Genomic DNA, 48,692 nt, shown 5'->3' on the forward strand with positions numbered 1-48,692 from the left:
GATCAGGTTCAGCGTCGAGGCAGACGTGTGGTAGGCCTTCACCATCCGTGAGGCGTCGTGCCCACGGCTCTCCGGGGTGAAGTCGTAGCCGTTGACCATGTCACCCCGGTAGGCAGGCAGGGTGACACCGTCGCGCGTCTCGTCGTTGGAGGACCGGGGCTTGGCGAACTGGCCGGCCATGCGGCCCATCTTGATGACGGGCAGCGAGGCACCGTAGGTCAGGACGACGGCCATCTGGAGGATCGTGCGGACACGGGCGCTGATCCTGTCCGCCGTCGCGCCGTCGAACGTCTCCGCGCAGTCCCCGCCCTGCAGCAGGAACGCCTTGCCCTGGGCGGCCGCGGCGAGCCGCTCGCGCAGCACGTCCACCTCGCCGGCGAAGACGAGGGGCGGGAGGCTCGAGAGTTCCCTGACCGACGCCGAATAGGCTGCGGGGTCCTGCCACGAGGGCTGCTGCACCGCGGCCATGGAACGCCAGGCATCCAGGCCGGCGGTGGTGGACGAAGCGGGTACCGCGGTACGCGGGAGGGCGGGAGCTAGTGAATCGGTCACCCCCGAATTCTACTGGCTGGGCGAACGCGTCCCGATTCGGGCCGTCACGGCAGCCCGGCGCCGTGTCACACAGCGCTCACGCGTGCGGACGCTACGCGGAGCCCGTCGTGCCGGCGCCCGGGGCCTCCCGGTCCTCGCCGGCCGTGCGCTGCTCCCCGGCCGTGCGTTGCCCGTCGGCGGGAGCGCGACCGATCTCCGTGACGGCACCGGGGGCGGGCGCGGTGTCGGTCGAGATCCTCACGGCGGCCCTCCGCGTGTCGGCGCCGGGCCTGGGGGTCTTCCGGCCGGCGGCCTTCTCCGCGGCGAGGCGCTCCTTGACCGTGCTGGCGTAGGTGTCGACGTACTCCTGCCCGGACAGGCGCATCAGTTCGTACATGATCTCGTCGGTGACGGACCGCTGGACGAAGCGGTCGTCCTCGAGGCCCTCGTAGCGGGTGAAGTCCAGGGGCTCGCCGATGATGATCCCGACACGGCGGATGTTGGGGATGCGGCGGCCGATGGGCTGCACCTTGTCCGTCCCGATCATCGCCACCGGGATCACCGGCACGCCGGTGGCGAGGACGAGCTTCGCCACACCGGTCTTGCCGCGGTACAGACGGCCGTCGGGGCTGCGGGTCCCCTCGGGATAGATGCCCAGGACGCCGCCGTCGTTCAGGATGTCCATCCCTGCGCTGAGGGAGGACGACGACGCCGCCCCGCCCGACCGGTCCATGGGCAACTGGTTGGACAGGCGGAAGAACAGGGCGGTGAGGCGGCCCTTGAGCCCCTTCCCCGTGAAGTACTCCGACTTCGCGAGGAACACGACGGTCCGGGGAACGACGATCGGCAGGAAGATGGAGTCGGAGAAGGACAGGTGGTTGCTGACGATCACGGCCGGGCCCGTTGCCGGGATGTTGTCCAGCCCCTTCACCCAGGGCCGGAAGAGGAGGTTGAGGATCGGACCGACGACGATCCGCTTCATCACCCAATAGAACACGCTGCCAGCCTCCCTGCATGGACGGTGCGGCACTCGGCACTGCCGCCCGCTTTTTCTTGTGGAAGCCTACTCTAAGGTTCCGGCGCGACGGACGACGCCCCGCGCCCTCCTTGCGGGCTCCCGACACGCTGGGTATCGGTTGACGTAGCGGCGTGCTGTGTCCACGATTGAACGAGCACGCCCACTGATGTCCGAAGATGCCGGGCGGAGATCCTCCGAACCCTGGCCGCAGCACGCGACGGCAGGTAGCAACGTATGGGCCCCCGAGGTCAGGAACCGAACGAATCCACGGATGACGCCGTCTGGCAGGACCTCGTGGCGCGGCTGGAAGGGACGTCGACCGATCCCGACTCCCCCGCCACGCCGCGCCGTGCCCCGATCGACGGCGTGCCCGCTCCCCGCCCGGAGGATCCCGACGGCCGGGGGCCGGACCCCGCCCGGGGGCGCGGCGACGGCATGCACGACGTCACCGGAGCCGGCGGTGAGACGCCGGACGGACCGGCGACCACGGACCGGGAGCGGGCGGAGGCCATCTTCCGCAACCAGCCGTTCACGTCGCGCGGTCCCCGGGACTACGCCGCACCCGAGGAACCGGACGAGGACGAGGGGTTCACGCCGGAGGAACCGCCGCCGCTCGGATCGGGCGACCCGCTGACGGTCCTCGCCTGGATCGGTGCAGCGGGCGGACCGATCATGCTGCTCCTCTTCGCCATGTTCTGGCGGACGGCGCCCATGGTTGCGACGCTCGGCCTGCTCGCGCTGTTCCTCGCGGGCGCCGGCTACCTCGTCACCAAGTTGCCCAAGCAGCGGGACATCGGGGACGACGGCGCCGAGGTCTGACGCGGGCTGCCTCTCATCCCGGGTGCCGCCGCGCTCGGGTACGGGTGCGCTCGGGTGCGGGTGCGCTCGGGTACGGGTGCGCTCGGGTACGGGTGCGCTCGGGTACGGGTGCTCTCAGGTGCCGCTGCGGGAGAGGAGCCGTGACAGGTCCGCGGCCCCGATGAGCCCCGCGGCCGGCCCCAGGGCGGCCCGCTCGATCCGCGCCGCGGGCCGGAAGCCCCGGCCCGTCAGGTTCCTCCCGAACGCGCGCCGGGCCGGCTCCAGCAGGAGGTCGCCCGCGGCACTCAGCCCGCCGCCGATGACGAACGTGCCGGGGTCGAGCGCCGCCGCCAGGTTGGCCAGCCCGAGTCCGAGCCACTGGCCGACGTCGTCGACGAGCTCGCGCGAGGTAGGGTCCCCCTCCATGGCGAGCCGGGTGATGAGGGCCCCGGTGATGGCGCCGCCGTCGCCCGCCGCGGCGTCGATGATCGTCTGCGCCACCGGGGAATGGGCTGCGGCCAGCTCCCGCGCCTCGCGTCCGAGCGCGTTGCCCGAGGCGTACTGTTCCCAGCACCCCCGGTTGCCGCACTCGCAGCGCTGTCCCTGGGGGACGACGATCTGGTGGCCGAACTCCCCGGCGACGCCGTAACGGCCGCGCTCCACGCGCCCGCCCATGATCATGGCCCCGCCGATGCCGGTCCCGAGGGTCACGCAGACGAGACGGGATTCTCCGCGCCCTGCGCCGAACCGCCATTCCGCCCACGCGGCGGCATCGGCGTCGTTCACCACCGTCACCCGCCGGCGCAGCAGTTCCTCCAGGTTGCGCCGCAGCGGTTCGTTGCGCCACGCCAGGTGCGGGCTGAACAGCACCGTGCTGTTCGACAGGTCCATCCACCCTGCTGCCCCGATGCCGATCGAACGGATGCGGAAGTCCCCCGACAGTTCCCGGACGAGGTCCGTGATGACCGCCTCCACGGCCCGTGGGTCCTGACCCGGCGTGGCCCTGCGCGCCTCGGCGAGGATCCTGCCGTGGACGTCCACCACCCCGGCCGCGACCTTCGTGCCACCGATGTCCACGCCGACCGACAGTCCGCGCCGCGCCGGATTGGGGAGGGCGGTGCGGGCGGGGCGGGCAGTCATCGGCCCCTTGCCCCGCCAGGCGAGACCCCCTTCGGTGCGCAGCCGCCGGGAGCGGGGGACGCCCGGCTCGGGAACGATCGACATGCGGTCCTCCTCGTCAGGGCCGCACGCACGCGCACCCATTATCGACTCGTACAGTACTGGAGAGCGTTTTCGGCAGGTGATTCGATAGGGTTGAACGACCCCGCCGTGGGGTGATACCGAAGGAGCTATCGTGCGCGACATCAGCGTCCCCGTCCTCGTCGACGTCCCCCGCCGGACGAACACCACGGACCTCGTGGTCCGGCAGGCGACCAAGCCGTCCAATCCTGCCCTGTTCGCCGTCAAGGGCGGGAGCGGCGAGTGGGAGAACATCTCCGCCACCGATTTCCGCCGCCAGGTCGAGGACATCGCGCGGGGGCTGATCGCCTCCGACGTGCAGCCCGGGGACCGCGTGGCCATCATGGCCAGGACACGGTACGAGTGGTCGCTGGCCGACTTCGCGATCTGGTTCGCCGGCGCGGTGTCCGTACCCGTCTACGAGACCTCCTCCCCCGCACAGGTCGCGTGGATCCTCAGCGACTCCGGTGCGGTCGGGGCGTTCGTCGAGTCGGCCCGCCATGAGGCCGTCGTCCGTGACGCCGTCGCGCTGGAAGGCATCGAGACCCTGCAGCACGTCTGGCAGTTCGACGGCGACGGGCTGGACAGGCTGCGTACGGCCGGGGTGGGCACGGACGAGCAGTCGCTGTCGGACCGCCGGGCATACGCCGGGCTCGACGACGTCGCCACGATCATCTACACCTCGGGCACCACGGGTAAGCCCAAGGGCTGCGAGCTGACGCACGGGAACTTCGTCGAGCTGTCCGAGAACGCGGCCGCCGCCCTCCCGGAGGTGGCCCGCGAGGGCGCTCAGACCATCATGTTCCTGCCCCTCGCGCACGTCTTCGCACGGTTCATCTCGGTGCTGTGCGTGGCAGCCGGTGCCACGGTGGCGCACACTCCCGACGTCAAGAACCTGCTCCCCGACCTGCAGAGCTACCGGCCCACGTTCATCCTGGCCGTGCCGCGGGTCTTCGAGAAGGTCTACAACAACTCGATGCTGAAGGCCGAGGACGGCGGCAAGGGCAAGATCTTCCACGCGGGCGCCGACGTGGCCATCGCGTGGTCGAAGGCCGAGCAGGCCGGGAAGATCCCGCTGGGCCTCAAGGTCAAACACGCTGTCTTCGACCGGCTGCTGTACGGCAAGATCCGCACCGCCATGGGCGGCCGCGTCCAGCACGCGGTGTCCGGCGGCGCCCCCCTCGGTGACCGCCTCGGGCATTTCTTCCACGGCATCGGGCTCATGGTGCTCGAGGGGTACGGTCTGACGGAGACCACCGCGCCGATCACCGTGAACACGCCGAAGCGCATCAAGATCGGGACCGTGGGCGCGCCCCTCCCGGGCAACGCCGTGAAGATCGCGGACGACGGCGAGATCCTCGCCAAGGGCGTCTGCGTCATGAAGGGCTACTACAACCGTCCGGACCTGACCGCCGAGGCCTTCGCCGACGGCTGGTTCCGCACCGGCGACATCGGCGAGCTCGACGAGGACGGCTTCCTGCGCATCACGGGCCGCAAGAAGGAGATCATCGTGACGGCCAGCGGCAAGAACGTGATCCCGGCGCTGCTCGAGGACGCGATCCGCGCCAACGCGCTCGTCTCCCAGTGCGTCGTCGTCGGGGACGGACGACCCTTCATCTCCGCCCTCATCACCATCGACGAGGAGGCCCTCCCCGGCTGGCTGGAGCGGCACCAGCTGCCGGCCGGCACCACGACGGCGCAGGCCGCCGAACACCCGCAGGTCCTGGCGGAGTTCCAGGGACTCGTGGACCAGGCCAACTCGACCGTCTCCCGGGCAGAAGCCATCAAGGAGTTCCGGATCGTGACGACCGACTTCACCGAGACGACGGGGCACCTGACGCCGTCGCTCAAGATCAAGCGGGCCCAGGTCCTGAAGGACTACTCGGACGTGGTGGAGGGCATCTACGCGCCGGCCTCCGCCTGACCGGAAGGGTGTCCCCCGCCGCCCGGCGGAGGGACACCCTTCCGGTCAGTCCACCGCCAGATGCAGCAGGGCGTTCTCGACCACCTCGGTGAGGGCAGGGTGGATCCAGTACTGGCCCGTGGCCATCGTGCGGGCGTCGAGCCCGAAGGACATGGCCTGGATGAGCGGCTGGATGATCATCGACGCCTCGTGGCCGAGGATGTGGGCGCCGAGGATGCGGCCCGTGTGCTGCTCGGCGACGATCTTCACGAAACCGAGCGAGTCCTCCATCGCCCAGCCGTACGCCGTCGAGCCGTAGTGCTGCACGGCCGTCACGATGGCCGTCCCCTCGGCGTCGGCGTACGCGAGGGCCTGCTCCTCGGTCATGCCCACGGTCGCCGCCTGCGGGTGGGAGAACACCGCGGCGGGCACGAAACGGTGGTCGCTCGCCCGCAGGGCGTCGGGGTGGAGCAGGTTGTGCGCGACGATCTTCGCCTCGCGGTTCGCGACGTGCTTGAGCTGGTAGTCGCTGCTCACGTCCCCGAGGGACCACAGCCCGTCCACGGGCCTCCCGCCCCGCAGGACACGCTGGAACTCGTCGACGACGAGGCGGCCGTCGTCGTGCAGGTCGAGTCCGGCCTCGGACGCACCCAGGCGGTCCGTGTTCGGGGTACGCCCGATGGCCACCAGCACGGCGTCGACCTCGAGGTCGGAGACCCCGGCGGGTCCGCTCAGCCGGGCCGTGACGCTGCCGTCGTCGTTGGCTGAGATCCCCGTGACGTCGGTCGTCAACCGGAGGTCCCACTGGTGGGCGGCCTGCTCGGTGAAGGACGCGGACAGGGCGTCGTCGAGATGGCGCAGCATGCCGGCCGAACGGACCGCGAGGGTCACGCGGGTGCCGAAGGAGCCGAACACGTGCGCGAACTCCGCCGCGATGTAGCCCCCGCCGATGATGAGGAGCCGCTGTGGCTGCTCGTCGAGGCGCATCACGGAGTCAGAGGTGTGCACCTGGGGAAGGGTGATGCCCGGGATGTCCGGGAGGGTGGCGCGGGAGCCGGCGGCCAGGACCACCTGGTCCGCCGTGACGACGTCGCCGCCGGGCGTCCGGAAGGATCTCTCCCCCGTCAGGCGGACGTACTCCTCGATGAGGGTGACGTTGGCGAGCTCCTCCGCGCGGTACGTCCTCCCGCCCGTCGAGATGGCGTCGATCCGCGTGAAGACACGGTCCCGGATGTCCCGCCAGCGCACCCCGTCCAGCGAGAGGTCGACACCGAGGCGCGCGGACTCCGCAGGAGCCGAGGCGAGGCCGGCTGGATAGACGAACATCTTCGTGGGGATGCAGCCCACGTTGAGGCAGGTCCCGCCGAAGGTCCCGCCTTCGACGAGCACCACTTTGCGGTCCTCCCATTCCGGGGAGATGAGCGTGTTGCCCGAGCCGGAACCGATGATCGCGAGGTCGTAGTGGGTCACACCCCGCAGTCTAGCGGCGCCCGGTCCGCCGGCTGATCGAGGACGCGTGCCGCCCGCTCACGACGCCGAGACCACGAGCAGGAGATCCCCTCCCTGCGCCGGTGCGGCCCCCGAGAAGGCGACCCGCCGGACGGTGCCCGCCACGGGCGTCGTGATGCTCGCCTCCATCTTCATGGCCTCGATGGTGGCGACCGTGTCTCCGGCAGCCACGCTGTCCCCTTCGGTGCGGGTGATCGTCACGGACCCGGCGAACGGGGCGGCGATGTGGCCGGCGTTCCCGGGATCGGCCTTCTCGGCGACCACGACGTCGCTGTGGATGCTCCTGTCCCGCACGCTGACCGGCCTCATCTGCCCGTTCAGGGTGCACATCACCGTGCGCATGCCCTTCTCGTCGGGCTCCGACACCGCTTCGAGGGTGGCGATGAGCCGGACGCCCTTCTCGAGTTCGATGACGTGCTCGGTGTTCGGCTGCAGCCCGTAGAGATAGTCGGCCGTGCCCAGGAGCGACACGTCGCCGTAGGTGTCACGCGTGGCACGGAAGTCCTTCGTGGGCCCGGCGAACAGCAGCGTGTTGAGCGCGGCCCGGCGCTCCGACGGGGAGCCGGCGAGATTCGCTTCGTCGTCGGCGGTCAGTTCGGCGTCGCGTGGCTTGAGCTCGCGGCCCTTCAGGGCCTTGGTGCGGAACGGCTCCGGCCAGCCACCGGGCGGCTTGCCGAGCTCGCCGTTGAGGAACCCGATGACGGAGTCGGGGATGTCGAAGGCCTGCGGGTTCTCCTCGAACTCGGCGGGATCGGCGTTCTTCCCCACCAGGGCCAGGGCGAGGTCTCCCACGACCTTCGAGGACGGCGTGACCTTCACCAGCCTGCCGAGGATGCGGTCCGCCGCGGTGTACATGTCCTCGATCGCCTCGAACCTCTCCCCCAGGCCCAGGGCGATGGCCTGCTGCTTCAGGTTGGACAGCTGCCCGCCGGGGATCTCGTGGCGGTAGACGCGGCCGGTGGGGCCGGGCAGCCCGGACTCGAACGGCGCGTACATGCGGCGCACGGCCTCCCAGTAGGGTTCCAGGGCGCAGACCGCGTCGAGGTCGAGGCCGGTGTCCCGGGGCGTGTGCGCCAGGGCTGCGACCAGGGCCGACGCGGAGGGCTGGCTCGTCGTGCCGGCGAGGGCGGCGCTGGCGACGTCGACGGCGTCGACCCCCGCGTCCACGGCGGCGAGGAGCGTGGCGAGCTGGCCGCCGGCGGTGTCGTGGGTGTGCAGGTGGACGGGCAGGTCGAAGCGTTCCCGCAGGGCGGTCACGAGCTGCGCGGCCGCGGCCGGGCGGAGGAGCCCTGCCATGTCCTTGATGGCCAGGATGTGGGCGCCGGCGTCGACGATCTTCCGGGCCAGGTCGAGGTAGTACTCGAGCGTGTAGAGCTTCTCCCCCGGATCGAGCATGTCCGAGGTGTAGCAGAGCGCCACTTCCGCGACCGCCGTCCCGGTCGCGCGGACCGCACGGATCGCGGGTTCCATCTGCGTGACGTCGTTCAGGGCGTCGAAGATGCGGAAGATGTCGATCCCCGACGCCGCGGCCTCCTGTACGAAGGCCGTCGTCACGGCCTCCGGGTAGGGCGTGTAGCCCACGGTGTTCCGCCCGCGCAGCAGCATCTGCAGGCAGATGTCCGGGACCTCGCGGCGCAGCACGTCCAGGCGCTCCCACGGGTCCTCGCCGAGGAAGCGGAGCGCGACGTCGTAGGTGGCGCCGCCCCACGCCTCCACGGACAGCAGCCCGGGGGTCAGCCGGGAGACGCTCGCACCGGCGGCGGCGAGGTCGCGGGTCCGGACGCGCGTGGCGAGCAGCGACTGGTGGGCGTCGCGGAACGTGGTGTCCGTGACCGCGACGGCGGTCTGATCGCGCAGCGCCCTGGCGAATCCCTCCGGACCGAGTCGGAGCAGCCGCTGCCGGCTGCCGGTCGGTGCGGCATCCGCCCCGGCGTCGCTGCCGGACTCCGGGAGCGACGGCAGTTTCTCGCGTGGGTCGAGGTGCGCGGGCCGCGCCCCGTGGGGCTGGTTGACGGTCACGTCGGCGAGCCAGGTGAGCAGCTTGGTGCCGCGGTCGGCGGGCACGCGCGCCGTCAGGAGTTCGGGGCGCTCGTCGATGAACGACGTCGCCACGTTGCCTGCGATGAAGTCGGGGTCGTCCAGGACGGCCTGGAGGAAGGAGATGTTCGTCGAGACGCCACGGACCCGGAACTCGGCCAGGGCACGCCGCGCCCGGGTGACGGCTGACGGGTAGTCCCGGCCCCGGCAGGTGAGCTTGACGAGCATCGAGTCGAAGTGCGGACTGATCTCGGCCCCCGCGTAGACGGTCCCGCCGTCGAGCCTCACCCCGGCGCCGCCGGCGGACCGATAGGCGGAGATCCTGCCGACGTCGGGACGGAACCCGTTCGCGGGATCCTCCGTGGTGATGCGGCTCTGCAGGGCCGCGCCGCGCAGGGTCACGGTGTCCTGGCTCAGCCCGAGATCGGCGAGGGTCTCGCCGGCGGCGATGCGCAGTTGGGACTGGACGAGGTCGACGTCGGTCACCTCCTCGGTGACCGTGTGCTCGACCTGGATGCGCGGGTTCATCTCGATGAACACGTGCTGGCCGGCCCGCTCGCCGACGGTGTCCACGAGGAACTCGACCGTCCCGGCGTTCACGTAGCCCAGGGCGGTCGCGAACGTCACGGCGTCGCGGTGCAGCGCCTGGCGGATCGACTCGTCCAGGTTCGGTGCGGGCGCGATCTCGATGACCTTCTGGTGCCTGCGCTGCAGGGAGCAGTCGCGTTCGAACAGGTGCATCACGTTGCCGGTTGCGTCCGCGAGGATCTGCACCTCGATGTGGCGTGGGCGCAGCACGGCCTGCTCCAGGAACATGGTGGGGTCACCGAACGCGGACTCGGCCTCGCGCATCGCGGCCTCCAGCGCCTCCGGCAGGGCCTCCCGCGCGTCCACGCGGCGCATCCCGCGTCCACCGCCGCCGGCCACCGCCTTCGCGAAGACGGGGAAGCCGATCTCGTCGGCCGCGGCGATCAGCTCCGCGACGTCCGCACTGGGCCGCGACGACGCGAGGACCGGGATGCCCGCCGCGCGGGCGGCGTCGAGGGCCTTGACCTTGTTCCCGGCGAGCTCCAGCACGTCGGCCGGCGGCCCCACGAACGTGATCCCCGCCTCCGCCGCGGCCCGGGCCAGGCCGGGATTCTCGGACAGGAAGCCGTAGCCGGGGTAGATGGCGTCGCAGCCGGACTCCCGCGCCACGCGGATGATCTCCGCGATGTCGAGGTACGCCCGGACGGGGTGGCCCTCCTCACCGATCAGGTACGCCTCGTCGGCTTTCTGGCGGTGGATGGAGTTCCTGTCCTCGTGGGGGAAGACGGCCACCGTCTTCGCTCCCACCTCGTGCCCGGCACGGAAGGCGCGGATGGCGATCTCGCCACGGTTGGCTACCAAAATCTTCGAGAACATCGCACTCCTGCATCATCGCGGGTCGGGTTCGTCACGCTTGCTCGATCCTACCCGCGGGGCCGCCCCCGTCCATGGTCGTGCCGCCATCTGGACCGGCGGCCTGCCGGCACCTGACCCCCCGGCGCGGCGACGGGCGGCTCCGCCCGGAGGGATCAGGCAACCTATGATGGTCGGGGATCACAAGGACAGCGGGCCGCCCGTCGCGGCCAGGGATAGGTATGGGTTCGACACGTGCAGGTAGTGAGCATCAGCAGCCTCAAAGGCGGAGTGGGCAAGACGTCGGTGACGCTGGGGCTGGCGTCGGCGGCGTTGGCCGCCGGCATCCCGACGCTCGTCGTCGATCTCGACCCGCATGCAGATGCGACCACGGGCCTGGGGGTGAGGCCGTCTGACCGGACCGACATCGGGCGCCTGCTGAAGGATGCACGGCGCGCCGACCTGGGCGCCAACGTCGTCCCCAGCGGCTGGGTCGCGACCGGGCAGCCGGGTGCTAGGACCCGCCTCGACGTGGCGATGGGGTCCGCCTACTCGGGCATCTACGACCGGCCGGACCTCGGGCGCCGCGACCAGCGGCGCCTGGCCACCCTGCTGTCGCGGGTCGAGGGCTACAGCCTGGTCCTGGTCGACTGCCCGCCGTCGCTGAACGGGCTCACGCGGATCGCGTGGACCGCCAGCAACAGGGTGCTGCTCGTGGCGGAGCCGGCCCTCTTCTCCGTGGCGGGCACGGAGCGGGCGATGCGCGCCCTCGAACTCTTCCGCCGCGAATTCGCCCCGAACCTGCAGACCGCGGGGATCCTGGCGAACCGGGTGCGTACGACCTCCCACGAGCACGCGTTCCGTCTCGGCGAGATGCGGCAGATGTTCGGGGACCTGATGCTGAGCCCCACCATCCCGGAGCAGGCCAACTGGCAGCAGATCCAAGGGGCCGCCCACTCGGTGCACCATTGGCCCGGCGAGGCCGCGCAGCAGGCCGCGGGCTACTTCGACGAACTGCTGGAGAGCGTGGTCGATCCGGGCAGGATGCGCAGCCGGGCCGCCCGGCGATAAGTGCGGGCCTCCGGCAGCCCTGACGGGTGAGGGTGGATCAGCCGATCCTGCGGGTGGCCCGGCGCTTGCTGAGCTCGTCGCCGGGGAAGTCCTGGTCCACCGCGTGCTCGCTGGGCAGGGCCGCGAGGCTTCCCTCGACCTCGCGCCACACGCGGCCGACGGCGATGCCGAACACTCCCTGTCCGCCCTGCACGAGGTCGATGACCTCGTCCGCGGAGGTGCACTCGTAGACGCTCGCGCCGTCACTCATGAGCGTGATCTGGGCGAGGTCCTCCACCCCGCGCTCCCGGAGGTGCTCGACGGCGGTCCTGATCTGCTGGAGCGAGACCCCGGTGTCCAGGAGGCGCTTGACCACCTTGAGGACGAGGATGTCGCGGAAGCCGTAGAGGCGCTGCGTGCCGGAGCCCGACGCCCCCCGGACGGCCGGTTCGACGAGTCCGGTCCGCGCCCAGTAGTCGAGCTGGCGGTACGTGATGCCTGCCGCCTTGCAGGCGGTGGGACCCCGGTACCCGGCGTCCTCGTCGAGGACGGGAAGGTCTTCCGTGAACAGGAGGCCCTGGGCGCTCGCCGGGACAGCTGCGCCTGACGGGGTCTCTGCCTTGCCGGCGTCACCCTTCGGACTCACGTGCTGCCTCCTCGTCGGGTTCCCCGGGACATTCGCTGATCAGGCAGACCTCCAGGATGTGCACTCAAGTGTGCCCCGGGCCCTTCACGCACGCAATGGGAACTGTATCCTTCGACGTTAGGCCGCGCGAGCGGCAAGGTCAAAGACGCTGGCCTCGGGACTGAGCGTGTCGTCGTGGACCGGTGGACGGTCGCCGGAGCGGGCGCCCGGGGGCCGCGGGATCAGCGCTCGAAGTCCTCGGGCTCCACGTCGGCGAGGAACTCCCGGAACTGGAGGACCTCCTTCTCGGCCGTCTCCTCCGCGGGGCCGTCGCCCGACTCGTCGTCGTCCGCCTCCGCGATCTCGACGCCGGCCACCGCCAGCACCTCGTCGGCGCAGAAGATGGGGCACGGCACGCGCAGGGCGACAGCGAGCGCGTCCGAGGCGCGCGAGCCGACGGTCGTGCCGTCGCTGAAGACGAGTTCCGCGTGGTAGACGGTGTCCTCCACCGACGTGATGCGGACCTCGCTGATCTTCTTGCCCGCCGCGGCGACGACGTCGACCAGCAGGTCGTGGGTCATGGGGCGGGGCGGGACGATCCCCTGCTGCACGAAGGCGATGGCACTGGCCTCGGGGGCACCGATCCAGATGGGCAGGTGCCGCTCCCCCGCCGCCTCACGCAGGAGGACCAGCGGCTGGTTGGACGGCAGTTCGATCCGCACGCCGACCACTTCTACTTCGATCACGGGGAGCCTCCTAACTGTCCATCCGGGCGATATGGCTGTGTACCAGGGCGCTGTGGAGGCCGAGGCAGAGTTCGCTGATCTCGCGTGCGGTCTCCGCGGCGCGGGCCTTGGAGGCCACATCCCGGCGGGAGGCCAGGGGCGCGACGACGCGTTCCACGAGCCCGAGCTCGCGGTCCGCGGCAGCGCGGAAGGGCCGCAGGTGCCGGGGTTCGATGCCGTGGGCCTCGAGCTGCACGCAGGCCTTCGTGATCTTGAGGGCGTGCTCGTCGAACCGGTTGTCGACCACCGCGATCAGGCCGAAGCTCACGAGGTCGTCGACGAGCCGTCGGGGCGCCCCGGCCTCCGCGGCGAGGGTCTCCGCCGTGAGCCGGCGCGCGTGTCCCTGCAGTTCGCGGGACAGCTGGTCCGAGACGACGCGGGGCGCGAGGGTCATCCCGCCGGGCAGCGACTCGGGGCGTTCGCCGCGGTCGATGGCGTCGACGTAGTCCTTGATGACCTTGAGGGGAAGGTACTGGTCGCGCTGGAGGGCGAGCACGAACCGGAGGCGCTCGACGTCGTGCGCGGCGTACTTCCGGTACCCGGCGCGTGTGCGCTGCGGCGAGATCAGGCCCTTCTCCTCCAGGAACCGGATCTTCGAGGCCGTCACCTGGGGGAAGTCCTCGGCCAGCTCGCGCAGGACCTCGCCGATGTTGAGCACACCGCCGCCGGACGAACCGGAGACGATGCCGGCCGGACGGCGGTCAGGGTGGGAGGCAGGCATGAAGGGGACTACGCCTGGGCTGTCGTGCGCTGGCCGCCCTGGCCGGTGGCGGTGCGTGCTGCGTAGAACGTCAGGCGGAACTTGCCGATCTGCACCTCGTTGCCGTTGCGGAGGACGATGCTGTCCACGCGGTCGTTGTTGACGTACGTGCCGTTGAGGCTCCGCGTGTCGACGACCATGAAGCCGTTCTCGGAGCGGCGGAACTCCGCGTGCTGGCGGGAGACCGTCACGTCGTCGAGGAAGATGTCGGCGTTCGGGTGGCGGCCGGCCTTCGTGACGTCCTCGTCGAGGAGGAAGCGTGCGCCGGCGTTCGGCCCGGAGTGCGCGATCAGCAGCGCCGACCCTGCGGGGAGCGCGGCGACGGAGCCCTGCTCCTCACGCGTCAGGTGACGTTCCAGCTCGATCTCCGCGGCCTGCGGGGGCAGGGCGATGCTCGTTGTCTCGGGAGACGTCATGTTCGGCTCTTCTCCGTTTCCGGCTGGATTCACGTGGGGCACCATGGTCTTTCCTCCACCTACTGCACGTCAGGGAGGCGTGGCGCCGACCCTGCCGTCCCTGCCTCTGCGGGGTAGATCTAGCCTACCTGCTGGGAGTAGTCGGCCGAACTCAGCAGATCCTGGACGACCGCGGGGTCCGCGACCTTGATCTCCAGCAGCCAGCCCTCGCCGTAGGGGTCGGAGTTGATCAGGGAGGGATCGTCGTCGAGCGCCTCGTTGCGGGCCACGACCTCCCCGGTGACCGGCGCGTAGATGTCGCTGACGCTCTTGGTGGACTCGACCTCGCCGACGACGTCCGCGCCGGTGACGCCGGTCCCGGCCTCGGGCATCTGCACGTACACGACGTCACCGAGCGCGTCCTGCGCGAAGTCGGTGATGCCCACGCGGACCGTGCCGTCGACGGCCGGCTCACTCACCCACTCGTGCTCCGCGGTGTAGTAGAGGCCGTCTGGGATGTTGCTCATGGTTGCCTTTCGGACGCGAGGTGCACCGGCGGCGGCCGAGGCGCCGCCCGGGACAAGTACTGGTCGAGTATAGGCATAACGCGCGACGCCGTGACGCGCCTCTCACCGGGCACGACGGGTGCGGGACGGCAGTGCACCTCCTCCCGCACGGAGTGCCGGTGCGGCGGGACGTTGGACCCTTCCGGGCTCCGTGCGGCCGGTGGAGACTTCTCTGCGCAGACCGACGAAAGGGACGGCAGATGAACACACTGGTCGTGTACGAATCGATGTTCGGTAACACCCGGATGATCGCCGAGGCCGTCGCGGAGGCCCTGCGGTCATCCGGCTCCGCGGTCACGGTGGCGACGGCGGCCGAGGCTCCGGCGCAGGTGTCCGGTTACGACCTCGTCGTCGTCGGCGCCCCCACCCACGCGCACACCCTCCCCCAGGCGTCGTCGCGGAAGGAAGCCGCCTCCTGGGCCGATGACGGCGACCGGGATCTGACACTCGAGGCGGGTGCCATGCGCCCGGGGATGCGGGAATGGCTGGAGCGCGTGACCGTGTCCCCGCCGGAGCCCCGCTTCGCTGCGTTCTCGACGCGGGCGGACTTCCCCCGCATCTTCGCCGGCGATGCCACGGCCGCGATCCGGCGACGGCTCCACCGGCGGAATCTTCCGCTCGCCGCACGCGAGGACTTCCTCGTCGATTCCGACAGCCACCTCGTGCAGGGAGAGCAGGAACGCGCCCGCGCCTGGGCGCTGACGCTGGTTCCGGTGGCCTCCCGACAGGCCTGACCGCGCCCGTCGGCGGCTCGGCTCCGCGGCCCGACGATCAGCTGGGAGGCCCTGCAAGGCGCGCGAGTTCCTCCCGCATGCCGTCCGCGAACTCCGCCCCCGGCACGGTCGCCGCGTCGAAGTGCACGCCGCAGCGCAGGTGGCCGCTGTAGGAGACCGCGGCGACCCCGAGCCGGACGTTCGCGGCGAGCACCGCGACGGGCCAGACGGCGGTCAGCGGTGCCCCCGCGAGCCGGAGGGTCCCGGGTGGCCCGGGGACGTCGGTCACGAAACCGGCCACCAGATGCTGGTTGCGCGCGGCGCGGTCCATGACCCGCGCGCCCACGGGGCCGCGCATGAGTTCGAGCGTGCCCTGCTCCCGGGCCTTCACCTTCCCCGTGCGGGTCTGCGCCGCGATGCGTCGCAGTCGCTCCTCGGGATCGGGCTCGCCGAGCGGCAGCCGCACCAGCATCACTCCGACGTGGTTGGCCGACGGGCCGCGGCGCTGCAGTGCCACGGGGACCGACACCGGCAGGCCGGCGGGGATCTCCTCGCCGGCCTGCGCGAGCGCCGCCCGATAGCCGGCCGCCGCGGCGGAGAGGAGGGTGTCGTTCACGGTGGCACCGACGGGTCGCGCGTGCGCCTGCAGGGCTCCGAGGTCGGCGTCGAGGAAGGCGACGCCGCGGCGGGGGCTCCGCTCGCCCAGGAGCAGGGTGGACCCTACCTCCCCGCCGCGGAGGGTCAGCCGGATGCGGCGCCAGCCCTCGGCGCGCCCGGCGAGGGCACTGCGCAGCGTCCGCCGTGGGCGTGGTGCGGTGACCGGACGCGATGCGGCGGGCGGCGTGGATGCTCCGTCCGGGTCGAAGAGCTGCTGCACCACGGCGACCGCGCCCAGGCCGTCGGCCAGCACGTGGTGGATGCGCAGCACCAGCCCCATGCCCACGGGGCCGGCACCCGGGACCAGCAGCAGCTCCCACGGCGGCAGATCCCGGGGCAGGGGCGTCGTCATCAGCTCCCCGCACAGGCGTTCCAGGCCGGCCCGTCCTGCCACGGCGTCCACGAGGCGGACGTGATGGTCGAGGTCCGGCAGCACCTCCGCCCACCGGTGCCGGCGGCCGTCCCGCACCGGGAGCCGGCAGAGTTGGGGCACCGCGGCGAGCCGTTCCCGCACGGCGGCGCGCACCACGCCGAGGTCGGGGACGTCATCGGGACGCACGAACCCGCCCGCGGCGAACAGACCCGTGACGAGGAACACGTTCACCTGGCCGGCGTGGTCGAGGACGAGGTTGGCCTCGTCGACCGGCGCGAGCCGCGGCCCCGGGCGCGTGGTCATGCGTCCCGCGGGCGCGGTCGTGCGTGCCGCGGGGAACCGGGCTCCTCCGCGTGTCCCGCATCGAGGTGCCGGAAGTAGGCGACGAGCGGCACCATGCCGAGGACGGCGAGGCCCGCGAAGAGGGGGACCGCCGCCATCGACGCGAACGGCGTGCCGGGGTCCGCGAGGGCCCCGAACCACTGGTCCGTGGCCACGCCGACGCCCTCGACCACCAGCATGACCAGCAGCGCGCCGACGACGAGGCGGCCCTGCGGGCGGCCCTTCCACAGCCACCACGAGGAGACCACGAGCAGCGGGAGCCACCCGGCGAGGTCCTGGACGAAGACCGGGTTCGTCGTCATGCCCGATCCCTCCAGGAACGCGGACGGGGGATCGTCGAGCATCGCGGGCACGATCGTCCGCAGCCACACCAGGGCATTGAGGACGGCGATGACGACCGCGTACCCTGCGATGATTCGTGCGGGCAGGCGCTCGTCGAAGCGTGCGTCGAACGCCGCCAGATCGATCTGCCGCAGCAGGGATCCTGCGGACCAGAGGGCGAGCGACAGCATCGCCACGTAGGCGAGGAACAGGCTGTTGAAGGGCGTTCCGAACAGGAACAGCACGGCCTGGTAGATGATGTAGGCCACCGTTCCGAGCCACACCACGAGGGCCCGGGCGGAGTTCCTCGCCGCGAAGGCCATCGAAGCGACGAGCAGCGGGAGGGCGACGGCCATCAGCACCAACGCGGTCCCGCGGAGGTTGCCCTGTGACACGGCCGGGCCGCCCAGCACGCCGGGAAGGACGAAGGACCCGGCGGCGGCGATCAGCGTGACTCCGCCCAATGCGGCGGACAGGCCGTACGCAGCCCCCGTCCGCAGCGGGGCCGTGGTCCCCGAAGTTCCCGTGCTGTCCGGCAGGAGGCCGGGGCCCGGCCGTCGGCGCGCCCTCGGGGCGGCGGTACGGGCGGGTGAGGGATGCCGTCGGGCGTGGCCGTCGACGGCGGAGGAGGAGTCACCGGTCATGCGTCGATGCTCGTCCCCGCGGCGTGGCGTGCCTAGGGCCGAGAGTCCCCCGGCCCGGGAAACACGAAACGCCCTCCCGAAGGAAGGCGTTCCGCGGCCGATGCCCGAGGACATCTCATGGTCGGGATGACAGGATTTGAACCTGCGACCCCTTGACCCCCAGTCAAGTGCGCTACCAAGCTGCGCCACATCCCGAACGGCCTGTCCAGCAGGCCAAACCACTCGGACAACAATACAGCATGTCCGGAGCGGATCAGCACGCCGGCACGGGTCAGCGCTTGCGGCTGCGCTTCTCCCGGACGCGCATGCTGACCTCGATGGGCGTGCCCTCGAAGCCGAACGTCTCGCGCAGCCGGCGCGTGATGAAGCGCCGGTAGCCCGGATCGAGGAAGCCGGTGGTGAACAGGACGAACTTCGGCGGCCGGCTCGAGGCCTGGGTCCCGAAGAGGATGCGGGGCTGCTTGCCGCCGCGCACGGGGTGCGGGTGGGCTGCCACGAGTTCCCCGAGGAACGCGTTGAGGCGGCCCGTCGGGATGCGGCGGTCCCAGGACTCGAGCGCGACGTCGAGGGCGGGCACGAGGCGGTCCTTGTGCCAGCCGGTGAGCGCCGAGATGTTCACGCGCGGGGCCCAGTCCACGTGGGCCAGGTCCTGGTCGATCTCACGCTCGAGGTAGCGGCGGCGTTCGTCGTCGAGCAGGTCCCACTTGTTGAAGGCCAGGACGATCGCCCGGCCGGATTCGATGGCCAGGTTCAGGATGCGGACGTCCTGCTCGCTGAGCACCTCGTCGACGGCGAGGAGCACGACGGCGACCTCCGCCTTCTCCAGCGCGGACTGGGTGCGCAGGGACGCGTAGAAGTCGGCGCCCTGCTGCATGTGGACGCGGCGGCGGATGCCCGCGGTGTCGACGAACCGCCAGGTGCGCCCGCCGAGCTCGATCATCTCGTCGACGGGGTCGCGCGTGGTCCCGGCGAGCGGGTCGACGACGACGCGGTCGGTGCCCGCGAGCTTGTTCAGCAGCGAGGACTTGCCCACGTTCGGCCGGCCGATCAGCGCGATACGGCGGGGGCCGCCGGAGCGCTCGATGCCACCGTGCTCGGAGAACTCGGGGAGGATCGTGTTGATGTGGTCGAGCATGTCGGCGGTGCCCCGGCCGTGCAGTGCGGACACCGGCCAGGGCTGGCCGAAACCGAGCCCCCACAGCACGGAGGCGTCGGCCTCGTTCTGGATGTCGTCCACCTTGTTGGCCACGAGGATGACGGGCCGGTTCTTGCGGCGCAGCATGCGCACCACGGCCTCGTCGGTCGCGGTGGCGCCGACGGTGGCGTCGACGACGAACAGGACGGCGTCCGCCATGTCCACGGCGATCTCCGCCTGGTCCGCGACGCGCGCGGCGATGCCCTTGGCGTCCTGCTCCCAGCCGCCCGTGTCCACGAGGGTGAAGTTCCGTCCGGACCACTGGGCCGGGTAGGAGACGCGGTCGCGGGTCACGCCGGGCGTGTCCTCGACGACGGCCTCGCGGCGGCCGAGGATGCGGTTGACCAGCGTGGACTTGCCGACGTTGGGGCGGCCGACGATGGCGAGCACCGGGTTCATCCGGCCTTCCGCCTCGTCGTCGAAGTCCTCGTGGCCGCGGGCGAGGAGCGCCGCGTCCTCGTCGTCGAGCTCGTAGTCCTCGAGGCCCGCGCGGAGGGAGGCGGCGCGCTGCTCGGCCTCGGCGTCGTCGAGGCTGTCGAGCAGCGCGCCGACCTGGTCCTCGCCGCTCGGCTCGTAGTCCTCGTCGGCTCCGGGGCCCTGCTCGTCCGGCGAAAGGTTCTCGCTCATCTGGTATGTCCTTCGGTTGGTGTTCGCCGTCTCCCGACGGCGATCCTGGTGGGCTCGCGCCCGGGATGCTGCGGTGGTGTCCCGGGTGGGACGGTCAGTGCGCCACGGTGCGCACGATGCCGAGGACCGCGGAGACGGTCTGCTCGAAGTCGAGATCGGAGGAGTCCAGGGTGACGACCCCGTCCGCTGCCTGCCGGAAATTGACGACGGTCGAGTCGCGGGCGTCCCGCTCGGTGACCTGCCGCTTCAGCTGGGCGTCCGACTGCGTGCCGCCGAGCTGGTCCCCGCGGCGGCGCAGGCGGGCCTCCTCGCTCGCGGTGAGGAGGATGCGCACCTCGGCGTCGGGGGCGACGACGGTGGTGATGTCGCGCCCTTCGGCGACGATGCGGTGGCCGGCGCCGGCGATCAGCGCGCGCTGGCGCCGGATGAGCTCGGCCCGGGCGCCCATCGTCGTGGCGACGGCGCTCACCGCGGAGGAGACCTCGGGTTCGCGGATGGCGGCCGTGACGTCGTCGCCCGCGATGGTCACCGACTCGCGGTCCGGGCTGGTGCTGATGAACAGCTCGATCTCCCGCGCCGCCGCCTCGACCGCTGCGCTGTCCTCGAGGTCGATCCCCTGGGCGACGCAGTGGAGCGTGACCGCCCGGTACATCGCGCCCGTGTCGAGGTACGCGGCCCGAAGCCGCCGGGCCACTTCGCGGCTGACGCTGGACTTGCCGGAGCCGGAGGGTCCGTCGATCGCGACGACCAGGGATTTGCCGAGCCGGAAGCCCGAGGAGGGGCCCGACCGCGCGGGGTCACCCGCGGCGTCGGCGGCCGGGGACGTCTGCGCCGGGACTGCTGAAACCTGCGTCACTGCACTACCTTCCAGCCCCGCTGCGTCAGGGACTCCGTCAGTTCTTGTCGTTTGCCCGGGATGACCGACAGTTCGGCGAGGCCGACCTGGCGTCCGGGAGAGTGTTCGAGGCGGAAGTCCTCGACGTTGATGCCGGTGTGCCCGATCTCCGTCAGGAGTTTCGCGATCTGCCCGGGCACGTCGTCGACGAGCACGGTCAGGCGCGCGAAGGAGTTCGGCGGGGTGCCGTGCTTGCCGGGCACGCGCGCCTGGCCGGCGTTCCCCTCGGACATCAGCTGGGCCATGTCGAGGCGCGCCCCGCCGCGCGTCGGGTCCTCGAGGGTGGTGATCAGTCGGTCCAGGTCCTCGCGCACGCCGTACAGGATCTCCACGAGGCGGCCTGCGTTGGCCGCGAGGATCTGGACCCACAGGCGCGGGTCGCTCGCCGCGATGCGCGTCACGTCCCGCAGCCCGTTGCCGGCGAGCGAGAGCGCCTGCACGGGTGAGTCCTGCAGCCTGCTCGCCACGAGCGAGGACACCACCTGCGGCAGGTGGGAGATGAGCGCCACGGCCTGGTCGTGTTCCTCGGCGGACATGCGGGCGGGCACGGCCCCGAGGTCGACGGCGAGCCGCTCGGCGCACAGGACGGCCTCGGCGGAAGCGGGGGCACCGCAGAGGACCCAGGGCGCCCCGGTGAACAGCTCCGCGCGGGCCGCGACGGGCCCGGAGGTCTCCCGACCGGCCATCGGGTGCGTGCCGACGTAGCGGGACAGGTGCGCGGAGGCTCCCGGGGTCGCCTCGAGCTCGCGGAGGATAGCTTCCTTCACGCTGCAGATGTCGACGACGACGGCGTCGGGGTAGTCCCGGAGCGCGGCGGCCACGACCCGCGCGGTGACGTCGGGAGGAGTCGCGACGACGACGAGTTCCGGCGCCAGCCGCTCCCCCGCACCCTGCGCGTCCGCGAGGAGCCGGCCGGCGCCGATGTCACGCGCGACGGCCTCCGTGGAGGGAGAGCTGTCGGACAGGACGACGTCGAGCCCGCGGGCCCGCAGGCCCAGCCCGATACTGGCACCCAGCAGGCCGGCCCCGATGACGAGGACCGGTCCGGCGAGGTGCGTCCCCTGCTCCGTGCGCGTGGTCATCGGCTAGAGGCCCACCGATGCCAGCAGGTGCCCGACCTCCTGGCGTCCGAGCACGCGGATGCTGCCCTGGCGCTGGTCACCGACGCGGATGGGGCCGAGCTGGGTGCGGACGAGGCGCTCCACGGGGTGCCCGACGGCGTCGAAGAGCCTGCGGACCACGCGGTTGCGGCCCGAGTGGAGCACGACCTCGACGAGGATGTGGCCGGGCGTCGAGTCGACGAGCTTGAAGGAGTCGACCTTCGCAAGGCCGTCCTCGAGTTCGATGCCCTCCTTCATCTGCGCACCGATGCCCTGGGCCATGGGGCCGCGGACCTGCACGAGGTATGTCTTGGGGACCTCGTAGGAGGGGTGGGTCAGACGGTTGGTGAGTTCGCCGTCGTTGGTGAGCAGGAGCAGCCCCTCGGTCTCCGCGTCGAGGCGGCCCACGTGGAAGAGCCGCTCGTTCTTGTTCTTGTTCTTGAGGAAGTCGCTGATGCACGGACGGCCCTCGGGGTCCTCCATGGTGGAGACGACGCCGCGGGGCTTGTTGAAGACGTAGTACTTGAGGTTCTCGTCGAGTTGCAGGCGCATGCCGTCCACGTGGATGGCGACCTGCGCGGGGTCCACGCGGACGCCGAGCTCGGTGACGACGGTGCCGTCCACCTCCACGCGCCCGTCGAGGATCATCTCCTCGCACACACGGCGCGAGGCGACGCCGGCGAGGGCCATGACCTTCTGCAGGCGGACGCCCTCGGGGTTGTGCACGTCGATCTCGTCCGCGGGACGGCTCGCGCGCTTCGGCTTCGCCACGCGCACGGGGCCCAGGTTCTCGCCGAACCGCTCGCGCCCGAACGGCTTCGCCCCGGCCGGCTTCTGGCGCGCGGCGCCCTTCTGCTCGCCGCGTGCGCCGGTCGCGGCACCCGGGCGGCCGGGCTTGCCGCCGGTGCGCCCTCCCGCCTTCGCCCCGAAGCGGCTCGAGGGGGTCCCCGCGGAGGGACGGCCGGACGCCGAGCGGGCACGCCCATCGGCCGACTCGCGGCGATCGCCCGTGCCGGAGGGGCGTCCCTCGGTGGACCGTGCTGCGGAGGATCGTGCTGCGGAGGGACGACCCTCGCGACGATCGCCGGAAGCGGAAGGGCGTCCCTCGGAGGAACGGGCGTCGTCCCGGAAGGAGCGGCCCTCACCGGGACGTCCGGCGCGATCGGAGCGCTCCTGGAAGGGACGCCCCTCGCCGGAGCGACCGCCCTGCGCCGATCCGGAGCGGGGAGCTGACTTCCTGGTACGGGCAGCGTCCGAGGAGCGCCCGGCCGATCCGCCGCGGCGCGGCGTATTGCGTCCGGAACCGGATCCTGGCTGCTGTGTCATGTAGAAAGTCCTTCTCGTCGGTCGTGCTCAGTACGTCGTTTCGTCATACTCCCCAAGGCTCTCGAGGCCCGGCAGATGGGGAGCGATCCGGGGCAGTTCGTCGACGCCGCCCAGCCCCAATCTTTCCAGAAAGAGGGTGGTGGTCCCATAAAGGACGGCACCGGTCTCCGGATCGGTCTCGAGCTCGACAACCAGTCCGCGCTGGAGCAGCGTGCGAACCACCGAATCGACATTGACACCCCGAATCGCGGACACCCGGGCACGCGACACGGGTTGGCGGTACGCGATGACCGCCAGGGTCTCGAGCGCCGCCTGGGACAGCCGGGCTGACTGGCCGTCGAGCACGAAGTCTGCGACGACGGACGCGAAGTGCTTCCGCGAGAAGATGCGCCACCCGCCGGCGATGTTCCTGAGTTCGAAACCACGCGGCACGGAATGGTCGGCGCACTGGGAGCCTGTCCCAGTATAGCCGTCGTACTCCCGCTGCAGGTCCACGAGCACCGCGTGCACCTGTCCGACGGGCCGGTCGAGCACCGCGGCGACCTGCTCGTCGGTGACCGGACGGTCCGCGACCATGAGGATCGCCTCCACCGCGGCACGCAGCCCGCCGGGCAGCTCCTCGACGGGGACGTCCTGCCCGTCCGGGACGGTCCCCTCAGGCATGCCGGCCTCCGTCGTCCTCTCCCGCGTCCTCGCCCGTCAGAGCGTCGGGCGTGCCCCACTCGTCCTCGGCGCTCCACCGCACCAGGAGTTCGGACAGGGGGGCGGCCTGCTCGAAGGAGACGGCGCCGTCCCGGAACAGCTCCAGCAGGGCGAGAAACCTCACCACGATCACCAGCCGGGAGCCGGTGTCCTCCGTGAGGCGCCGGAAGGGCAACGCTCCCCGGCCGCGCAGGAGGTGCCGCAGGATCAGTACCTGGTCCTGCATGCTGACGACAGGCGCATGCAGGTGGGCGATACCGACCTCCGCCGGCTGCTCCTGGCGGGGCGTGAGTACCCGGGCTGCGAGGGCCGCGAACTCCTCGGGAGAGTGCCGCCAGACGAGTTCGGGGAGGAGACGCGTGAATTCGGGCTCGAGTGGCGCCTCGCGCGGGTGGCGGGTGTCCTCCTCCTCCAGGCGCGCTGCGAGCTGCCGGGCCATCTCCTTGAAGGCGCGATACTGCAGGAGCCGGGCGAACAGCAGGTCCCGGGCCTCGAGCAGCGCGACGTCCTCCTCGTCCTCGACGGCGCCGGCCGGCAGCAGGCGGGCCGCCTTCAGGTCCAGGAGGGTCGCCGCGACGACCAGGAATCCGCTCGCCTCGTCGAGCTTCCATTCGCCCTCGGCCGCCTGGATGCGACGGATGTGCGCGATGAACTCGTCCGTCACCTGGGCCAGGGCGATCTCGGTGATGTCGAGTTCCCGCCGGGAGATGAGATTCAGGAGCAGGTCGAAGGGCCCGCTGAAGTTGGTCAGCTGCACCTCGAAGACCTGCCGGGCCGCGGGCTCCGCCGACCGGTCGGTCACGGGCGCGACCGCCACGCCCGGCACCCTAGCGGGACCGGGAGGGGCCGGGGTGTGCGTGCACTAGGGCGCTCCGCCCCTGCTGATGAGTTCCCTGGCGAGGCTGCGGTAGGCGTCCGCGCCGGAGTGGTTGGCGGCGTAGGACGTGATGGGCTCGGCCGCCACGGTCGCGTCCGCGAACTTGATGGTGCGCTTGATGACGGTCTCGAAGACCTTGTCGCCGAACGCCTCGACGAGGCGCGCGATGACCTCCCGGCTGTGGAGCGTGCGGGCGTCGTACATGGTCGCGAGCACGCCGTCGATCTGCAGCCGCGGGTTCAGGCGGTCCTGCACCTTTTCGATGGTCTCGACCAGCAGGGCCACCGCGCGCAGCGCGAAGAACTCGCAGATCAGCGGGATGATGACGCCGTGCGCGGCGGTGAGTGCGTTCACCGTGAGCAGCCCCAGGGAGGGCTGGCAGTCGATGAGGATGACGTCGTAGTCGTCCGAGACCTTCCGCAGCGCACGGTCGAGGACCTGCTCGCGCGCCACCTCGTTGACCAGTTGCACCTCCGCGGCGGAGAGGTCGATGTTCGCCGGCAGCAGGTCGATGTTCTCGATCGCGGTGTGCTGGATGGCGTCCTGGATGGAGACCTTGCGGTCCATGAGCACGTTGTACACCGTGACGTCGAGCTCGTGCGGGTTGGTGCCGAGGCCGGCGGACAGCGCGCCCTGCGGGTCGAAGTCGACCAGGAGGACCTTGCGACCCGCCTCGGCGAGTGCGGCGCCGAGGTTGATGGTGGACGTCGTCTTGCCGACGCCGCCCTTCTGGTTCACCATCGCGATGACTCGCGCGGGACCGTGCGAATCGAGGACCCTCGGCTCCGGGAACTCCGTCACGGGGCGGCCGGTGGGGCCCAGTTCCGTGTCCGCTGCGCTGGGCAGGGTCGCTGAACCCTGGTCGCTACTCACGTATGTCTCCACGCTTCCATCAATGTCGGTGCAGGCCGGCCCGTGCTCGCCCGGGGGCCGCTTTCTCTAGGTCAACGGTACAACGCCGAGGGCGGCCGCCGTGAAGTTCGATGCCGGGGGGCGACGAGCCTTGATCCTCAACCTGAGGTCGAAGCTTCGCGCCGGGCGGCGTCCTGCACCGGGAACGACGACGGCGGCGGACCGGGAGTGCCCGGTCCGCCGCCGTCGTGCCCGGGCGGAGGATCCCCCGCCGACGGTCAGCGCGTGGGGGGTGCTGCCACGGCGGCGTCGGTCTTCAGTGCCGCGCTCTCCTCGATGCCGTCCTCATTCGCGGCGTCGTCGTTGTCGAAGCGGTGGTCGGTGCTCATGGTCGCCTCGTCGAAGGGCTCGCGGCCCTCGAGGACCTCGTCCACCCGCGCGCGGTCGATCTCCCTGGTCCACGTGCCGATGAGGACGGTCGCGACGGCGTTGCCGGTGAAGTTGGTCAGCGCACGGGCCTCGGACATGAAGCGGTCGATACCGACGATCAGGCCGACGCCGTCGACCAGGTCGGGGCGGTGGGACTGCAGGCCGCCGGCGAGGGTGGCCAGGCCCGCACCGGTGACGCCCGCCGCGCCCTTGGAGGCGATGATCATGAAGACGAGCAGGGAGATCTGCTCGCCGAGGGCCAGAGGCGTTCCGAGCGCCTCGGCGACGAACAGGGAGGCCATCGTGAGGTAGATGGCGGTGCCGTCGAGGTTGAAGGAGTACCCGGTGGGGACGGTGACGCCGACGACGGGCTTGGAGACGCCGAGGTGCTCCATCTTCGCGATCAGGCGGGGCAGGGCCGCCTCGGAGGAGGAGGTGCTGAAGATCAGCAGGTATTCGCGGCCCAGGTACTTCATCAGCTTGAAGATGCTGACGCCGGTGACGATCTTCAGCAGTCCGCCCAGGATGATCACGATGAACAGGATGCAGGTGATGTAGAACGCGACCATGAGGGTGGCCATGCTGATGATCGCCTGCACGCCGGTCTCGCCGACGACGGCGGCGATGGCGCCGAAGGCACCGATCGGCGCGAGCCACATGATCATGACGAGGATGCGGAAGACCAGGGCCTGGATGTGCCCGATGCCCCGGAGGATCGGCTTGCCGGCCGTGCCCATCTTCTGCAGCGCGAAGCCGACGAGCAGCGCGACGAACAGCGTCTGCAGGATGCTGGGGCCGGTGAGCGCGGAGAGCAGCGTGACCGGGATGATGCTCAGCAGGAAGCCGACGGTGCCCTCGGGTGCGCCCTCGGCCGTGGCGGGGAGCTCGTAGGTGGACGACGAGATGTCCAGGCCCTCGCCGGGCTGGATGAGGTTGCCGACGACGAGCCCGATCGCGAGCGCGAACGTCGACATGAGCATGAAGTAGCCGAGCGCCAGGCCGCCCACCTTGCCGACGGTCGCAGCCTTGGCGATCGAGCCGACCCCCAGCACGATGGTGCAGAAGATGATCGGGGCGATCATCATCTTGATGAGGTTGATGAACCCGGTGCCGAGGGGCTTGAGGGCCTTGGCGAACTCGGGGGCGGCGAGGCCGAGGATCGCGCCGAGGATCACCGCCGCGATGACGGCGATGTAGAGGAAGTGGGTCTTGTCGACCCGCTTGCGGGGTCGTGCTGGTCCGCTGTCGGACCGCGCTGGCGCCATAGCCATGCTGTTCTCCCTTGGTGTCGGCCGCCCGCCGGCGCCGGCGGGGAAGGTCCTTCTTCGTCCGCGGGGGTCTGGCCAGGAAGCGTAGTGTTGAGTCGTTCCCCCCTATCGTGCCTGCGTGAGTGACCCGGATCACGATTGTGTTCATACTGGTCATGGCTGCGCGGGCCGTCGGACCATCCGGCGGTGCCGGCAGCATTCGGAAGGAGCGGGATCGCGGCGTGAGTCGGTGGAGCCTCGCGGGTCAGTTCTTCCTGGCGCAGCTCGTCTTCATCGTGGTCCTCTCCGCATCCCTGTCCGTGATCCTGTACCTCGACGCCGCGCGCGGCGTGAACGACGCCGCCGCCGAGCGGATGGTCGCCGTCTCCACCTCGATCGCCCTCGAGCCCGCCGTCCTCGACGCCGTGCAGGGGCCGGACCCCTCGGCGACGCTGCAGCCCTACGCGGTGGAGGTGATGGACCGCCTGGGCGTCGATTTCATCACGATCATGGCGACGGACCGCACGCGCTTCACCCACCGCAACCCGGAGGAGATCGGCAGGCCCTACATCGGGTCCGTGACCGAGGCCCTGGCCGGGAACACGCATTCCGAGATCTACGCCGGGACCCTCGGCCCCTCCATCCGCGCGATCGTCCCCGTCGTGGACGACGGCGGGACGGTGCGCGCCATGGTCGCCTCGGGCATCACCGTGGACCGTGCCGCCATCGCGCGGAACGCGCAGCTCCCGCTCGTCGCCGTCATCGCCCTGGGCGCGCTGGCACCGGGAGCCCTCGGCTCGTTCCTGCTCAGCCGGCGCCTCCGCGACGCGACCCTCGGCATGGGACCGGCCGAACTGTCGCGCACGTTCGTGTTCTACGACTCCGTGCTGCATTCGGTGCGGGAGGGGCTCCTCCTGACCGACGCGGCGGGGCGCCTGGTGCTGTACAACGACCAGGCGGCCCGGCTCCTCGGGCTCGACGGCTCGCAGGAACCCGTCCTGGCGTCGCACCTCGCGGTCCCGCCGTCGCTGCGCGACCTGCTCGCCTCCGGCCGGCGCGCCCTGGACGAGGTCCACGTCACCGACACGCGGGTCCTGGTGGTCAACCAGGAGCCTGCCGTGCCGCCCGCTCCCCCGGGCCGCGCCGCCCAGGGCGCCCTCGGCACCGTCACCACGCTGCGCGACCACACCGAGATCCAGGACCTCACCGGGCAGGTCGAGACCATGCGGACCCTGACGGACGCCCTGCGCTCGCAGACGCACGAGCACGCCAACCGCCTGCACACCATCGTCTCGCTGGTGGAACTCGGCAGGGACGCCGAGGCCGTGGACTTCGCGACCAGGGACCTGCAGCAGTCGCAGCGACTCACGGACGAGGTGGTGCGGGCCGTCGACGAGCCGTTCGTCGCGGCCCTCCTCGTCGGCAAGGCCGCCCAGGCCAACGAACGCGGGATCGAGCTCACCGCCGACATCGCCGCCGACGCCCAGGCGGGCTCCCTCGATCCCGTGGACCTCGTGACCATCATCGGGAATCTCCTCGACAACGCGTTCGACGAGGCCGCCCGGTCCGAGGAACCCCGCGTCCGGCTCACGGTCCGGCGCGCGGTCGACCGCGACGGCGCCTCCGCACTGGAGATCGCCGTGGAGGACAACGGCAACGGCCTGCCGGACTCCGAGAAGGTGAGGATCTTCGACTTCGGCTACAGCACGAAACCACCGCAGGAGCCGGGGGGCGGGATCCCCGCGGGGCGCGGCATCGGCCTGGCCCTCGTCCGCCAGGCGGTCCGCCGCTTCGCCGGGTCGGTCGAGGTGGCGGACACCGACGACGGCGGGGCGCGGTTCACCGTCCGGCTGCCCCTCGCGTCCGCGCGGGCCGACGGCGGGGGCCGCGCATGAGCACCATCCGGGTCCTCGTCGTGGAGGACGATCCCATCGCGGCTGATGCGCACGCCGAGTACGTGCGGCGCCTCGAGGGGTTCGACCTCGCGGGCATCGCCCGGAGCGGGGCGGAGCTCGCGGCCTTCCTCAGGCTGTCGGGCGAGGAGCCCGGGCGCGGCGGGGCCGCCGTCGACCTCATCCTGCTGGACATGAACCTCCCCGACGCGCACGGGCTGGACATCATCCGTCGGCTCCGCGGCCTCGGCCTCCCGGTGGACATCATCGCGATCACCGCCGTGCGGGACCTGCAGGTGGTGCGGTCGGCCATCTCCTCCGGGATCGTCCAGTACCTCATCAAGCCGTTCACGTTCTCCGCGTTCCGGGAGAAGCTCGACGCCTACCGGGACTTCCGGCGGAACCTCGTGGAGCAGGCCTCCGCCACCACGCAGGAGGAGGTGGACCAGGCCTTCGCGTCCCTCCGGCCCGCAACCGCCGCAGCACTCCCGAAGGGCCTCTCCGCGGAGACCCTGCGCGCCGTCTCCGGCATCCTGAAGCAGCTGCACGAACCCACCTCGGCCGTGGAGGTGTCGGAGGCCCTCTCCATGTCCCGCGTCACGGCCCGGCGGTACCTCGAGTACCTCGCAGACCGGAAGTCGGTCCTCAGGACGCCGCGCTACGGCACCCGTGGGCGCCCCGAGTTCGAGTACACGTGGGCCCGGACCCCGCCGGAGCGCTAGCTCCCCCGCGGGCCGGGGCGGGTCAGGCGGGTCAGGCGTCCGGCAGCGGGCGCAGCAGGGGCTCGAGCGCCTCGAGTACCGCGGGGTCCTCGATGGTGGACGGGACGGCGTACGCGGTGCCCGCCGCCATCTGCCGCATCGTCTTGCGCAGGATCTTCCCGGACCGCGTCTTCGGCAACGCCTCGACGACGACGGCGGACCGGAAGTCGGCCACCGGGCCGATGGTGCGGCGGACCATCGCCACGAGTTCGGCCTCGAGCGACGCGGGGTCGAGGGTGACGCCCGCCTTGAGGACCACGTAGCCGCTCGCGCGCTGTCCCTTCACGGGGTCCTGCAGCCCGAGCACGGCGCATTCCGCCACGGCGGGGTGCTGGGCGATCACCTGCTCGATCGCGCCCGTGGACAGCCGGTGGCCCGCGACGTTGATGACGTCGTCGGTGCGGCCCATCACGAACAGGTAGCCGTCCTCGTCCAGGTACCCGGAGTCGCCGCTGGTGTAGAAGCCGTCGAAGTCGCTGAGGTAGGCGCCCCGGTAGCGGTCGTCGCTGCCCCAGAGGGTCGTGAGGGTGCCGGGCGGGAGCGGGAGGCGCAGGGCGATGCTCCCCTCCGTCCCGGCCGGCACGGGGGACCCGCCGGGATCGAGGATCACGACGTCGAAGCCGGGCGAGGGCAGGGACGGCGAGCCGGCCTTCAACGGCACCCCGCCCAGCCCGCGCGGATTCGCGCAGATGGGCCACCCGGTCTCGGTCTGCCACCAGTTGTCGACGACGGGCACCCCCAGGACCTCCCCGGCCCACTCCGAGGTCCCGGTGTCGAGCCGCTCCCCGGCCGAGAAGAGCGTCTCCAGCGAGGAGAGATCGTGGGCGCGGACGGCCGCGGCCGTCGGGTCCGCGCGCCGGACGGACCGCAGCGCCGTCGGCGCGGTGAACAGCGCCTTGACGCGGTGCTGTTCGATGAGGCGGCCGAAAGCCCCGGCATCGGGCGTGCCCACGGGTTTGCCCTCGTACAGGACGGTCGTGGCGCCGGCCAGCAGCGGCCCGTAGACGATGTAGGAGTGCCCGACCACCCAGCCGACGTCGGACGCCGTCAGCATGGTGTCTCCCGGGCCCACGCCGAAGATCGCCCGCATGGACCAGGCGAGCGCGACGGCGTGCCCACCGTTGTCGCGCACCACGCCCTTCGGGGAGCCCGTGGTGCCGGAGGTGTAGAGGATGTAGAGCGGGTCCGTCGCCGCGACCTCCACGGGCGGGACGGCCTCGGCGGCGGCAACCGCCTCGTCCCAGTCGAGCCAGCGCGTCCCGGGCTCCTGGTATCCGGCGACGCCGTGGGCGAACCCGTCACGGGCCTTCACGACGACGGGCGTCCCGGTACTGTCGGCGAGCGCGAGCGCCTCCTGGACCGCCGGAAGGTATTCGACGCGTCGGGAGGGTTCGATGCCGCCGTCCGCCGTCACGACCGCCGACGGCCGGGCGTCCCTGATGCGGGCGGCCAGTTCAGCGGCGGCGAAGCCCCCGAACACCACCGAGTGGACGGCGCCGATCCGGGCGCAGGCGAGCATGGCGACGACGGCCTCGGGGATCATGGGCAGGTAGACGAGCACCCTGTCCCCCTTGCCGACGCCGAGGCGAGCCAGCACGCCCGCGAAGACGGCCACCTCGTCACGGAGCTCGGCGTACGTGGAGGTGCGGACCGTGCCGAGCATCGCCGAGTCGTGGACGAGGGCCGTCTGGTCGCCCCGGCCGGCGTCGACGTGGCGGTCGAGCGCGTTGTAGCTCGTGTTGAGGGAGGCCCCGGGGAACCACCGGTACAGCGGGGCGTGCGTGGCGTCGACGGCCGCCGTGGGCGGGGTCATCCAGTCCACCCCGGCCGCGGCCTCCAGCCAGAACCGTTCGGGGTCCGCGAGGCTCTCCGCGTGCAGCCGTCGGTAGTCCTGTCCGGGGAGGGCCCCGGGTCCGGCATCGTGTTCTGCAGCCATGATCGCCCCTCGTCGCGCGCGGTTGGTGAGGACCAGTATCCACCATCGGTCGATGTATACATAGAGCCCCCCTCTGCCATTCCTGAACCGCGAATCCTTGTACACGCACCGTTCCTTGCATACATTGGAGGCGGTACTGCGCCGCGCGGCGGCGAAACAGGCCGAGCGGGAGGAGACAGGGATGCGGGCCAGCGATCGCGCCTACACCCTCCTGCGCTCGGACATCGTCGAGTGGCGTCTGGCCCCGGGAGACCTGCTCGCGGAGGTCGAGCAGTCGGCGAGGCTGGGCGTCTCGAGGACTCCCCTGCGGGAGGCACTCGCGCGGCTCGTCGCGGAGGGCCTCGCCAGCCCGCACGCCGGGCGCGGCGTCGTCGTCTCCGCGATCTCCCTGGCGGCCGTCGCCGATCTGTTCGACGTCCGTCTGCCCCTCGAATGCGCCGCCGTCCGCCTCGCTGCCGTGCGGGGCGACAGCGCCGTCTTCGCGGCGCTCGCCGGGGAGTTCGCCCGCGCCGGGCAGCTCATCGGGGCCGACGACGGCGGCCAGGACGCGTACTACGCCCTCGTCGGCCGGCTGGACCAGCAGATCGACGTCGCGGCAGGGAACACCTATCTGCTGCAGGCCCAGAAACCGATCCGCACCCACCTCGCCCGGGTCCGGCGGCTTGCCCGGGACCATCCGCCCCGCCTGCTGGCCTCGGCCCGCGAGCACGAGCAGATCGCCCTCGCCCTGAGCATCGGCGACGCCGACCTGGCGGAGGCGTCGATGCGCGTGCATCTCCGCACCAGCCTCCACCACCTGCTCGCCCCGCCCCCGAACAGCCCCTGAACCAGCCCGAACCAGCCCTGCAGCACCGAGAGGAACACCATGGTCGAACTCCATCCCGTCCGCGTCCACCGCAGCGAGGAGAACCTCCCCCGCGAGGACCAGCTCGCCTGGAAGATCGCCGGGGTCGCCACCGATCCCGTCGAGGTCACGGCCGAGGTCACCGACATGGTGGTCAACCGGATCATCGACAACGCCTCGGTCGCCATCGCGTCGCTCAACCGCGCGCCCGTCGTCGCGGCCCGCGCCCAGGCGCTGAGCCATCCGGTGTCCCTGCACGGCGCGGGCGGCGCCGTCTTCGGCGTCGACTCCCCCGTCTCGGCGGAGTGGGCCGCGTGGGCCAACGGCGTCGCCGTCCGAGAACTCGACTACCACGACACCTTCCTGGCCGCTGACTACTCGCATCCGGGTGACAACATTCCGCCCATCCTCGCCGTCGCGCAGCACACCGGCGCCTCCGGCCGGGACCTGGTCCGGGCGATCACCACGGGCTACGAGATCCAGGTGGACCTCGTGAAGGCCATCTGCCTGCACAAGCACAAGATCGACCACGTCGCGCATCTCGGCCCCTCCGCCGCGGCAGGCATCGGCACGCTGCTCGGCCTCGACGCCGACGTCGTCTTCCACGCCGTCGGCCAGGCGCTGCACACGACGACGGCGACCCGCCAGTCCCGCAAGGGCGAGATTTCCACGTGGAAGGCGCACGCACCGGCCTTCGCCGGGAAGATGGCCGTCGAGTCCATCGACCGCGCCCTGCGCGGGCAGACCTCCCCCACCCCCATCTACGAGGGCGAGGACGGCGTGATCGCCTGGCTCCTCGACGGACCCGACGCCGCCTACGAGGTGCCCCTCCCCGCGCCGGGCGAACCGAAGCGCGCCATCCTCGACACCTACACGAAGGAGCACTCCGCCGAGTACCAGGCCCAGGCATGGATCGACCTCGCCCGGCGCCTCCACGCCGCCCACCCCGAGGCCACGGACCCCGCGAACGTCGCCTCCGTCGTCATCCACACGTCCCACCACACCCACTTCGTGATCGGCTCCGGCGCCAACGATCCGCAGAAGTACGATCCCTCGGCCTCCCGGGAGACGCTGGACCACTCGATCCCCTACATCTTCACCGTCGCACTGCAGGACGGCCGCTGGCACCACGAGGACTCCTACGCCCCGGAGCGGGCCGCGCGGCCGGACACCGTCGCCCTGTGGCACAGGGTCACCACGCTCGAGGATCCCGAGTGGACGCGCCGCTACCACTCCCTCGACATCGCGGAGAAGGCCTTCGGCGGGCGGGTGGAGATCACGCTCACGGACGGCACCGTCATCACCGACGAGATCGCCGTGGCGGACGCGCACCCCCTCGGCGCCCGCCCGTTCGCCCGCGCCGACTACATCGCCAAGCTGCGCATGCTCGCGGCGGGCACCGTCGACGACGCCGAACTGGACCGTTTCCTCGCCGCCGTCGAGCAGTTGCCGGACCTGCCGGCCGGCTCGCTGGGGCAGCTGAACATCCTGGCCCGCCCGGGCGTCATCGATGCGGCCGCCGCGCCGCAGGGACTCCTCTAGGAGGCGGCCGTGCTGTACTCGAGCATCACCCCCGAGCAGAAGCGCCGCGACCTCAGGGACGGGCTCGCCTCCGGGCGCGTCCAGCAGTTCCCGGGTGCCTTCAACCCGCTCTCGGCCCGCCTCATCGCGGACAAGGGCTTCGACGGCGTCTACATCTCCGGTGCGGTCATCGCGGCCGACCTCGGCCTGCCGGACATCGGCCTCACCACGCTGACGGAGGTCGCGCACCGCGCAGGGCAGATCGCCCGCATGACGGACCTGCCGTGCATCGTCGACGCCGACACGGGCTTCGGCGAGCCGATGAACGTGGCCCGCAGCGTGCAGGAACTCGAGAACGCGGGCCTCGCCGGCTGCCACATCGAGGACCAGTTCAATCCGAAGCGCTGCGGCCACCTCGACGGCAAGAACGTCGTCGACCTCGAGACCGCCGTGAAGCGCATCCGGGCGGCGGCGGACGCCCGCCGGGACCCGGGCTTCCTCATCATGGCCCGCACGGACATCCGCGGGACGGACACCCTCGAGGCGGCCCAGGATCGGTCCCGGGCGCTCGTCGAGGCGGGTGCCGACGCCATCTTCCCCGAGGCGATGCGGAGCCTCGAGGAGTTCCGCGCCATCCGCGACGCCGTGGACGTGCCGATCCTGGCGAACATGACGGAGTTCGGCAAGAGCGAGCTCTTCACGGTCGAGCAACTGCAGGAGGTGGGCGTCACCATGGTGATCTACCCCGTGACGCTGCTGCGCAGTGCGATGGGCGCCGCCGAGCGTACGCTGGACTCGATCAGGACGCAGGGGACGCAGGAGGCGGCCGTGGGCGGGATGCAGACGCGCAGTCGGCTCTACGAGCTGGTGGACTACGAGGGCTACAACCGCTTCGACTCCTCCGTCTTCAACTTCGAGGTCCCCGACGGCCGCCCGGCGGGAAGTCCCGGATCCGCACGACCCGACGCACAGGAGGACCACGCGTGACAGAACCACAGATCCACAAGGGGCTCGCGGGAGTCGTGGTGGACACCACCGCGATCTCGAAGGTCAACCCGGACACCAACTCGCTCCTCTACCGGGGGTACCCCGTGCAGGAGCTCGCAGGGCACCGCGACGTCGAGGACGTCGCTCATCTGCTGTGGAACGGCGAGCTGCCCGGTCCGGACGAGCGGGCGCGGTCCGACGCCTTCGAGCGCGCGCACCGGGCCCTCCCCGAGCAGGTGGTCGCGGCGATCGACCTGCTCCCACTGACGGCACACCCCATGGACGTCGCGCGGACGGCCGTCTCCGTGCTCGGCGCATGCCATCCGCTGGCAGGCGACAACTCGGTCGAGGCGAACATGGAGAAGGCCTCCACGCTGTTCGCGGTGTTCCCCGCCGTCGTCGCCTACGACCAGCGCCGCCGCCGCGGGCAGGCCCGCGTGGAGCCCCGGGACGACCTCGGCTACTCGGCGAACTTCCTGTGGATGACCTTCGGGGAGGAGGCCCCGCCCGAGGTGGTGCACGCGTTCGACGTCTCGATGGTCCTGTACGCGGAGCACTCCTTCAATGCGTCGACGTTCACCGCGAGGGTCATCACCTCCACGCAGGCCGACCTCCACTCCGCCGTGACCGGCGCGATCGGCGCCCTCAAGGGCGCGCTGCACGGCGGGGCGAACGAGGCCGTCATGCACACGTTCGAGGAGATCGGCATCCGCGAGGACGAGTCCGCCGAGGACGCCGCAGCCCGGGCGAAGGCGTGGATGGAGGAGGCGCTGGCCGCGAAGAAGAAGGTCATGGGGTTCGGCCACCGCGTCTACAAGAACGGCGATTCCCGCGTCCCGACCATGAAGTCCGCGCTCGACGCCATGATCGGGTACTACGGGCGCAGCGAGATCCTCGGGCTCTACTCGGGCCTCGAGGCCGCCATGGACGAGGCCAAGGGCATCAAGCCGAACCTCGACTACCCCGCCGGACCCACGTACCACCTGATGGGCTTCGACACCGAGATGTTCACCCCGCTCTTCATCGCCGCGCGCATCACCGGCTGGACCGCGCACATCATGGAGCAGGCGGCGTCGAACTCGCTCATCCGCCCCCTGAGCCTCTACAACGGGCCGGACGAACGGCACGTCGGCTGAGCCGGCCGTCGCCGCTCAGTCGATGACGGCGACGGCGACGCTCTCGTTGTCCGCGCCCATGACGATCCGGGCGTGGAGGGGCCGCCCCTCGAGCACTGCAGGGACCCAGTGCGGGGCGTCCTGCCACATGTGCTCCCAGGGGATCGCGTCGACGCCGTACCAGCGGGGTTCGATCTCCTCGCACGGTACGGCGGTGGCGTCGCCGGCCTCGGCCGTGAAGAGGGACGCCGCCATGTTCCAGGCCGGCTGCGCGGGGAACTGCCAGGTGATCGTCCCTGCCGCGCGCACCTCCGCCGGCGCGAGCGCGATGCCGCTCTCCTCGGTGACCTCGCGCACCGCCGCCTCGAGCGCGGTCTCCTGCCCGTCGATCTTCCCCCCGAGGGCCACGACCCTGCCGGTACCGAACCCGGTGCGCTTGAGGCCCAGCAGGACCTCCCCGGCGCCGTCCCCGTCCCGGGTCCGGAAGAGGAAGCACAGGACCACGCGCCGGTAGTCGGCGCCGTCGATGCTCACCCAGTCGCCGGCAGGCGCGGGACCGGCCGCCCGCCCCGGAGCCTCCGCGTCAGGCACGGGCCCGCGGGTGGGCGGCCGCGTACACCTCCCGCAGCGTGTCCGCGGTGACGAGGGTGTAGACCTGCGTGGTGGTGACCGACGCGTGGCCGAGGAGTTCCTGGACCACGCGCACGTCCGCCCCGCCCTCGAGCAGGTGCGTCGCGAAGGAGTGCCGGAGCGTGTGGGGCGACACCTCCCGGGTGACCCCGGCGCGTTCGGCTGCCGTCTTCAGGATGGTCCACGCACTCTGGCGGCTCAGGCGCCCTCCCCGCATGTTGAGGAAGAGCGCAGGACTGCCCGTGCCCTTCGCGGCGAGCCCCGGGCGGCCCTGGACGAGGTACGCGTCGACGGCCCGGGCGGCGTAGGACCCGACGGGGACGAGTCGCTCCTTCGATCCCTTGCCGGTGAGCCGGACGACGGCGGGGCCCTCACCGGTGTCGCGCACGGAGACGTCGTCGACGTCCAGGCCGACCGCCTCGCTGATCCGGGCCCCGGTCGAATACAGGAATTCGAGCAGTGCGCGGTCGCGCTGGCCCGACGGCGATCCGGTGTCCACGGCCTCGAGGATCCGGACGACCTCGGGGACGGGGATGGCCTTGGGCAGGCGGCGCCCCGCCATGGGCGGGTGCACGTCGCGGGCCGGGTCCCCCTCCGTCACGCCTTCGAGGGCCCAGAACCGGTGCAGGCCCCGGACCGCCACGATCGTCCGCGCCGCGGACCGCGGGCTCAGCGGTGACAGTCCGTCCTCCCCGGAGACGACGGCCTGCGCGAAGGCGGAGACGTCGTGGCGCGTGACGCGGGCGGCATCCGCCACGCCCCGGGCGGCGAGGAACGCCTCGTACCGCCGCAGATCGCGCCGGTAGGCCGCGAGCGTGTTGGCGGACAGGCCGCGTTCCACGGACATGTGCTGCAGGTAGTCGCGGACGAGCACGGTCAGTGGACCGTCGTCGTCCACGGGCGCCGTTCCCGGCACGGCCGTCAGTCCTCGAGCACCGCACCGCGCGGCCACGCGGAGTGCTGGCTGGGGTGCTCTGGCCAGGGCGTCGACGCGGGCCGGAGCCCGGCGAAGCCGTTCTCGCGGGCCACCCGGGCGGCGAGGATCGCCGCGGCGGCCGACGGGCTGTGGATGCGCCCCTCGAGGACCGCGTCCACGGCGGCGTCGAGATCCACCCATTTCAGTTCGATCTCGGCTTCCTCGTGGGTGCGCGTGTGCCGGTCCGCCTCGGGAACGTCCCCGACGTCGCGGGCCAGGTAGACGCGGAGGGCCTCGGAGGAGGAGCCCGGCGAGAGGAAGAGGTCCACGAGGACGTGCCAGCGCCCGGCCGTGAGGTCGGCTTCCTCCGCGAGCTCGCGGGCCGCGGCGTCGACGAAGTCCTCGCCTTCCTCGTCGAGCAGTCCGGCGGGGATCTCCCACAGCGCCATACGGACAGGGTGCCGGTACTGGCGCAGCAGGAGGACCTGGCCGTCGTCGTTCAGCACGAGCACGGCGACCGCACCGGGATGGCGGATGAAGTCCCGTGTGATCGCCTCGCCGGCGCGGGTCAGCCTGAACCGTTCGCTGACGACGTCCCACACCCGCCCCTCGTAGACGGTGGTGGCCCCGAGGAGCCGGCGCGGGCTCTGCTCGTCGCCGAAACCGGCGTCGCGGTCCCCTGCGGGCTGCACCGTCAGACCTTCGCGCCGCGGCGTTCGAGGGCCGCCTTGACGAGGCCCGCGAACAGCGGGTGCGGCCGCGTGGGGCGCGAGCCCAGCTCGGGGTGCGCCTGCGTGGAGACGTAGTAGGGGTGGACGTCCTTCGGCAGCTCGGCGAATTCGACCAGCGTGCCGTCCGTCGTCGTCCCGGAGAACACGAGGCCGGCCTCCGCGATCTGCTCGCGGTACTCGTTGTTGACCTCGTAGCGGTGGCGGTGGCGTTCGAACACCGTCGTCCTGCCGTACGTCTCGGCGATGACCGAGCCCTCCTGGAGCTTGGCCTCCCAGCGGCCCAGGCGCATGGTGCCGCCCATGTCTCCCTCACCGGCGACGATGTGGAGCTGCTCGGCCATCGTGGCGATCACGGGGTACTTCGTGTCCGGCTCGAACTCGCTCGAGGAGGCGCCGTCGAGGCCCACCACGTTGCGGGCGTATTCGATGACCATGCACTGCAGGCCGAGGCAGAGTCCCAGGGTGGGGATCTTCTTCTCCCGTGCGTAGGTCAGCGCGCCGAGCTTGCCTTCCAGGCCGCGGATGCCGAAGCCGCCCGGGATGCAGATGGCGTCGACGCCGTCGAGGGCCTTCCGGGCGCCCTCCGGCGTCTGGCACTCGTCGGACGGCACCCACTTGATGGCGACCCTCGTCTTGTTCGCGAACCCGCCGGCGCGCAGCGCCTCGGTCACCGAGAGGTAGGCGTCGGGCAGGTCGATGTACTTGCCGACGAGTGCCACCTCCACGTGGTGCTTCGGGTTGTGGACGACGTCGAGGAGCTTGTTCCACTTGGTCCAGTTGACGTCCTTGAACTTCAGGTCGAGCGCCTGGACGATGTATGCGTCGAGCCCCTGGGCGTGGAGGGTCTTGGGGATGTCGTAGATGCTCGGCGCATCGGCGGCGTTCACGACGGCGTCGATGTCGACGTCGCACATGCGGCCGATCTTCTCGCGCATCGCCATCGGCACCTCGCGGTCCGAGCGGATCACGATGGCGTCGGGCTGGATACCGATGGAGCGCAGCATCGCCACGGAGTGCTGCGTCGGCTTGGTCTTGAGTTCCTGCGAGGGCCCGATGTACGGGACGAGGGACACGTGGAGGAAGAAGACGTTGTTGCGGCCGATGTCCTGGCGGACCTGGCGGGCCGATTCGAGGAAGGGCTGGGACTCGATGTCGCCGACCGTCCCACCGATCTCGGTGATGATGACGTCCGGCGCCTTCTTGCCCGGCGCGTGCTCCGCCGGCAGGCGCATGCGCCGCTTGATCTCGTCGGTGATGTGCGGGATGACCTGCACGGTGTCGCCGAGGTACTCGCCGCGGCGTTCCTTCGCGATGACCGTCGAGTACACCTGGCCGGTCGTGACGTTCGCCGACCCGTCGAGGTTCTCGTCGAGGAAGCGCTCGTAGTGTCCGATGTCGAGGTCGGTCTCTGCGCCGTCGTCCGTCACGAAGACTTCACCGTGCTGGAACGGGTTCATCGTGCCGGGGTCGACGTTGAGGTAGGGATCAAGCTTCTGCATCGTCACGGAGAGGCCGCGGGCCCTCAGGAGGTGACCCAGGCTGGAGGCCGTCAGTCCCTTGCCGAGTGAGGAGGCCACGCCGCCAGTCACGAAGATGTGCTTGGTCGTTGCGGATTTAAGGAACCGGGAGTTTAGTTGCTGCGCCACGGAATTCGAGACTATCACCGAGCGGCGGTCCGGGCAGCATCGGCGAGGAGTTCCTCGGCGTGGGCTCGGGCCGAGGCGGAGTCCTCCTGGCCGGCGAGCATCCTCGCGAGTTCGCGGACCCGTTCGTCGTCGGACAGCACCTCGACGTCGCTGGCCGTCACGCCCCCGCCGTCACCGTCGCGGGAGACGTTTTTGGTGACCCGGATGTGCCGGGCGGCGAACGCGGCCACCTGCGGCAGGTGGGTCACCACGATCACCTGTACGTGCTCGGCGAGCATGGCCAGACGGCGCCCGATCTCGACGGCGGCCTTCCCGCCGACGCCGGCGTCGACCTCGTCGAACACGAACGTGGGCACCGGGTCCACGGCGGCGAGGACGACCTCGATCGCGAGCATGACCCGGGAGAGCTCTCCGCCCGACGCCCCCTTGCCGAGGGCGCGCGGCGCCGACCCCGGATGGGGCTGCAGGTTGAAGGCGATGTCGTCGGCGCCGTGGACGGAAAGCGACCCAGCGGGGGTGACCTCGATGAGCAGTTCGGCGTCCGGCATGGCCAGCGCCGTCAGCTCGTCGCTGACCTTCCGCGCGAGGCTCTCCGCCGCCGCCCGCCGCAGGGAGGACAGCGTGTCGGCGAACCCGTGCACCTGACCGTCCAGGTCGGCGATGACGTCGTCGAGCTCCTCCACGCGGGAGGAGTCGCCGCTGAGTTCGAGCAGCCGCCTGACGGCGTCCTCCTGCCAGGCCAGCACCTCGTCGATGGTGGGGGCGTACTTCCGGACGAGGACGGAGAGGGCGGCCCTGCGCGACTCGACCTCCTCGAGCCGGCCGGCGCCCTCGCCGTCGAGTGCTGTACCGTAACCGGCCAGTTCCGCGGAGATGTCCGCCAGGAGGTAGCCCACCTCGGCGAGCCTCTCGGCGAGCCTGCCGAGGTCGGCGTCGTGCTCGGCGACGGCCTCGAGCTGGCGCTTCGCCTCGTCGACGAGGGAGACGGCGTCGGCACTGGCGCCGATGTCCTCGGAGACGAGGGCCTGGTGGGCGACGAGCGCCGCGGTGCGGAGCTCCTCGATGTTGCCGAGGCGCATCGACTCCGCCTTGAGGGCGGCGTCCTCCCCCGGCTGCGGGTCGAGGTCGCCGATCTCCGTCAGTGCCGCCTCGAGGCCTTCGGCCTCCCGCAGGCGCTCCCGGGCCTCGCTCCTCAGACGGTCGCGTTCGGCGAGGGCATCACGCCACCGGCGGAACGCGTCGCCGTAGGCGCGGAGCGCCTCCTCGACGGGCTTGCCGCCGAACTTGTCGAGCGCCTGCCGCTGGGCCGCGGCGCCCTTCAGCCGCAACTGGTCCGACTGACCGTGCACGACGACGAGTTCGTCGCCCAGCTCGGCGAGGACGCCGACGGGCGCGGCGCGGCCGCCCACGTACGCTCGGCTGCGGCCCTCGCTGGTCACGGTGCGGGCGAGGATCAGTTCGGCGACGCCGTCGTACTCCTCCAGGGCCGCGCCGGCTTCCGCGGCGCGCAGGGCGGCGGGGCTCGCCGGATCGAGCCGCAGCACCGCCTCGGCGGACGCCGAGGCGGCGTCGAGCCGGACGGCGCCGGCGTCGGACCGCGCGCCGCGCAGCAGCCCGAGGGCCGTGATGACCATCGTCTTGCCCGCGCCGGTCTCACCGGTGACGACCGTCAGGCCCGGCCCGAGGCGGAGGGTGGCGTCGGTGATGACGCCGAGGTCGCGGATGCGCATTTCCTCGATCATCGTAGGAGTCCGTCCTGGTGCTTCACGGGGCCCCGCCAGCCCTGGATGGGCAGTTCGAACTTGCGGACGAGGCGCTCGGAGAAAGGCGTCTGCCGGGTGCGGGCGAGACGCACCGGGTTGTCGGAACGCCGGACCTCGACGCGCGCGCCGGGCGGCAGGTCGATGCTGCGGCGTCCGTCGCACCACAGCACGCCCGCGGCGTCGGTGCGGGTGAGCAGTTCGACGGCGAGCAGGGAGGTCGGCGCGACGACGAGGGGCTTCGCGAAGAGGGCGTGCGCGCTGATGGGCACCATGAGCAGCGCCTCGACCTCGGGCCACACGATGGGCCCGCCGGCGGAGAAGCCGTACGCGGTGGACCCGGTCGGAGTGGCGAGGACGACTCCGTCGCAGCCGAAGGAGCTGACCGGGCGGCCGTCGACCTCCATGACCACCTCGATCATGCGTTCGCGGCTCGCCTTCTCGATGGCGGCCTCGTTCAGTGCCCAGCTCTCCCCGAGCAGGGTGTCGCCCTGCCAGACGAGGACCTCGATGGTGGTCCTCTCCTCGACCGTGTAGCTGCGGTCCGCGATCCAGCGCACCGTCTCCTCGAGGTCCGCCCGCTCGCTCTCCGCGAGGAATCCGACATGCCCGAGGTTCACGCCCAGCAGCGGGATCTCCGCCTCGCGGACGAGTTCCGCGGCGCGCAGGATCGTGCCGTCACCGCCGAGGACCATGACGAGTTCGACGTCCCCGAAGTCCACGCCGTCGCCCAGTTCCTCGGCGGGCGCGGCAAGGGGACCGTACTCGCCCTGGAGATCGGCGAGCTCCTCCTGACGCATGACGGGCTGCAGCCCGAGGTCGTGGAGACGCATGCACGCTTCCTGTGCCGCGATCATCGCGTTCCTGCGGCCGGTGTGCGCGAGCACCAGAATTCGTCTACTCATCAAGCTCCGTCTGATCGGTCGGTCGGGGCGGCGGGAAGAGTGCAGCCTGGGCGAGCGCCTGGTCCGTCAGCCGGTCGAGCTCCCCCTCGATCCTAGGCATGATCGCCCGACTCGGCACGTTTATCCACACGAAGTACTCCAGGTTGCCATCCTGTCCGGGCAGATCGCTCTGCGCCAGCCCGGCGACGTCGAGATTGCACTCCAGTGCGCTGCGCAGGACGCCCGCGACGGCGCGACGGCGGGCCTCCGGCGAGGTGACGACGCCGAGGCGGTTGAGGCCGCTGCGGCCCACCTCGAACTGGGGTTTCACCATCAGGAGCAGGTTCCCGCCCGGGCGGGTGGCGCCCGCCAGGGCGGCCATGACCAGCCGGAGGGAGATGAAGGAGAGGTCCGCGACGGTCAGTTCGACCGGGCCGCCGATGTCCCCCGGCTCGAGGTGGCGGACGTTCATGCCCTCGAACACGTGCACCCGCGGGTCGTCGCGCAGCTGCTGCACGAGCTGGCCGTGTCCGACGTCGACGGCGGCCACCTCGCGGGCGCCGCGTCGGAGCAGGACGTCGGTGAACCCACCGGTGGACGCACCGGCGTCGAGACAGCGCCTGCCCGCCGGGTCGACGTCGGGGAAGGCGCGGAGGGCGCCGTCGAGCTTGGTACCGGCACGGCTCACGAAGTCCTCGCCGTCCCCCTCGACGGCGAGGGCGACCTCGGGCGGGACGGGGGTCGACGGCTTCCGCGCCACCGCTCCGTCTCGGAGCACCCGGCCCGCGGCAATCAGCTGGGCTGCGTGCGACCGGGACCGTGCGAGGCCCCGGGCCACGAGTTCCTGGTCAAGGCGAGCCATGGGCTCCCGTCGGGCGGAGCTTCCGGTCCGGATCCAACTCGCCGACGAGGCGCTCGTGGACGTCCACGTAGACGGGTGCGTGCTCCGTCACCGGGAGGTACTCGAGCCCGTCGAGAAGGGCGAGGATGCGGTCGATGGGCGCGTCACCCGTCGACGGCGGCGCGCCGCCGGCCTCCGCCTCGTCCATCCGGTCCCTTCCTGTCGTTCTGCCTGTCGTTCTGCCGGTCGGTCTGCCCGTCGTTCTGCCGGTCGGTCTGCCCGTCACCGTGCCCAGCGTCCTGCCTGTTCCGTCCGTGCTGCATCCAGCCTAGCCAGCGGCTCCGACGGTCACGTCGGGCGCGGCCGCCGCCGTCGTCGCGGGGTGGGCTGCCCACCATGCGGCGCAGGCCGCACGCCAGCTGTCGACGTCGTCCTCGCTGCCCGTGATGGTCACCGTGGAACCCGAGACTCGGGCCGTCGCAGCTCCGCAGGTGTACGTGCCGCCGTCGCCGGTCACCGTGGGGTACTCCTCGTACAGCTCGGCGAGGGATGCCAGGAGGTAGTCCGGGCGCTCCTCTGCACGGGCTGCCAGCGCGGTCCGGACGGAGTCCACGCCCGTGAGGACGAGGGCCGTCGCCATGCCGGCCCGATTGCCGCCCAGGACGTCGGTGTCCAGCCGATCTCCGACGACGAGGGCCCGGTCGGCCCCGGAGTGGCGTGCGGCCGTCCGGAAGAGGGCGGCCTCCGGCTTGCCGGCCACGACGGGCGACCGTCCGGTCGCGGACGCTACGGCGGCGACGAGGGTCCCGTTGCCCGGGGCGATCCCACGCTCCTGCGGGATGGACAGGTCCGTGTTGGTCGCCACCCAGACCGCGCCCGCGGCAACGGCGTAGGCCGCCTCCGCGAGGTCCTTCCAGCCGAGGTGGGGCGAGAATCCCTGGATGACGGCGTCGGGCCGGTCGTCGGCAGATCCGACGACGGCGAGCCCCTGCCCGCGGACGCTCTCGGCGAGGGATTCGCTTCCGACGACGAGCACCGACGCGCCCGCGGGCACCAGTCCGGCCAGCAGCTCGGCGCCCGCCAGCGCGGAACCGAAGACCTGCTCGGCGCGGGCCGGCGCCCCGAGGCTCCGCAGGTGCGCGGCCACCTGGTCGGAGGACCGCGACGCGTTGTTCGTCACGTAGGCGAGGCTCTTGCCCTCATCCGCGAGCCGTTCGAGGGCGGCGGTGGCCCCGGGGATGGCGTTCGGTCCGGCGTACACGACGCCGTCGAGGTCCGCGAGCACGCCGTCGTAGGCATCGATCAGCCGGTCAGTCATCGGCTGCGTCATCCGACCGCGCCGCATCCGAGGCGGCGGAGAACTCGACCGCCAGGACTCCCGGAGTCGCCGCCGTGCCGGGGCCCTCGGAGGCTGACGGCGAGAAATCCGCGCTCCCCGAGTCGTCCATGCTGAACAGCATCTCGGTCTGGAGAGGCTCGGCGGGATCGACCGGAGCGTCCGCAGGCTTCTCCGCTGCCTCGTCGGCGGCAGGCTTCTCCGCTGCCTCGTCGGCGGCAGGCTTCTCCGCTGCCTCGTCGGCGGCAGGCCTCTGCGCTGCCTCGTCGGCGGCAGGCCTCTGCGCTGCCTCGTCGGCGGACGGCCTCTGCGCTGCCTCGTCGGCGGACGGGTCCGCCGACAGGCCGGTCTGCTCGTCGATCTGCTCCCCGGACGGGTGGTCCTCGGACCCGGCCTTCGACGCGCTCTGCGGCGCGTCCCCGGCCACCGTCTCGGCTTGATCGACGTCCGTCGAGTCTCCTGATGGCACAGTTCCGTCGGCCGAGGTGCCTGTCGGCCCCTCGCCGTCACCCTCCGACTGCAGGGCCGCGGCGTGTTCCCCCAGGGGACGCTGTGCGCCCTCGCCGGGCGCTTCGCCGACGGCGGCGGACTCGGCGGTGTCGGCATTCACTGCATCATCAGTCTCGGTGACAGAGGCGGCGCCTGTCACGTCGGCTGCGTCGTGGTCGGGATCGACGTCACCGGACGCGTCGTCGTGCTCGGCGCCTACCGCTGACGCGTCGCTGTCGGACCCGTCGCCAGCAGGGTCTCCGGCTCCCGGCGCCGGAACACCGAGAACCTCCGCCACCTTCGGTACCCGCGTCGGGGCCGGCTCGTCGTCCTCGCCGAGATCGATGATGTCGGGCTCGAGGTCGTCATCCAGACCCAGGGCCTTCTCAGCGACCCGGGCCTGGCGCCGCCATTTCTCCGACTCGCCGGAACGACCGACGGCGTCCAGGGCTTCCGCATACAGGCGGAACAACCGGGGGGTGAAGGAGAATGCCCGGTGCAGGTCGAGCTGCGGGATCTCCAGGGCTGCGACTGCCGCCTCCAACTGACCCAGATCCGTCCGTGCGCCGGACACGACCATGGCAAGCTCTGCCTTGCCTGCGGCGTCCAGGGACTCCGCCTCCTCGCTGCGCGCGAGGTCCAGCGCCCTGTCGGGACGCCCGAGACCGCGTTCGCAGTCGGCCATGACCGGGAGGTGGACGTTGGACCCGCTGATCCGCCGGAATGTCCGGAACTCGCGCAGGGCTTCGCCGTAATGTCCCGCGGCATACGCGGTCAGGCCGACCGCCTCCCGAACGGCGGCGAGCCGGCCGCCGCGGCGGCTGGCCGCGAGTGCGTGCTGGAAGGCCAGCTCCGGATCGAGGTCGAGGAGTCGACCTGCCATCACGAGGTGCTTGGCGACCCAGAGGGCACTCCGCTCCTCGAGGTTGCGGACCTGTGCGCGAGTCACCCGGTCGAGCTCGTCACCCTTGACGTCCTCGTCGACTTCCGGCGAACGCTCCCGGTCCGGGCGGTTCGCACTTCGCAGGTCACGCGCGTTGTGGGTCGGGGACGCCGCGGACTCCCCCGGTCCGTTGCCCTGGCGTCGGTCGCCGCCCGATCCCCTTTCCTGACGGTCGGAGGGTCGACGGTAGGCAGTGCCTCGCTCCGGGGACCGTCGTTGCCCGCCGGACTCCCCCTCACCGGACGCCGGGCGCGCCTGCCAGGGACGCGCGCGTCCTTCGTCGGACCGCCGCGTCGGTGCCTGACCACGGCCGGTGGAGCGCGGTTGCCGATCGGCCGCCGATCCCGAGGCCGAACCACCACGGGAAGCCGCTCCCCGCAGCTGGGCACCCCGCCCTTCGTCGGCGCCTCTCGTGGGGCGCTCCGAGGAGCGCGGCACCGACCGGTCGGAACCCTGACCCTTGCGGTCACTCCACTGACCGCGGGGGCTGCCGCCCTGGCTCGTCCGCTCATCGCGTGGCCGATCCGCATGGCCGCCGCGCTCACCCTGACCGACACGGTCAGGACGCCCGCCCCTGCTCGCCGCTCCGCGCGTATCCGACTGACCTTTCCAGGACGGGCGATCGCCCGCAGGGCGTCGTGCTGTGGTCGATTCCTCGCGATCTCCACCGGCACGGCCTGCTTCGCCGGCGCCCGCGGACGAGCGCGGTGCCTGGCTGGAGGACCTGGATCCCCAGGAGTGACGGCGCTCTGGTTGCCCGGACCCTTCCCGACCAGTTTCCGCCGTCCCACCCGTGGTGCGGGGGGCCTCGTCTTGTCCGGCGGTGTGCTCCTGCTCAGCCATGGCAGCGCAGTCCTCTCATCAGGTTCCGACATCTCTGCCGGCGGGTCTCTATTGTGCTGTGGGTCCTACTCATCTATGGAACCACGAAGCCACCCCCTCGACGTCATCGCGGTACCGTCGGACGAGCGCACAACAGGTCACCGCGGTCGTTCCGGGCACCCGCTCTACCGGGAACCCGACAGGAGATGCGGCCAGGAGATGCGGCCAGGCCGTCGGCGGCGGAAGATGCGTGGTGGCTATCCGCCGCGGCGCGGTGCCGTCACCTGGTAGATGACGGCGGTTGCGACGTCCGCCAGCCTGACGTGGGTCTCGTTGGACATCTTCTGCAACCGGAGGAAGGCCTCGTCGCTGGTGCAGTGGTGCTGGGCCATGAGAATGCCCTTGGCCTGCTCGATGCCGGCCCGCGAACTCATGGCCTCCTGCAGTTGTTCCACCTCTTTGCGCGCGGAGCGATAGAGACTGGACGTCACCATGGTCGCCGCCGAATACTCCGTGAAGCGCTGCTTCCGATCCGCGTCGGACGCGTGCGGATCCGCACTGAGGTAGGCCAGGAGGCGGACGAGATCCTCGCGGTGCTCGGTGACGTCGTGCACCTCCTGCAGAAGAGCGACCACGTGACCCTCGTCGTCCAGGACGGGGCTGTTGACCGGGCTCCAGTACCGCTCCAGGAACGCGCCGGGGCGAGCAGGATCGGGGATGTCGAAACGAAGCAGGAGCAGGCTGTCCCGCTGCCCGGTCTTCTTGACGCGTTCGAGCGATTCGCGCATGACCCTGGCCGGTCCCTGCCCCGCCTGGGACGGGCTCTCGGCGAACACTTCGAATGCCTGGCGCCCGACGAGATCAGTGGCGGGAATCCCCACGAGGTCGACGAACGCGGGATTCACGTCGAGGATCACGTACTCGGGATCCATCAGCGAGTACGCCGCCGCCGTTGCCCTGAAGATGCCCCGAGCATAGGCCTTGATCCGGTCAACCGCTTCTGGCGCGCCTCCGCTCTCGAACTGTTCCACGTCGCTTCCCTCTCCCTTGCCGTACCTCAGCATGCTTCGCGCGGCTTGAAAACGGAAGCGTGGCCGTCATGTCACCGGCGGGGTCCGCATCGACCCGTTGTCGACGGATTCGAACTGGCGCCTTGGCGCTCTGATCATCGCCGGCCGGTTCCCCTTGGCGGGGAGTCCGCGTCGTCGCCGGGTGCGGTAGGGCTCCCCCGTGAGGGTTGCGACGACGTCGACGTCGTCGGAGACCGTCTCACCTCTTCACCTTGGGTGTGGGTTAAAGGGGTGAGGCCCCGCACCTGGTGGTGTGGGGCCTCAGCCTGTAATGGTTGTCCGGCGGTGTCCTACTCTCCCACACTCTCTCGGGTGCAGTACCATCGGCGCTGTGGGTCTTAGCTTCCGGGTTCGGAATGGGACCGGGCGTTTCCCCCACGCTATGACCGCCGTAACCCTTGCTACCTGTCGCACCTGTGTCCCGCCGTTGGGGTGGGTGGGTGCCGGTAAGTATGTGGGGTTACATCGTGTGCTGGAGACGACTGTTCCCGTGTGTGGGGTGTCGTGTCCGGCGGTGATGTGCCTGTATTGAATTGTGCTGTATTGAATTGTGCTGTATTGAATTGTGCCTGTACTGAGTTGTGGCTGTGTTCAATTGTGGCTGTGTCGAGTTGTGGGCTCGGTGGTGGTTCCTGTTGTTGGTTGGGAACCGCATAGTGGACGCGTAGCATG

At 71.3% G+C, this 48,692-nt stretch carries 42 protein-coding genes, 1 tRNA gene and 1 rRNA gene (1 of these 44 running past the window's edge); 10 read left to right on the plus strand and 34 right to left on the minus strand.

Going from position 1 to position 48,692, the window contains the following annotated elements:
- Both ACX80P_RS03975 and ACX80P_RS03980 read right to left on the minus strand, forming a co-directional pair.
- On the minus strand, positions 1-552 hold the beginning of the coding sequence (locus ACX80P_RS03975; protein WP_459276726.1) for a class II 3-deoxy-7-phosphoheptulonate synthase. Its footprint begins 831 nt before the window's first position; the window shows 552 of its 1,383 coding nt (coding positions 1-552); its start codon is at positions 550-552; the stop codon falls past the left edge of the window.
- A gap of 91 nt (positions 553-643) precedes the next feature.
- Positions 644-1,528: a lysophospholipid acyltransferase family protein gene (locus ACX80P_RS03980; RefSeq protein ID WP_459276727.1), complete on the minus strand. Its 885-nt coding sequence runs from the start codon at positions 1,526-1,528 to the stop codon at positions 644-646.
- A 255-nt stretch (positions 1,529-1,783) separates the two neighbouring features.
- Here ACX80P_RS03980 and ACX80P_RS03985 point away from each other — a divergent pair, with 255 nt between their 5' ends.
- On the plus strand, positions 1,784-2,368 hold the full coding sequence (locus tag ACX80P_RS03985; RefSeq protein WP_459276728.1) for a hypothetical protein: 585 nt from the start codon (positions 1,784-1,786) through the stop codon (positions 2,366-2,368).
- A gap of 114 nt (positions 2,369-2,482) precedes the next feature.
- Here ACX80P_RS03985 and ACX80P_RS03990 read toward each other — a convergent pair whose 3' ends face one another.
- Complete coding sequence (locus ACX80P_RS03990) at positions 2,483-3,487, minus strand: ROK family glucokinase (protein ID WP_459276797.1); 1,005 nt, start codon at positions 3,485-3,487, stop codon at positions 2,483-2,485.
- Between the two features lie 214 nt (positions 3,488-3,701).
- Here ACX80P_RS03990 and ACX80P_RS03995 point away from each other — a divergent pair, with 214 nt between their 5' ends.
- Entirely contained in the window at positions 3,702-5,510 is a 1,809-nt protein-coding gene (locus tag ACX80P_RS03995; protein WP_459276729.1) for an AMP-dependent synthetase/ligase, read from the plus strand.
- Positions 5,511-5,555: 45 nt separating this feature from the next.
- Here ACX80P_RS03995 and ACX80P_RS04000 read toward each other — a convergent pair whose 3' ends face one another.
- Entirely contained in the window at positions 5,556-6,959 is a 1,404-nt protein-coding gene (locus ACX80P_RS04000; RefSeq protein ID WP_459276730.1) for a mycothione reductase, read from the minus strand.
- A gap of 57 nt (positions 6,960-7,016) precedes the next feature.
- Positions 7,017-10,439, minus strand: coding sequence for a pyruvate carboxylase (locus ACX80P_RS04005; RefSeq protein WP_459276731.1), 3,423 nt, complete (start codon positions 10,437-10,439; stop codon positions 7,017-7,019).
- Between the two features lie 231 nt (positions 10,440-10,670).
- Between ACX80P_RS04005 and ACX80P_RS04010 the strand changes: the two genes are divergently transcribed.
- Entirely contained in the window at positions 10,671-11,486 is an 816-nt protein-coding gene (locus tag ACX80P_RS04010; protein WP_459276732.1) for a ParA family protein, read from the plus strand.
- Between the two features lie 37 nt (positions 11,487-11,523).
- On the opposite strand, the gene ACX80P_RS04015 is transcribed toward ACX80P_RS04010, so the two are convergent.
- The 5 genes from ACX80P_RS04015 to gcvH all read right to left on the minus strand — a co-directional run bounded on the left by ACX80P_RS04015 (position 11,524) and on the right by gcvH (position 14,557).
- A complete protein-coding gene (locus tag ACX80P_RS04015; RefSeq protein WP_459276733.1) occupies positions 11,524-12,111 on the minus strand; it encodes a MerR family transcriptional regulator in 588 nt (195 codons plus the stop codon).
- Between the two features lie 221 nt (positions 12,112-12,332).
- Positions 12,333-12,836 carry a bifunctional nuclease family protein gene (locus ACX80P_RS04020; RefSeq protein ID WP_459276734.1) on the minus strand — a complete coding sequence of 168 codons (504 nt, stop codon included), beginning with the start codon at positions 12,834-12,836 and terminating at the stop codon, positions 12,333-12,335.
- Positions 12,837-12,846: 10 nt separating this feature from the next.
- Positions 12,847-13,596: a transcriptional regulator FtsR gene (gene ftsR / locus ACX80P_RS04025; protein WP_459276735.1), complete on the minus strand. Its 750-nt coding sequence runs from the start codon at positions 13,594-13,596 to the stop codon at positions 12,847-12,849.
- Positions 13,597-13,604: 8 nt separating this feature from the next.
- Entirely contained in the window at positions 13,605-14,096 is a 492-nt protein-coding gene (locus tag ACX80P_RS04030; protein ID WP_459276736.1) for an FHA domain-containing protein, read from the minus strand.
- A gap of 74 nt (positions 14,097-14,170) precedes the next feature.
- Positions 14,171-14,557 (minus strand): glycine cleavage system protein GcvH, encoded by a 387-nt coding sequence (gene gcvH, locus ACX80P_RS04035; RefSeq protein ID WP_459276737.1) that lies wholly within the window; start codon positions 14,555-14,557, stop codon positions 14,171-14,173.
- 239 nt (positions 14,558-14,796) lie between these two features.
- Between gcvH and ACX80P_RS04040 the strand changes: the two genes are divergently transcribed.
- Complete coding sequence (locus ACX80P_RS04040; RefSeq protein ID WP_459276738.1) at positions 14,797-15,330, plus strand: flavodoxin family protein; 534 nt, start codon at positions 14,797-14,799, stop codon at positions 15,328-15,330.
- A gap of 37 nt (positions 15,331-15,367) precedes the next feature.
- Here the strand turns inward: ACX80P_RS04040 and ACX80P_RS04045 are convergent, their stop codons facing one another.
- The 11 genes from ACX80P_RS04045 to ACX80P_RS04095 form a co-directional block, all read right to left on the minus strand.
- The gene (locus ACX80P_RS04045; RefSeq protein ID WP_459276739.1) at positions 15,368-16,642 is read right to left on the minus strand and encodes a wax ester/triacylglycerol synthase domain-containing protein; all 1,275 of its coding nucleotides are present in this window, start codon (positions 16,640-16,642) and stop codon (positions 15,368-15,370) included.
- A complete protein-coding gene (locus ACX80P_RS04050; protein WP_459276740.1) occupies positions 16,639-17,646 on the minus strand; it encodes a hypothetical protein in 1,008 nt (335 codons plus the stop codon). The genes ACX80P_RS04045 and ACX80P_RS04050 overlap by 4 nt, the downstream gene beginning before the upstream one ends.
- A gap of 118 nt (positions 17,647-17,764) precedes the next feature.
- Positions 17,765-17,841 (minus strand) — tRNA-Pro (locus ACX80P_RS04055).
- 76 nt (positions 17,842-17,917) lie between these two features.
- A complete protein-coding gene (gene der / locus ACX80P_RS04060; RefSeq protein WP_459276741.1) occupies positions 17,918-19,468 on the minus strand; it encodes a ribosome biogenesis GTPase Der in 1,551 nt (516 codons plus the stop codon).
- Positions 19,469-19,562: 94 nt separating this feature from the next.
- Positions 19,563-20,219, minus strand: a complete 657-nt coding sequence (cmk, locus tag ACX80P_RS04065) for a (d)CMP kinase (RefSeq protein WP_459276798.1) — start codon at positions 20,217-20,219, stop codon at positions 19,563-19,565.
- A gap of 101 nt (positions 20,220-20,320) precedes the next feature.
- The gene (locus tag ACX80P_RS04070; protein WP_459276742.1) at positions 20,321-21,445 is read right to left on the minus strand and encodes a prephenate dehydrogenase; all 1,125 of its coding nucleotides are present in this window, start codon (positions 21,443-21,445) and stop codon (positions 20,321-20,323) included.
- Positions 21,446-21,448: 3 nt separating this feature from the next.
- Entirely contained in the window at positions 21,449-22,789 is a 1,341-nt protein-coding gene (locus ACX80P_RS04075; RefSeq protein WP_459276743.1) for a pseudouridine synthase, read from the minus strand.
- 27 nt (positions 22,790-22,816) lie between these two features.
- Entirely contained in the window at positions 22,817-23,452 is a 636-nt protein-coding gene (gene scpB / locus ACX80P_RS04080) for an SMC-Scp complex subunit ScpB (protein ID WP_459276744.1), read from the minus strand.
- A complete protein-coding gene (locus ACX80P_RS04085; protein ID WP_459276745.1) occupies positions 23,445-24,308 on the minus strand; it encodes a segregation and condensation protein A in 864 nt (287 codons plus the stop codon). The genes scpB and ACX80P_RS04085 overlap by 8 nt, the downstream gene beginning before the upstream one ends.
- Before the next feature lie 45 nt (positions 24,309-24,353).
- Positions 24,354-25,241, minus strand: coding sequence for a ParA family protein (locus ACX80P_RS04090; protein WP_459276747.1), 888 nt, complete (start codon positions 25,239-25,241; stop codon positions 24,354-24,356).
- 257 nt (positions 25,242-25,498) lie between these two features.
- Positions 25,499-26,914 carry a cation:dicarboxylate symporter family transporter gene (locus ACX80P_RS04095; protein ID WP_459276799.1) on the minus strand — a complete coding sequence of 472 codons (1,416 nt, stop codon included), beginning with the start codon at positions 26,912-26,914 and terminating at the stop codon, positions 25,499-25,501.
- Positions 26,915-27,138: 224 nt separating this feature from the next.
- Between ACX80P_RS04095 and ACX80P_RS04100 the strand changes: the two genes are divergently transcribed.
- Both ACX80P_RS04100 and ACX80P_RS04105 read left to right on the plus strand, forming a co-directional pair.
- The gene (locus ACX80P_RS04100) at positions 27,139-28,791 is read left to right on the plus strand and encodes a sensor histidine kinase (RefSeq protein WP_459276748.1); all 1,653 of its coding nucleotides are present in this window, start codon (positions 27,139-27,141) and stop codon (positions 28,789-28,791) included.
- Positions 28,788-29,510: a response regulator gene (locus ACX80P_RS04105; RefSeq protein ID WP_459276749.1), complete on the plus strand. Its 723-nt coding sequence runs from the start codon at positions 28,788-28,790 to the stop codon at positions 29,508-29,510. Before ACX80P_RS04100 ends, ACX80P_RS04105 begins: the two co-directional genes overlap by 4 nt.
- A gap of 31 nt (positions 29,511-29,541) precedes the next feature.
- Here ACX80P_RS04105 and ACX80P_RS04110 read toward each other — a convergent pair whose 3' ends face one another.
- Complete coding sequence (locus ACX80P_RS04110; RefSeq protein ID WP_459276750.1) at positions 29,542-31,485, minus strand: AMP-binding protein; 1,944 nt, start codon at positions 31,483-31,485, stop codon at positions 29,542-29,544.
- 181 nt (positions 31,486-31,666) lie between these two features.
- On the opposite strand from ACX80P_RS04110, the gene ACX80P_RS04115 reads away from it, so the two are divergent.
- From ACX80P_RS04115 to ACX80P_RS04130, 4 genes are read left to right on the plus strand one after another with little or no spacing between them, the layout of a single operon-like run.
- Complete coding sequence (locus tag ACX80P_RS04115) at positions 31,667-32,311, plus strand: GntR family transcriptional regulator (protein WP_459276751.1); 645 nt, start codon at positions 31,667-31,669, stop codon at positions 32,309-32,311.
- 39 nt (positions 32,312-32,350) lie between these two features.
- Entirely contained in the window at positions 32,351-33,871 is a 1,521-nt protein-coding gene (locus ACX80P_RS04120; protein ID WP_459276753.1) for an MmgE/PrpD family protein, read from the plus strand.
- 9 nt (positions 33,872-33,880) lie between these two features.
- Positions 33,881-34,837 carry a methylisocitrate lyase gene (gene prpB / locus ACX80P_RS04125; protein WP_459276754.1) on the plus strand — a complete coding sequence of 319 codons (957 nt, stop codon included), beginning with the start codon at positions 33,881-33,883 and terminating at the stop codon, positions 34,835-34,837.
- A complete protein-coding gene (locus ACX80P_RS04130) occupies positions 34,834-35,973 on the plus strand; it encodes a bifunctional 2-methylcitrate synthase/citrate synthase (RefSeq protein ID WP_459276755.1) in 1,140 nt (379 codons plus the stop codon). The genes prpB and ACX80P_RS04130 overlap by 4 nt, the downstream gene beginning before the upstream one ends.
- Before the next feature lie 15 nt (positions 35,974-35,988).
- On the opposite strand, the gene ACX80P_RS04135 is transcribed toward ACX80P_RS04130, so the two are convergent.
- From ACX80P_RS04135 to rrf, 12 genes are all read right to left on the minus strand, one after another.
- On the minus strand, positions 35,989-36,543 hold the full coding sequence (locus ACX80P_RS04135; RefSeq protein WP_459276756.1) for an 8-oxo-dGTP diphosphatase: 555 nt from the start codon (positions 36,541-36,543) through the stop codon (positions 35,989-35,991).
- Positions 36,536-37,498: a site-specific tyrosine recombinase XerD gene (xerD, locus tag ACX80P_RS04140; protein WP_459276757.1), complete on the minus strand. Its 963-nt coding sequence runs from the start codon at positions 37,496-37,498 to the stop codon at positions 36,536-36,538. The genes ACX80P_RS04135 and xerD overlap by 8 nt, the downstream gene beginning before the upstream one ends.
- Positions 37,499-37,503: 5 nt before the next feature.
- Complete coding sequence (locus tag ACX80P_RS04145; protein ID WP_459276800.1) at positions 37,504-38,196, minus strand: NUDIX domain-containing protein; 693 nt, start codon at positions 38,194-38,196, stop codon at positions 37,504-37,506.
- Positions 38,193-39,893: a CTP synthase gene (pyrG, locus tag ACX80P_RS04150; RefSeq protein WP_459276758.1), complete on the minus strand. Its 1,701-nt coding sequence runs from the start codon at positions 39,891-39,893 to the stop codon at positions 38,193-38,195. The genes ACX80P_RS04145 and pyrG overlap by 4 nt, the downstream gene beginning before the upstream one ends.
- Entirely contained in the window at positions 39,890-41,617 is a 1,728-nt protein-coding gene (gene recN / locus ACX80P_RS04155) for a DNA repair protein RecN (protein WP_459276759.1), read from the minus strand. The genes pyrG and recN overlap by 4 nt, the downstream gene beginning before the upstream one ends.
- The gene (locus tag ACX80P_RS04160) at positions 41,614-42,540 is read right to left on the minus strand and encodes an NAD kinase (RefSeq protein ID WP_459276760.1); all 927 of its coding nucleotides are present in this window, start codon (positions 42,538-42,540) and stop codon (positions 41,614-41,616) included. The genes recN and ACX80P_RS04160 overlap by 4 nt, the downstream gene beginning before the upstream one ends.
- A complete protein-coding gene (locus tag ACX80P_RS04165; protein ID WP_459276761.1) occupies positions 42,533-43,381 on the minus strand; it encodes a TlyA family RNA methyltransferase in 849 nt (282 codons plus the stop codon). Before ACX80P_RS04165 ends, ACX80P_RS04160 begins: the two co-directional genes overlap by 8 nt.
- The gene (locus ACX80P_RS04170) at positions 43,368-43,568 is read right to left on the minus strand and encodes a hypothetical protein (RefSeq protein WP_459276762.1); all 201 of its coding nucleotides are present in this window, start codon (positions 43,566-43,568) and stop codon (positions 43,368-43,370) included. The genes ACX80P_RS04165 and ACX80P_RS04170 overlap by 14 nt, the downstream gene beginning before the upstream one ends.
- A gap of 120 nt (positions 43,569-43,688) precedes the next feature.
- Positions 43,689-44,678, minus strand: coding sequence for an HAD-IIA family hydrolase (locus ACX80P_RS04175; RefSeq protein WP_459276763.1), 990 nt, complete (start codon positions 44,676-44,678; stop codon positions 43,689-43,691).
- The gene (locus ACX80P_RS04180) at positions 44,671-46,134 is read right to left on the minus strand and encodes a hypothetical protein (protein WP_459276764.1); all 1,464 of its coding nucleotides are present in this window, start codon (positions 46,132-46,134) and stop codon (positions 44,671-44,673) included. Before ACX80P_RS04180 ends, ACX80P_RS04175 begins: the two co-directional genes overlap by 8 nt.
- 1,073 nt (positions 46,135-47,207) lie before the next feature.
- Positions 47,208-47,981, minus strand: coding sequence for an ANTAR domain-containing protein (locus ACX80P_RS04185; RefSeq protein WP_459276765.1), 774 nt, complete (start codon positions 47,979-47,981; stop codon positions 47,208-47,210).
- Between the two features lie 316 nt (positions 47,982-48,297).
- Positions 48,298-48,414: ribosomal RNA gene (gene rrf, locus ACX80P_RS04190) — 5S ribosomal RNA — on the minus strand.
- Positions 48,415-48,692: the final 278 nt, after the last annotated feature.

The sequence above is a fragment of the Arthrobacter arabinosi genome (genome assembly GCF_054511115.1).

Coding starts and splice junctions, on each gene's coding strand:
- ACX80P_RS03985 (WP_459276728.1), top strand. CDS start 1,784: ATGGGCCCCCGAGGTCAGGAACCGAACGAATCCACGGATGACGCCGTC.
- ACX80P_RS03990 (WP_459276797.1), bottom strand. CDS start 3,487: ATGACTGCCCGCCCCGCCCGCACCGCCCTCCCCAATCCGGCGCGGCGC.
- ACX80P_RS04005 (WP_459276731.1), bottom strand. CDS start 10,439: ATGTTCTCGAAGATTTTGGTAGCCAACCGTGGCGAGATCGCCATCCGC.
- ftsR (WP_459276735.1), bottom strand. CDS start 13,596: ATGCCTGCCTCCCACCCTGACCGCCGTCCGGCCGGCATCGTCTCCGGT.
- ACX80P_RS04030 (WP_459276736.1), bottom strand. CDS start 14,096: ATGGTGCCCCACGTGAATCCAGCCGGAAACGGAGAAGAGCCGAACATG.
- gcvH (WP_459276737.1), bottom strand. CDS start 14,557: ATGAGCAACATCCCAGACGGCCTCTACTACACCGCGGAGCACGAGTGG.
- ACX80P_RS04040 (WP_459276738.1), top strand. CDS start 14,797: ATGAACACACTGGTCGTGTACGAATCGATGTTCGGTAACACCCGGATG.
- ACX80P_RS04045 (WP_459276739.1), bottom strand. CDS start 16,642: ATGACCACGCGCCCGGGGCCGCGGCTCGCGCCGGTCGACGAGGCCAAC.
- ACX80P_RS04050 (WP_459276740.1), bottom strand. CDS start 17,646: ATGACCGGTGACTCCTCCTCCGCCGTCGACGGCCACGCCCGACGGCAT.
- der (WP_459276741.1), bottom strand. CDS start 19,468: ATGAGCGAGAACCTTTCGCCGGACGAGCAGGGCCCCGGAGCCGACGAG.
- ACX80P_RS04070 (WP_459276742.1), bottom strand. CDS start 21,445: ATGACCACGCGCACGGAGCAGGGGACGCACCTCGCCGGACCGGTCCTC.
- ACX80P_RS04075 (WP_459276743.1), bottom strand. CDS start 22,789: ATGACACAGCAGCCAGGATCCGGTTCCGGACGCAATACGCCGCGCCGC.
- scpB (WP_459276744.1), bottom strand. CDS start 23,452: ATGCCTGAGGGGACCGTCCCGGACGGGCAGGACGTCCCCGTCGAGGAG.
- ACX80P_RS04095 (WP_459276799.1), bottom strand. CDS start 26,914: ATGGCGCCAGCGCGGTCCGACAGCGGACCAGCACGACCCCGCAAGCGG.
- ACX80P_RS04105 (WP_459276749.1), top strand. CDS start 28,788: ATGAGCACCATCCGGGTCCTCGTCGTGGAGGACGATCCCATCGCGGCT.
- ACX80P_RS04110 (WP_459276750.1), bottom strand. CDS start 31,485: ATGGCTGCAGAACACGATGCCGGACCCGGGGCCCTCCCCGGACAGGAC.
- ACX80P_RS04115 (WP_459276751.1), top strand. CDS start 31,667: ATGCGGGCCAGCGATCGCGCCTACACCCTCCTGCGCTCGGACATCGTC.
- ACX80P_RS04120 (WP_459276753.1), top strand. CDS start 32,351: ATGGTCGAACTCCATCCCGTCCGCGTCCACCGCAGCGAGGAGAACCTC.
- recN (WP_459276759.1), bottom strand. CDS start 41,617: ATGATCGAGGAAATGCGCATCCGCGACCTCGGCGTCATCACCGACGCC.
- ACX80P_RS04160 (WP_459276760.1), bottom strand. CDS start 42,540: ATGAGTAGACGAATTCTGGTGCTCGCGCACACCGGCCGCAGGAACGCG.
- ACX80P_RS04165 (WP_459276761.1), bottom strand. CDS start 43,381: ATGGCTCGCCTTGACCAGGAACTCGTGGCCCGGGGCCTCGCACGGTCC.
- ACX80P_RS04170 (WP_459276762.1), bottom strand. CDS start 43,568: ATGGACGAGGCGGAGGCCGGCGGCGCGCCGCCGTCGACGGGTGACGCG.
- ACX80P_RS04175 (WP_459276763.1), bottom strand. CDS start 44,678: ATGACTGACCGGCTGATCGATGCCTACGACGGCGTGCTCGCGGACCTC.